Below are 55,717 nucleotides of genomic sequence, written 5' to 3'. Positions count from 1 at the left end.
TCGGCGTCTGCGGCGCTGCCCTCGTGGTCCCAGCCCTGCGCGTGCAGCGTGCCGTGCACCAGCATGTGCGCGTAGTGCGCATCCAGGCGCTTGCCCTGCGCGCGCGCCTCGCTCTCGACGATGGGCGCGCACAGCACCAGGTCCGCCGTGACCCGGGGCGCGCGGCCGTAGTCAAAGGTGAGCACGTTGGTCGCGTAGTCCCGGCCCCGGTAGCCGCCGTTGAGCTGCCGCCCCTCTTCGGCGCCGACGATGCGCACGGTGATCTCGGCGTCGGCGGCCAGCGCGTGGCGGATCCAGCGCGCCACCCTGTGGCGCGGCAGAACCGCGCGGTGCGCTGCCGCTCCGTCAAAGCGGCCAAATTGCAGCGCCAGGCAGAGTTGCTTCAAGGGCGGCATCGCACGGTCGTACTCGGGGGTGTTCCATGTCAAATGCGGCGGCGCGGCGCGTCGTAGGCGTCGACGATGCGTGCGACCAGCGGGTGGCGCACCACGTCGGCGCTGGTAAAGCGCGTGACCGCGATTCCCTGGACGCGCCGCAGGACGTGCTCGGCGTCGATGAGGCCGCTCATCGCGCCCTTGGGCAGGTCGATCTGGCTCACGTCGCCCGTGACCACGGCGCGGGCGCCAAAGCCGATGCGCGTGAGGAACATTTTCATCTGCTCGGGCGTGGTGTTTTGCGCCTCGTCCAGGATCACGAAGGCATTGTTCAGCGTGCGCCCGCGCATGAAGGCCAGCGGGGCAATGACGAGCGCGTTGCGTTCGAACGCTTTTTGCACCCTGTCGTAGCCCATCAGCTCGTGCAGCGCGTCGTACAGCGGGTGCAGGTAGGGGTCGACCTTCTGCGCCAAGTCGCCCGGCAGAAAGCCCAGGCGCTCTCCGGCCTCGACTGCGGGGCGGGTGAGCACGATGCGCTGCACGGCGCTGCGCTCGAGCGCGTCCACGGCGCAGGCCACGGCCAGGTAGGTCTTGCCGGTGCCTGCGGGGCCGATGCCGAAGCTGATGTCGTGGCTGGCGATGTTCTTCAGATACAGGTTCTGCGTGGGCGTGCGCGCGCGCAGGTCGGCGCGGCGGGTGTTGAGCACGATCGCGTCCCCGCCGGGTGCATCGGGCGGCGCGGGATCACTGGCGAGCATGAGCTGCAGCTGCTCTTCGGTGATCGGCTGCTCGGCCATCTCGTACAGCGCCTGCAGCAGTGCCATGGCCTGCGTGGCCCGGGCCTTGGGGCCCTCGACCCGGAACTGCTCGTGCCGGTGTGCAATGCGCACTTGCAGCGCTGCTTCGATGCTGCGCAGGTGCGCGTCCGCCGGGCCGCATAGCTGCACGATCCGGGAATTGTCGGGAGGGGTGAAGGTGTGGCGCAGGATCACGCTGATAATTCCGGTCGGGCAAAAACATGGCGGGGAAGACGCGCGCTGCAGCTTCGCGCGCGTCGGCAGAGAGACATCCACAGGACATCAATGGGACAGCAATGATAGGCAAATTGACCGGCACCCTGCTGGAGAAAAATCCGCCCGAGGTGCTGCTGGACTGCCACGGCGTGGCCTACGAGGTGCAAGTGCCCATGAGCACCTTCTACAACCTGCCTGCGGCGGGCGAGCGCCTGAGTCTGCTCACGCAGTTCATCGTGCGCGAAGACGCGCAACTGCTGTATGGCTTTGCTACGGCGCCCGAGCGCCAGGCGTTTCGCGCGCTGATCAAGATCGCGGGCGTGGGGCCGCGCACGGCGCTGGCGGTCCTCTCCGGAATGGGCGTCGACGATCTGGTCCAGGCGATTGCGCTGCAAGAGGCGGCGCGCCTGGTGAAAGTGCCGGGGATTGGCAAGAAAACCGCGGAGCGTCTGCTGCTCGAACTCAGGGGCAAGCTGGGCGCCGATCCCGGCGCCGTCCACGGCCCCGCGCTCAGCGCCGCGCAGGCGGACATCCAGCAGGCGCTGGAAGCGCTCGGTTATAGCGACAAGGAGGCGAGCGCGGCGCTCAGGGCGTTACCTGCGCAAACAGGGGTCAGCGAAGGGATCAAACTGGCGCTCAAAGCCCTGGCAAGATAGCACGGCATCGCTCAGCGAACCGCCCTGAAAAAATAGCATCGCATCGCTCCGCGAGCCGGTTCTCCAAGAACAAATTGGCACTTAAAGCCTGGGCAAAATAGCGCATCCTGCCGGTTTGGGTCGGGATAAGAATCAGGGGGGAAAAATGAAGATGCGCCATTGGAGGCCGCTCCTGGCCCGCATGGGCCCGCCGGTTGTCGTCGCGGCGGCGCTATTGGCCGGTTGCGGTGGCGCGGGCCAGAACGGCGGCGTCGCGGCTGCTCAGTCCCCACCGGCGGTGACCCGGGTGGACGCCCGGGTGCAACCCGCGAGCGCCGACCAGGCCCGGCCGAAACCCAAATTGCTTGCTGCGGCCCCGACCCCTTCCCGGGTCTACCTGGGAGCGCTGGCGCAGGAGAAAATCGCTCCCGCCAATTCCGGCGGGGGGCCGCACAGGGTGGGCCTGGCGCGCGCAGCAGAGGCCACCCGCACGGCGCAGCAGACCTTGGAACAACTGCATTGGCAGCCGACAGGCGGCGGGGGCCAGGTGGCGGCGATCAGCTTTCTGGCCGAGGGCGCGCGCGGCCTGCGCCTGGGGGTCGTCATCCGGCAGTTGCCCGCAGGCACCATGCTGCGCCTGTATCGCCAGGCGGATCGCAGCACGGTGCTCCAGATTCCGGGCCAGGAGTTGCTGCAACGCGTCGAGCGCAAGGCGCTCGCGGGCGACGCGGGAATCGACGGCCAGACCTGGTGGACGCCCGACCTCGGCGCGCACGAGGTCACCCTGGAGTTGGAGCTGCCCGCAGGCAGCGCGCAGGCTGCGCTCGACATCGCGATCCCCCGCGTCTCGCATATCTTTGAGGAGCTGTCCCCGACCGGTGCGCGCGCGTTTGCGCCCTGGATGACCAAGTCGGTGTCCTGCGCGCAGGACGCGAATTGTGACGACACCCAGGCCGGCCAACGCGACGCGGTGGCGCGCGTGCGCTTCACGGAGAACGGCGATACCTATCTGTGCACGGGAACGCTGCTCAACGACAGCCTCTCTTCGGGAACGCCCTACTTCCTGACCGCGAACCACTGCATTTCGTCGCAGACCGTGGCCGATACGCTGCAAACGGACTGGTTCTACCGATCGTTCGCATGCAATAGCTACACGCTCTCGGGCGACGCCACCGAGCTCCTGGGCGGTGCCACGTTGCTGTACGCATCGGAGAGCACCGACTCCGCGCTGCTCCTGCTCAACGAAGCGCCGCCTGCGGGCGCGCTGTTTGCCGGCTGGGACGCAAGTCCGCAGGCGCTGGGTTCTGCGGTGACGGGCTTGCACCATTCGCACGGGGACCTGCTGAAGATCAGCCTGGGCAACCTGCTCGAACAAACCTCCTGCAGGGCGGATGGAAAGGCCCGGTTTCAGTGCGACGGAACCACGGGCAACTACTACACGGTGAAATGGAATCTTGGAATGACCGCAGCCGGGAGCAGTGGGTCGGCGCTCTTCAATCGCGCCAACTTGGTGATCGGCATGTTGTACGGCGGCCAAGGCGGTTGCTTCGAGACCAACGCGTTTGACTACTACGGCCGCTTCGACGTGGCCTACGCGGCGGCCCTGAGGAACTGGCTCGCACCACCGGTATCCACCACGGCCACCGCCACCTCCTCCGCCGTCGCTGCTCCCGCCGCCGCTCCCGTCAGCAAGCACCTGGCGGTGTATCGCTTGTACAACGGTGCGACGGGTGCGCATCGCTTCACGCTCAGCACGGATGAGCGCGACGGCATCATCCGCAGTGAGCCCCGCATTGCCGACGAAGGGATTGCGTATTACGTGCAGGCAGACGCCCGTCCGGGGAATATCCCGGCGTACCGCTTCTACAACCCGGCGGGCGGCGCCCACTTCTACACCAGCAGTGCGCAGGAGCGCGACGGGGTGCAACGCGATTCGCCGAACCTGCGCTACGAGGGGGTCGCGTGGTACGTGGCGCCGGACGCGGCCCCCGGCGCATCGGCGGTGTACCGCTTCTACCGGTCGTCGAGCGCGACGCACTTCTACACCATCAGCCTGCCGGAGCGGGACCACGTCATTGCCAGCCAGTCCGACTTTGTTTACGAAGGTGTGGCCTACTACGCATGGACCAGCCCATAGACCCTGCGCAATGACCGTACAGACCGACGACTTCTCTCCTGCCAGACGGGTTCTGTCCGTTGCCCCCGCGTCCCCCCAGGAAGAGGCCATCGAGCGGGCGTTGCGCCCCAAGCTGCTGCGCGAATACGTGGGCCAGGCCAAGGCGCGCGAGCAGTTGGAGATCTTCATCGGCGCGGCGCGCAAGCGCGGCGAAGCGCTGGACCATGCGCTGCTGTTCGGCCCGCCGGGCCTGGGCAAGACCACGCTGAGCCACATCATCGCCGCCGAACTGGGCGTGAACCTGCGCCAGACCAGCGGGCCGGTGCTGGAAAAGCCCAAGGACCTGGCGGCGCTGCTCACCAACCTGGAGAAGAACGACGTTCTGTTCATCGACGAGATCCACCGCCTGTCGCCCGTGGTCGAAGAAATCCTCTACCCCGCGCTGGAGGACTACCAGATCGACATCATGGTCGGCGAGGGGCCGGCGGCGCGCAGCATCAAGCTGGATCTGCAGCCCTTTACGCTGGTCGGTGCAACCACGCGCGCGGGAATGCTCACCAACCCGCTGCGCGACCGCTTCGGCATCGTCGCCCGGCTCGAGTTCTACAGCGCGCAGGAACTGGCGTGCATCGTCGAGCGCAGCGCCGGCCTGCTCGCCGTTCCCATGGACGCCGAAGGGGGGCTGGAGATCGCGTGCCGCTCGCGTGGCACGCCGCGCATTGCCAACCGACTGCTGCGGCGCGTGCGCGACTACGCCGAAGTCAAGGGTGACGGCCGCATCACCAAAGACATTGCCAACCGCGCGCTGGCCATGCTCGACGTGGACCCGCAGGGCCTTGACGTGATGGACCGCAAACTGCTCGAAGCCGTGATCCACCGCTTCGACGGCGGCCCCGTGGGGCTGGACAACATCGCCGCGAGCATTGGCGAAGAGGCCGGAACCATCGAGGACGTGATCGAGCCCTATCTGATCCAGCAGGGCTTCCTGCAGCGCACGCCGCGCGGGCGCATCGCCACGCTGGCGTCGTTCCGGCATCTGGGGGTCACTCCGCCGAGCACGGCAACGCCAGGCCTTTTTGGCGCCTGAGGCCCGGCTGCGGGGCCAGATTCCTCCCTTTCAAGGGGGGTGGACAAACCGCAGACCGGTGCGGGAACGGATAATCGCCCGATGCGCTTTTCTCCCTTTGCGATGGCTTTGGGCCGGCTTTCCGAACCCGCTTTTCCACCCAGTCCATGAATCTGCTCGCCTTCGACAGCAGCACCGACACCCTCTCCATCGCCGTGCAGCACGGCGATGGCGTCTGGCAGCACACGGGCCCTGGCGGCGCGCAGGCATCGGTCGCGTTCATCCCCGCGCTACGCCGTCTGATGGCGCAGGCGCAGCTGTCGTTTGACACGCTGGACGCGATCGTCTTCGGACGCGGCCCCGGCGCGTTCACCGGCCTGCGCACCGCCTGCGCCGTGGCGCAGGGCCTGGCGTTTGGTGCGCGCGGGGGGCTGGGCGTTCCCGTGCTGCCCGTGGACACCCTGCTGGCCGTTGCCGAGCAGGCGCGCGCGCAGCATGGCTGCACCCGGGTGGTGGCGGTGCTCGATGCGCGCATGGACGAGGTGTACCACGCGCGTTTCGAATGGCTGCAAGGCTGCTGGCGCGCCGACGCCGACTTCGGCCTGAGCGCACCGCAATCCGTGCAGGCCCCGGCGGGCTGGACGGTCGCCGGCAACGCCCGCGCGCACTACGGCGAGCGGCTCGCGCCCGGCGCCGAGCATGTGTCCGCCCTGCCCACGGCCGCCGCCCTGCTGCAACTGGCGCCGGCCCTGATCGCCGCAGGCGGCACGCAGCATGCGAGCGCCGCCCTGCCGCGCTATATCCGCGATAAAGTGGCGCAAACCACCGCCGAACGGGCCGCGTCCCGAAACCCCAGCGCATGAGTGTCCAGCCCAGTTCCTTCGCCGCTGCCCCCGACGCGTGCCTGCAGGTGCACCTGGAGGCGCTCACGCTCGCGCGGCTCGATGCCGTGCTGGCGGTGGAGCAGCGCGCCTACTCGCACCCCTGGACACGCGGCAACTTCACCGACGCACTGGCTTGCGACTACCAGACCCAGGTGCTGATGGCGGGCGAGCAGATGCTCGGCTACTTTGTGGCCATGATGGGGGTCGATGAAGTGCACCTGCTCAACATCACCGTCGTGCCCGAATTCCAGCGCCAGGGTTGGGCGCGCATGATGCTCGACGCCCTGACCCTGTGGGCGCGCGGACGCAATGCGCGCTGGATATGGCTGGAAGTGCGCGTGAGCAATCTGCGCGCCCAGCATGTGTACCAGGCGTACGGGTTTCGCCGCGTGGGCGAGCGCAAGCACTACTACCCGGCGGCCCAGGGGCAGCGCGAGGATGCGCTGCTCATGCGCCGGTTCCTTGTGGACCCTGTCCGCTGGCATTCCCGTGGCCCGGAATGAGTTGCGCATGAGCCTTCGCCTCGATGCGCGCCAGCGCGCCATGCTGCAGGAAATGGGGATCACCGTGTGGGGCCCGGCCACCGGGCAGACGCCCCGCGCTGCAACGCCCCCCCCGGTTGCGGCCCCGCGCGCGCGCGCCGAGCGCGTTCCCGACGCGGCGCCAGCGCCCGCGCGCGCCGCAGCGCCAGCGCAGGGCAGCACCGCAGCGGCCCGGCCCACGGCAGTCCACGCCGCTGCGGCACTGAAGCTGCACGCCGCGCGGGCGCTCTACCCCGCCGCGGACCCGGCGCAGACGCCTGCCGGCCTGGGCGCGGGCTGGCTCATCGTGGCGGAAAGCCCGACGTCCTCCGATGCGCCGGCCGGTGACGCCGCGCGCCTGCTGGACAACATGCTGCGCGCCATGCAATTGCACCGGCACCCGCGCGTGTTCCTGGCGGCGCTGGAGCGCCCGGCGTCCGGCGGCGCGCAAGCCGACGGCGACATCCCGGCGGCCCTGGCCACCATGGTGGCCACGCTGCGACCCGCGATGCTGCTCGTGCTGGGCCATGTGGCCGCGCGTGCGGCGCTGGGTCGCAGCGAACCGCTGGGTCGCCTGCGCGCCGCTGCGCACCAGATCGCGGGTTGCCCGGCCGTGGTGACCTACGACCCCGCATTCCTGCTGCGCTCGCAGGCCACCAAGGCCGCCGCCTGGGCCGACCTGTGCCGTGCCCTGGCCACGGTGCGCAGCGCGGGCAGCGGTGCCACGGACGCCTGATTGCGCCGTCATCCCCGAGTCACAGTCCGGACATCGCGCGGTGCCATAATCCGGCGCCTGCCTGTTTTTTTTACGGAGAAATCTCCTTGGAAACCTACCCGAGTCGGTAGCTTTCAACTCCCCGGCCTGCCGTGGGGTTGAAAGCCGCCCCGAACCCCGCACCGCAGACGCCAAATCAAAGGGAGTGAGCCCATGCTCAACATCTTCACGCTCGCCAATGGCCGGTTGTGCCAGGAAGAAATCGAATCCCTGGAAGAACTGGCGCGTTTTCAGCCGATCTGGGTCGATCTGGAAGCCCCAACCCTCGAAGAAAAGCGCTGGATCAAGCAGCACTACGGCCTGTCCATCCCCGAAGACGCGATGGACGAGGACATTGAGGAGTCCGCCCGCTTCTACGAAGAAGACAACGGCGAACTGCATATCCGCAGCGACTTCCTGATTGACGACGCTGAAGACCCGCGCTCGGTGCGCGTGGCCTTCATCCTGAACCAGCACAACGCCAACCTGAAGAGCCAGGGCGTGCTGTTTTCCATCCACGACGAGGACCTGCCCGTTTTCCGCCTGCTGCGCATGCGCGCACGCCGCGCACCCGGCCTGATCGAGGACGCCAAGGAGGTGCTGCTGAAACTGTTCGACGCCGACGCCGAATACTCCGCCGACACGCTGGAGAACGTCTACGACGAACTGGAAAAAGTCAGCAAGCAGGTGCTCGCCGGCGACGTGACCGACACCCGCGCCGGTGAAGTCCTGGCGGCCATCGCCCGCCAGGAAGACTTGAACAGCCGCATCCGCCGCAACGTGATGGACACGCGGCGCGCCGTGAGCTTCATGATGCGCAGCAAGATGCTCAACTCGGGACAATTCGAGGAAGCCCGCCAGATCCTGCGCGACATCGAATCGCTGGACAACCACACCGCGTTCCTGTTCGACAAGATCAACTTCCTGATGGACGCCACGGTCGGTTTCATCAACATCAACCAGAACAACATCATCAAGATATTCTCGGTGGCCAGCGTCGCGCTACTGCCCCCCACGCTGGTCGCGAGCGTGTACGGCATGAACTTCAAGTTCATGCCCGAATTGGACTGGTTGATGGGCTACCCCTATGCGCTCGCGCTGATGGCGATGAGCGCGCTGGGCCCCATGTGGTACTTTCGCAGGCGGGGTTGGTTGAAGTAAGCCCCTGCATGCCAGAGAAGACGTTGCGCCGTGTATCGACCAGAACCTGTGTCCGCCGAGATTTGAAACCACCCGGGAATGCAAACTTCTTATTGGGCGGAATTTACCGGCTTGGCGCTGGTGCACTTTCTGGCCGTCATTGCACCGGGGCCGGATTTTGCCGTGACCATACACCAGAGCCTGCGCTTTGGGCGCGCAGTTGGCATGGTGACGGCCTTGGGCATCGGCGCCGGGATTTCCTTGCACGTCGGCTACACGCTATTGGGTGTTGGCGCATTGCTGCACACCTACCCCTGGTTGCTCACGCTGACCAGCCTGATGGGCGCCGCCTACCTGGCCTACCTCGGGCTGAGTCTGGTGCGCAGCCAAGCCCATGATTTCAGCGCAGACTCCCTGAACCTGAACCCTGCAGACACCGGGGAAGCTCCGCCATTGCGCAGGGCATTCCTGCTGGGTTTCCTGACCAACGCGACCAACCCGAAAGCGACCTTGTTTTTTCTGGCGATATTCACGACGCTGGTTCGGCCAACGACGCCGCTGCTGGTCCAAGGAGCTTACGGCCTGTGGATGTGCAGCGTGAATGCCGCATGGTTCATGCTCGTCGCGGCGCTGTTTACCGTGAACGGTATTCGCGTCGCATTCCTGCGCATTGGCCCGTGGATTGAACGCGTGATGGGGGTGATCCTGATGCTGCTTGCGCTGCGGCTTGTTTGGCAGGTCTTCGCTTGACGGCAATGACAGGGCTGCCCGTGAACACCAGCGTCACCGCCAAGCTCTACCACGAGCTGTTGCAGGCCATTGTCTCGGGCGCGCTCGCGCCCGGCGAGAAATTGAGCGAGCCGGTGATTGCGCGCCGCTTTGCGGCGAGCCGGGCTCCGGTGCGTGAGGCGATCCGCCGCTTGCAGGAGCGCGGGCTGCTCACCTATGTCGTCAACCAGGGCGTGCGGGTCGCGCAGCCGAGCGCGGCGGAGTTTCTGGCCTTGCTCGAGGTGCGCGAGGCAACCGAGGGCATGGCCGCGCGTCTCGCGGCCGAGGCCATGAGCGACGCCGAACTGGCAACGCTTGGAACGCTCGTTGCCGGCCACCGGGACGCGATCGAGCGCAACCCGCATGGCGCCTACTTGCAGGACGAGGCGGAGGCCGATTTTCATTGGCGCATCGCCCGGGGCAGCGGCAACCCGATCCTCGCCGAACTGCTGTGCGAGCAGTTCTACCCGCGCCTGCGCCTGTGCCGGCGCCTGCATTCCACGGTCGCCGGGCGGGGACGACAGGCCTGGCAGGAACATATGCGCATCACCGAGGCAATCGGCCAACGCGACGGCGAGTTGGCGGAAGTGCTGATGCGCCGGCATATCCGCGCAGCGCGCAGCGCGCTCCAGCAGGCCCTGAACGCAGCCGACAAGACCCGCAAATGATCCCCCCGCGCAAGGACTTCAGCGCCCACGGTCCAGGGCCTGAGAAATTCACCAGCGCCCAACATCCCCTTGTAAACTGCATTCACCGCAGCTGGATCATGTCCATCCATGGCGAAAATCCTTCGCCATGGAAGCCGCAAGATGCGACAGGGTCGTCAGAGCAAGCTCAGGGACCGAAGGGCTGTAGCGCCAGGCACGGTGAGTCCGTCCGACTTGCGGGCATTGAGTCAGAAGGTGCGCTACGTCGGCCACGGGAACCACAAGCGGTTTCCGGCGGACTATGGCCTGACAAGTACCAGCCCACGGCCTACAAAGTCACTCTGCGACATGGCGAGGACCATCCGGCACGAAGAGGCTTTGGCCTTGCTTGTCAGTGGCGTTCTCAAAGGAACCATCAGCGCGCCGCGCGGGGACGGATTTCCGAAGTACATCTGGTCAGTTTCTGCTGCGCGGGAAGTGTTTGAAGCCAAATCCCACCCGAATGACAGTGGGCGCTACCATGGATATCCGCTCGAATATGAAGATGCCATGCGCGCCTATGTTCTCTCAATCTGGAAATAGCGATGCCGAGTAGCTGGGAAATCGATGTGGACTGGCAACCCCTGGAAGACGGGGAGCCCGAGGAAGCGGCCTGCCTGGCCTTGATCGGTATGCGCGCCTATGGTGTGCAACTGACGCAGGGCCACGACAAGCTCCTTGACAGTCTCAGGCAGGCCCCTCTGCTTTCCGGCTACCACTTGGCGCTGTGGTTTGCTTCCAACTGGTGGCGCTTGCGCTGGGAGCCCAGGCGCCAATCAACGGCCTGGGCTTTGGCGCACGGCATGGCGAGCATCGGGGAGGGCTACATATGGCCGCACATCGACTTCGCATCCGATGGCCGGTTCGTGCTGCTCAACGCCAGGCCCACGCTGAACCGACCTGGCACGCCTTTCCGGTACATCGCGCCTGAAACCACCTCCGCAATCGCCGCCGCGGATTTTGAAGCGGTGGTCGACGCGTTTGTCGCCACCGTCGTCCAGCGTCTCAAGGACCGCTCCTTGGCGGCAACCGGGCTTGAGTCCACTTGGTCCGCCGTGGTTGAGGAACGCGCCTCGCAAGCAATGACCACCAGAAGAAAGCTGGAAGCCTTGCTGGGATTCGACCCGCAGGACATGGACGAGTCCCGGTATGCCCGGTTGGAGGACGAAAGCAGGCGCATCGGCGCGGCAACGGTCGAGGAATTGGCCGCCGCGGCGGACCACGACGGATCCATCCCGACGGCTTCTGATCTGGACGCGATGGGCCGTGCGAGGGGTTACCCCTGCGGCGGATTCATTCAGCCTGCATCCGTCAGCGAACGCGGACCATCGGTGTTTGCCTGGAAGTCCGGCGAGACAGCCGCCAAGCTGCTGCGTGATCAAGAGCACCTTGGCCTGAACCCGATCACCAATGACACCCTGTCGGGTCTATGCGGCCTGCAAACCAAAGTCCTGAAGCCGGAAGATCGAACGGCTACAAGCCCGCAATTGTCATTTTTCGAACGTGGCAGGGCTGGAGAAGGCCGCGTTGTCCTGCGCTCCAAGTGGGCAGAAGGGCGCCGCTTCGATCTGGCGCGCCTGTTGGGCGACGAGTTGATGCGTGACGAGGACGAGCCCTTCAGTCCCGCCACCCGCTCGCAGACCTATCGCCAAAAGGCACAACGCGCGTTTGCTGCGGAGTTGCTGTGCCCGTTCCAAGCCGTCGAGGACATGCTCAATGGCGACTACTGCGAAGAAGCCCAGCAGGACGTGGCGGCGCACTTCAGCGTCTCTTCCCAGACCATCCGGACCCAACTCGCAAACCACGGGCGGATCGACCGGTTTGAACCTGACTGGGAGGTAGGCGCTGGCAGGTTGGTATCGCCTGATTGATCTGCGATTGAGAAATGCTCAACATCCCCCCGGGAACCGCACCTGGATGGTCACAGGGCGTGCTGCGCCCGTGAGCCAAACCTTGAATTCCCGTCGTGACACATGGAAGTAATAGCAGCCGTTGAAGCTGTCTTCTCTGCTGCTGGCGTCCTTATTGGCGCAATCCATGGCCAGTTCCACCCACCTTTTATCCAGATTGTCCTTTTCCACAGCGGCGGTCCAAGACGGTCTCCAGGGGAATTTGATGTTCGGTTCGTAGATCTCGTCACTGCGCTCAACCCACGTCAGCGCGGGACGCAGGGAGGTGAATGCTCCCGGTTTTTCAGCGCCAGAAATCCCAGTATCTTTGTCGCCGTCTGACAGGGCCACTTGGTAGTATTGCCGCCTCTTGATGCGCACAGGCTTCTCATCGAGGATCACCTCCAGCGAGTTCGTAATGGGCGCATTGAACTCGAAAACGCCGGAGGCGTTAGCCACCAGTGGTTCGGAGACATTGCCATCTTCGTCCTTGATCCGTATCTCAAGCGCATGGACAGGGATACACAGCAGAGCCAGAGCCGTGCCAAAGCACGCCGCCAGGCGGGAGATGACAGCAAATCGCCATTGGATAAATGGGTTTTGATACGCTTGCTGCAACAGCGATGATTTCGAGTTCATTTGAATCCTCCAATGGCGCGGATGCGCAACGTGATGGCAGGGTTGGGTGGAAGCAAGGGAAAACCAGTCAGCGTCCACGGTCCAGGTCTAGCCCAGGGCGTTTGAGCTCGGGTTTGGCGAAGCGGCAGTTCGCCAGCACCGGCAAGACCCGGCGTGCATGCCGGATGCGCGCCGGGTCGATCTCGGCGGTCAGCAGGGCCGGGCCTTCGGCGGCGCGTGCAATGACCACGCCCAGGGGATCGACCACCATGCTGTGGCCGATGTTGCGCTCGCCGCATTCGCCCGTGGCCACTGTGTAGCAGGTGTTCTCGAGGGCGCGCGCGGTGAGCAGCACCTCCCAGTGGGCCTCCTTGCGCGGGCCCTTGACCCAGGCTGCGGGCAGCACCAGCACCTCGGCGCCGTCGAGCGCAAGGCGCCGGGCCAGTTCGGGAAAGCGCAGGTCGTAGCAGGTCATCAGGCCGATCTTCAGCCCCGCGACATCGACCAGGGGCGGCACCTCGTCGCCGGGCGCGACGCTGCCCGACTCCTGCACCGAGAACGCGTCGTAGAGATGGAGCTTGCGGTACTGCGCCAGGAGCTTGCCGTCGCGGATCGCGATCAGCAGGTTGAAGACCTTGTCGTTCGCTGCGGGCACGTGGACGCACATCATCACCGTGCTCTGCGCGCCGCGACTGGCTTGCAGCAGCTGGGTCACGAACGGGCCGTCGAGCGGCTGCGCCGACTTGCGCACCAAGTCGGGGTCGGTGATGTCGCGCGCCAGCACGCCCTCGGGCAGGACCAGCAGATCCGCGCCCTGGCGCCCGGCCTGCGCCATCAGATCCAGGCAGGTGTCGGCATTGCGCTGCCATTCACGGTCAACGGCAAACTGGCCGAGTGCGACTTTCATCATGCATCCTTTGTTCCAATGCCCTGCTGCTGCCCGGCCAGCGGAAACAATTCCCGGGGCGAGAGGCAGGTCTGCGTGATTCTCTGGGCGTGCAGTTCCTTGCCGAAGTCGGCAATCATTTGCTCATTTTGCACAAAGCCGTTGCGGTTCCATGAATCCGGCAGGTCGCGCGCGGTCTGTTGCAGTTCGTCAATGATCCAGGGCGTGGTGTCCGCGTACTTGCGGCGCTTTTCCAGCCAGAGCCGGGCCGCCTCGTCGAGCAGTTCGCTGAGCGCCTGCGGCAGGCCCGGCCAAGCCTGCACGAGGGCCTTTCTGATTCCCAGCACATGGATTCCGGGCACGTAGCCCGTGGTCCGAAAATAGTCCACCTCGGCCTGCCGGCAATGGGGCAGCAGGGGCCGCAGGCCGCAGGCCGGTTCAAAAAAGCCGGGCGGCATGAAGGGCGTGAAGACGGCGTCGAGCGCGCCCGCGTGCAGCAGATCGACCAGGGGGCGCTCGTCCGCCACGGCCTCGATGTGGCCCGCCTGCCCATGGCCGTGGAGCCGATCGACGACCGGGTGCGCGGCCGTCAGGCGGCCGACGAACCACTGGGCGTCGGCCATGCCGATGCCGGCCTGGCGCAGGATGGCGCGGGTCCAGACGTTGCCCGAGTCCTGCCAGCCAGTCAGCCCGATGCGCTTGCCGGCGAGCTGCCCGATCTGCGTCCAGGGGCTTTGCGCCGCCGTGATGATGCAGCGGTGGCGGAATGCGCGCATCAGGAAATGCGGCACACCGACGATGGCCTCGTCGCCGCGCGCACGCGCCTGGGCATAGCGGCTGAACGAGATCTCGCCGGCGTCGTAGCGCGGATCGGCGGCCAGGTCCTCGGGAAGGGTCCCGACACGGTGGAGTTCGACCTGGACTTCGCTGGAGCGCAGATCACCGAGCGCCAGGGGCGTCAGATAGTCCCAGTCGCGCACCGCCAGGCGCAGCACGGTCTTTGTCATCGCGGTCCGTTCCCCGTTCAGTCGAGCGCAATGCCGCGGTCCTGCGCCAGCGCGCGCGGCTCTTGCGTTGCTCTTGCAGCAGCGCGTCGCCGATCAACGCATCGGTCTCGGTGTCGCCCATCGCCTGCAGCTTGGCGCGGACCTGGGGCGATTGCAGCGTCTCCTTCAGCGTGTGCTGCAATTTTGCGAGCACGGCCGGCGGCGTGGCGCGGGGCGCGTACAGGGCGGTCCAGCCCAGCAGTTGCAGTTGCGGGTAGCCCAGTTCACCCACCGTCGGCACCTCGGGCAACGCGGCCAGGCGCGTGGTGTCGGTCACGGCCAGGGCCCGGAGCTTGCCGGCCCTGATCAGCGCCTGCGTGGCCGAAGGCGTGTCGAACTGCATGTCAACGCTGCCGCCCAGCAGGTCCACCTGGGCCGGGCCCGGTCCCTTGTACGGCACGTGCCTGAGCGGGCTGCCACTCAGCAGGCTGAGCATTTCTCCCAGCATATGCGGGTTGGTCCCCGGGCCGGCGCTGGCGTAGCTGATTTTTTCGGGCTTGGCCTTGGCGCTTGCGAGCAGTTCATCCAGGCTCTTGATGCCGGACTGGCTGTTGACCACCAGCAGAAAGGGCGAGACGCCGATGCGCCCGATCGGCGCGAAGTCGGCGTCGGCGTCATAGGGCAGCTTGCGCTTGGACACCGCCGGCAGCATCACCATCACGCTCGATGCCCCGACGAGCAGCGTGTAGCCGTCGGCCGGGGCCTTGGCGACCACATCGACCCCGATGGAGCCGCCCGCGCCGGCGCGGTTGTCAACCACCATCTGCTGCCCCAGTCTGCGCCCCATGTCTTGCGCCACCAGCCGGGCCGTCACGTCCGACGACGAGCCGGGCGTGGTGTGCACGATCAGCTTGATCGGCCGCACGGGATAGTCCTGCGCATGGCCCGCATGGCTGGTGAGGGCCACGAGCCCGATGAGCAGGAGAAAGGAAGCGATTCGACCTTGCATGGGATGACTCCGTGGTGGGTGCTGGCAGCGGATACCGGGTACCGGATACGCCTCGTTGCGCAGAACACTGTATGTCGCTGGATGCGCGCAGGCCAATTGGAATTTTCAACCGCACACGGCGGTGCGCCTTGCAAGCACCATGGGGCATGCAAGGGCCAGGCTGCTGCGGGGTGTTTCATTCCAGCCGGAGCTGGACTTCCTTGATCACGGCGGCCCATTTGCGCCTTTCAGCGACCAGGAACTCGCGGAATTCGTCCGGGCTGCTGCCAACGACCTGCATGCCGTCCTGAACCAGGCGTTGCGCGATCTCCGGCTGGCGCAGCACCTGCACCAGATCGCGTTGCAAGCGCGCAAGCACGTGGGCCGGGGTGCCCTTGGCCGCGCACAGCCCGGTCCACGCCACGGGGTCGAACCCGGGCAGGCCGGCCTCGGCGAATGTGGGCACCTCGGGCAGCGACTGCAGGCGCTGTAGCGCCGCCACGCCAAGCACGCGCAGCTTGTCGGATTTGGCGTAAGCCAGGGAGCTGATGGGTTGATCGAAGATCATCGAGACTTGGCCGCCGATCAGGTCCGTCATCGCCTGCCCCGTTCCCTTGTAAGGCACATGGACGATGTGGATGCCGGCGCGCAACTTGAGCATTTCCCCCGCCAAGTGGCCCATCGTGCCGTTGCCGGACGAGGCGAAATGGAGTTCGCCCGGATGGGCCTTGGCGTAAGCAATCAGTTCCGGGACGCTGCGGATCGGCAGCGCCGCGTTGGCCAGCGCAATGTACGGCGTGTTGGCGATCAGCGAGACCGGGACGATGTCGGTCCGTGGGTCGTATCCGGGTTTCTGCAGCAGCGGCTGTATGGTCAGCAACCCGGTGGTGCAAATCATCAGGGTGTGGCCGTCGGCGGGCGCTTTGAGCATGCTGTCGGCAGCGATGCTGCCCCCGGCGCCGGGGCGGTTGTCGATCAGCACCTGCTGGCCCAGCGCCTCGGACAGCTTGGGCGCCAGCAGCCGGGCGACGATGTCGTTGGAGCCCCCAGGAGAAAACCCCACCAGGATGCGCACGGGCCGCACGGGGTATGCGGGCTCGGCATGCGCGGTGGGGGCCAGCAGCAACGCGCTCGTCACGGCAAGGCAAAGGCATTGGAGCAGGGGGTTCATGGTGCGGCCTGGGTCTATGGAATGCAGGAATCGGCCGTGCCGCCCACGGCGGGCGTCAACGCCGCAGCGGCGGCCGCGATCCGGCGGCAGCCCTCGTCGAGTTGCGCGCTGCTGGTGGCAAACGACAGCCGGAAGTGGGAATCGACGCCGTAGGCCGAACCCTGCAGCACCGCCAGGCCCTGCGCGTCCAGCAACCAGTCGGTCCAGTCGTCGCCGCAGCGGATCAGTGCTCCCTGCGGCGTGCGCGCGCCCATCAGCGCTGCGCACGAGGCGAGGACGTAGAACGCACCGGCCGGCGCCTGGCAGGCAATGCCGTCGATCTTGCCGAGCGCTGCGACCACCCTGTCGCGGCGCGCCTGCAGGAGCGCCTTGTTGGTCGCGATGAAATCCTGTGGGCCATCCAGCGCCGCGATGGCCGCGGCCTGTGCGACCGCGTTCGCGCCGGAGGTGCTCTGCGATTGCAGGGTCACCATCGCCCGGATCAGCGGCGCCGGCGCGCCGGCGTAGCCTATGCGCCAGCCCGTCATCGCGTAGGCCTTGGAGACGCCGTTGACCGTCAGCGTGCGCTCCTTGAATGACGGGGCGGCTTGCGCCAGCGTGACGAAGGCGGCGTTGTCGTAGGTCAGGTGCTCGTAGATGTCATCCGCGAGCACCCATACCTGCGGGTAGCGCTCCAGGACCTCGGCCAGGGCCAGCAGTTCGGCGCGGGTATAGGTGGCGCCGCTGGGGTTGTTCGGCGAGTTCAGGATCAGCCAGCGGGTGCGCGCGCAAAGGGCCTGCTCGAGGTCTTGCGGCCTGAGCTTGAAGCCGTTGTCCGGCGGGCAGGGCACGAACACCGGTCGGCCACCGGCAAACCGGGTGATGTCGGGGTAGGACACCCAGTAGGGCGCGGGAACGATGACCTCGTCGCCCTGCTGCACCGTGCACATCAGCGCATTGAAGATGATCTGCTTGGCGCCAGCGCTGACGATGATCTCGCTGAGCTCGTAGTCCAGCCCGTTCTCCCGCCGGAATTTTTCCGCGACGGCGTGGCGCAATGGCTCGGCGCCGCCGACGTCGGTGTAGCGCGTCTGGCCGGCGTTCATCGCGACCCAGGCCGCTTGCCGGATGTGCAGCGGGGTCTCGAAATCCGGCTCGCCGGCGGTCAGGCCGATCACGTCGCGCCCCGCAGCGCGCAGTTCCCGCACCCGCTGCCCCGCCATGGAACTGGCGGAGGGTTTGATCCGGCGAAGTCTGTCGGCGAGCTCGAGCATGTGGCGTGGTGGCGGCAAGGGGTCTGGGTCCGGGAGAGAAGTATCCGCCACGGCCGCGCTCCGGAAAAACGAGACGGATCGACCGCAGGTCCCTCAGCCGGCTGAGTCGGCTGGCGCCGGTTTCTTGCGCGCGCGCACGCGGGCCAGAAGCGGCGGGAGCACCAGCACGAGGAGCGCGAGCACGAGCAGCGTGGCGGCTGTGGGTGTGCCGATGAGCACGTGCCAATCACCCTGGCCGACCGCCAGCGCGCGCCGCAGCTGGATTTCCGCCTGCGGTCCGAGGATCAGGCCGATCAGCACCGGGGCAATCGGGAAGTCATGGACGCGTGCGACATAGCCGATCAGTCCCAGGCCGCACATCAGCGCCAGGTCCATCCAGGAGGTCGATGCGCCCCAGACGCCGACCAGCGCAAAGACGATGATTCCGCCATAGATATAGTGCCGTGGCAGCAGCAGCAAGCGCACCCAGACGCCGACCAGCGGCAGGTTCAGCACGAGCAGGATCAGGTTGCCGATGTACAGGGAGGCGATCAGCCCCCAGAGCAGTTCGGGGTTGGTGTCAAACAGCATGGGACCGGGCTGCAAGCCGTAATTCTGAAACGCCGCGAGCAGCACGGCGGCGGTTGCGGTCGAGGGCAGGCCGAGGGTCAGCAAGGGCACCAGGATTCCCGCGGCGGCGGCGTTGTTCGCCGCTTCGGGGCCGGCGACGCCCTCGATCGCGCCGTGGCCGAATTCCTCGGGATGCCGGGACAGGCGGCGCTCCAGCGCGTAGGACAGGAAGGTCGGGATCTCGGTGCCGCCGGCGGGCAGCGCGCCAATCGGAAAGCCGAGGAGGCTGCCGCGCAACCAGGGTTTCCAGGAGCGGCGCCAGTCCTGGCGCGTCATCCAGCGGCCGCCCGCAAGCGGGTTCGGCGCCGCCGGGATGCGGCGGCTGTGCCCGGCCACGTAGAGCGCCTCGCCGACGGCGAAGAGCGCGACCAGAACGACGGTGAAGGAGACGCCGTCGAGCAGTTCGAGCCGGCCAAAGACCATGCGCGTCTGCCCGGTCTGGGCGTCGATGCCTATCGTTCCCAGCGCCAGGCCGAAGAACAGCGCGGTGAGGCCGCGCACCAGGGAACGCCCCATGACCACGGCGACCGCGGTGAAGGACAGCATCATCAGCGCGAAATAATCCTCCGGCCCGAAGAAGAAGGCCAGTTCGGCAATCGTCGGCGCCAGGAAACTCAGCGCCAGCGTGCCGACCGTTCCCGCGACAAAGGAGCCCAGCGCCGCCGTCGCCAGCGCGGCGGCGCCGCGCCCTTGGCGCGCCATGCGATTGCCTTCGAGCGCGGTCATCACCGTGCCGCTTTCGCCGGGGGTGTTGAGCAGGATCGACGTGGTCGAGCCGCCGTACAGCGCGCCATAAAGGATGCCGGCGAACATGATGAAGGCCGAGGTGGGCTCCACGTGCGCCGTCACCGGCATCAGCAGCGCGATCGTCAGCGCCGGCCCGATTCCGGGCAGGACGCCGACGGCGGTTCCCAGGGCGCAGCCGACCAGCGCCCAGAACAGGTTCATGGGCTGCAAGGCGACGGCAAACCCGCCAAGGAGTTGGCTCGGGATGTCCAGCATCGCGTCAGCCCGGCAGGGGCAGGAAGGCGCCCAGACCGATGCCCAGGCGGGAGAAGACGAACCAGGTGAGGCTGCCGAGCAGCGCGCCGACCACGAGGTCGCGCCCCGTGCGCGGCGAGCCGAAGGCGCGGGCCACCAGCGTGAAGGCGAGCATCGCGGTCAGCGGAAAACCGAGCCAGCGCATCGTCAGCAGCGGAACGCCCATGCCCGCCAGCGCGAGCAGCAGGGCCTGGCGTGACGCCGGCGCTGCGCTCGCGTCCGCGTCCGCGTCTCCGTCCCCATCCGCGTCCTCGGGCGCGACGGCCGTGAACGTGCCGCGCAGCGCCTGCACGATCAGAATCAGTCCGAGAAGCGTCAGGCCGATCCCTTCCACAAAGACGATGGCCTCCGGGCCCAGCCCGACGTACCCGGTGGTGGAAGCGATCCCGGACGCGCCATGGATCCAGAGCGCGCCCATCAGGGCAACCCCCAGCCCGATCCACCATGGCCGCGCCACCCGGTTTGCTTTGTGTGTGTCGTGCATCGTTCGGTCTCCTGCGAAATGGGCGTGGAAATCGGCGTGGGCCATGGCGCGCAGCGCTTGCGGTCGGCCGGGGGCTATTTCAGAATGCCGACGTCCCTGAGCGTGTCCGACCAACGGGCCTCCTCGCTCTTGAGGAAGGCGGCGAACGCGTCGCCCGGCAGGTAGGCGTCTTCCCAGCCCTGGGTTTTGAGCGTCTCCTGCCAGACCGCAGACCCGTGCAGCGCGGCGAAGCGATCGAGCCAGAGCTTGCGCGCGGCCGCGCTCATTCCGGGTGCGCCAACGAAACCGCGCCAATTGCCCATCTCCACCGGAATTCCGGATTCCCTGAGCGTGGGCGCATTCAGTCCCTCGACCCGCGTGGGGCCGGAGACCGCGATGATGCGGATGCGGCCGGAGTCGGCGAAGCGGCGGAACTCCGAGACGCCGGAGATCGCGGCCCGGAGCTTGCCACCGCCCAGCGCGGTGAGGATCTCGCTGCCGGAGAAGGACACGAAATTGATCTTCGAGACCGGTGCGCCGGCGTGCTTGGCGAGCAGCGCGAGCATCACGTGGTCGACGCTGCCAGCCGACCCGCCGCCGACCGGGAGCGCGCCCGGATCGGTCTGCAAGGCCTGCATGAAGTCCTGCACCGTCCTGATGGGCGAAGCGGCCGGAACGGCGATCGCGTTGTACTCGTTGGTCAGGCGCAGCAGCGGCGTGGTGTCGGCGAGCGACACCGGCGTCTTGTTGCTGATGGTGCCGCCGACCATGATGACGCCCGTCACCATCAGCGCGTTGTCGTCGCCCTTGGCGGTGCGGACGAATTCGGCCAGGCCGATCGTTCCCGCCGCGCCGCCCTTGTTCGTGAAGGACGCGCCATCGGTAAACACCTTCGATCGGGCAAAGGCCGCCAGCGTGTGGCGGGCGGCGCCGTCCCAGCCGCCGCCCGGATTCGCCGGGATCATCACCCGCGCGGGGTCGGCCACGGCCGTCCCGGAAACCAGCGCCAGCGCCAGCGCGCCAGCCATCACCATTCGCTTTTGCATTGTGTGTCTCCTCTGTCTCCATCTCCATGTCGCCCTGGCGCACCGTGCGCGCAGGGTCGATTGCCGCCTGCTCTTGCCTGCTACCGCGCCGCCAGCTCCGGCGTGACGGAGGCAACGATCGAGGCGTCGAGCGCCTCGTAGTCGGGCAGACCGATCGTCGCGTAGAGCTCCGCCCGGGTCTGCATTTGCCCGACCATGCCGTGCGCGCCGCCGTCGCGGGCGAGCGCCGCGTAGAGCTGCGCCTGCGCCCGGTTGGCGACCCGCAGCGACGAGACCGGCCAGATCACCATGCGGTAGCCCATGGCCTCGAACTCGGCCGCGGTGAAAAAGGGGGTGCAGCCAAACTCGGTCATATTCGCCAGCAGCGGCACCCCTTGCGGCATGCGCTGCGCGAACTCCTGGAACATCGCGGCCGTGCTCAGCGCTTCCGGGAAGATCGCGTCGGCGCCCGCCTCCAGATAGAGCTGCGCGCGTGCGATCGCGCCGCCGAGCCCTTCGCTTGCCGCAGCGTCGGTGCGGGCGACGATGTACAGATGCCGGCGCGCCGTCACGGCCGCAGCGATCTTCGCCGCCATGTCATGCGCGTCGGCGAGTTTCTTGTGGTTCAGGTGGCCGCATTTCTTGGGCAGCAGTTGGTCCTCGATGTGCACCGCAGCGGCGCCCGCGTCCTCGAAGACGCGGACCATGTGCATGACGTTGAGCGCCTCGCCGTAGCCAGTGTCGCCATCGACCAGCACCGGCAGGCCGCTCGATCGCGCCAGCTGCCGGATGAAGAAGGCGACCTCCTCGACGGTGATGATTCCCAGATCGGGCAGGCCCATCGACGCGGTCATCGCGGCGCCGGACAGGTAGAGCGCGTCGAAACCGGCGGCTCTGGCCTGAAGCGCCGCCATGCCGTTGTGCGCGCCGGGCATCCTCAGGATGCCCGCGCGCGCAAGCAGCGCGCGCAGGCGCTCGCCCGCCGGCTGCGTTGGACAATCCGCTGCAACGAGGTAGGGCATGGGCTTCAGACGCCGCTGGCGTAGAGATCGACGTAGTCGGGCACCGCCATGGCCTCGAGCTGCGCCTGATCGAGCGAGACCGCGAGGATTTGGCGCTGGCGCTTGGCGACGAAGCGGCGCGCGAGATGCGCGCGGAACTTGGCCTCGAGCAGCGCCATGGCCTCGGCGCGCCGCCGCTGGTGGCCGATCGGGTACGCCACCATGCACTCGGGCAAGCGGGTGCCGTCGTTCAGCGTGAGCGCCAAGGCGTTGGCGATCGCGCGTTTTTCCGGGTCGTGGTAGTCGCGCGTGAAAGCGGGGTCCTCGACGCATTCGATCCTCTCGCGCAGCGCGTCGATGCGCGGGTCGGCGGCCACCGCGTCCTCGTAATCGCTGGCGCTCAGGCGCCCGAAGATCAGCGGGACGGCGACCATGTATTGCAGCGCATGGTCGCGATCGGCCGGGTTGTGCAGCGGCCCGCGCTTGTCGATGATGCGCATGCAGGCCGCCTGGGTGCGGACCCGGACCGAGGCGATGTCATCGCTGCTGCGCCCCATTTCGCGCAGCTGGCGGTGCAGCGCCATGGCGGCCTCGACGGCGGTTTGGGCGTGAAACTCCGCCGGATGGGAGATCTTGAACAGCACGTGCTCCATCACGTAGCTGCCGTAGGGGCGCTGAAATTTGAACGGCTGCCCACCAAAGCAGGCATCGTAGAAGCCCCAGTGCTTCGCCGTCAGGGCCGAGGGGCAGCCCATCTCGCCGCTTCGCGCGATGAGCGCCAGCCGGACCGCGCGGCTCGTGGCGTCACCCGCCGCCCAGCTCTTGCGCGACCCGGTATTCGGCGCGTGCCGGTAGGTCCGCAGCGCCTGGCCATCGACGAAGACCAGCGACAGCGCGGCGATGACCTCGTCACGGCCGAGACCGAGCATGGCGCAGACGACGGCGGTTGACGCCAGCTTGACCAGAATCACATGGTCCATGCCCACCGCGTTGAAGGCGTTCTCCAGCGCCAGGCAGCCCTGGATCTCGTGCGCCTTGATCATCGCCGTCAACACCTCGCGCATCGCCATCGGCGCGCGGCCCGCGGCCACGGCCTGGCGCGAGCGCCAGTCGGCCACCGCGAGGATGGCGCCGAGGTTGTCCGACGGATGCCCCCATTCGGCCGCAAGCCAGCAATCGTTGAAATCGAGCCAGCGGATCATCGTGCCGATGTTGAACGCCGCCTGCACCGGGTCGAGCTGGTAGGGCGTTCCGGGAACGCGCGCGCCGTGCGGGACGATGGTTCCGGCAACGATGGGGCCGAGCAGCTTGGTGCACTCCGGGTATTCCAGCGCCGCGAGCCCGCAGCCGAGCGTGTCGATCAGGCAGTTGCGCGCCGTCTCGTAGGCGAGCGCGCTATCCACCCGGTAGTTCAAGACATAGTCGGCGATGTCGGCGAGTACGGCGTCCGGCGCCGGGCGGTCATTGTTGCTGGCTGGATTCATGAACGGGCAGTCTCTGGCTGGCGGCCAGGGGTCGAAAGCTTTAATGTCGACAATTCTGGCGGTTCAATGCGATTCAAGCAAGGGTGTTCGGCCTGAATTCCCCAATATTGTCGACAACTGTCCCTGGCGGCGTCTTTGCCGGGCATCGATCAGGGACGGATCAACCGCAACGCGCGGCGGCGGCCATTTTCCAAGCGTCTTGCACTCCGGGTACACCCTTATGATCCCGGCCTGCCCCCGCATTGCCGCAGCACACCCCTTCCATGTCCGCCATCTTCAACTTCACCTTCGTCCCCTGGTTTCGCTCGGTGGCGCCGTATATCCACAAGTTCCGCAACCAGACCTTTGTGATCGGCTTGACCGGGGAGGGCATTGCGGCGGGCAAGCTGTACAGCATTGCGCAGGACCTGGCGCTGATCCAGGCGATGGGCGTGCGCATCGTGCTGGTGCACGGTTTTCGCCCGCAGGTGAACGAGCAACTGGCCGCCAAAGGCCACGCCGCCCGGTACGCGCATGGCATGCGCATAACGGACTCGGTGGCGCTCGACTGCGCGCAGGAGGCCGCAGGCCAGCTGCGCTACGAGATCGAGGCGGCTTTCAGCCAGGGCCTGCCGAATACCCCGATGGCCGGGGCCACGGTGCGCGTGATCTCGGGCAACTTCCTGACCGCGCGGCCCGTGGGCATCGTGGGCGGCGTGGACTTCCAGCATTCGGGGCTGGTGCGCAAGGTGGACGTGGCGGGAATTCAGCGCACGCTGGACATGGGCGCCCTGGTGCTGCTCTCGCCGTTCGGCTTCTCGCCCACCGGCGAGGCCTTCAATCTGGGCATGGAAGAGGTGGCCACCAGCGTGGCGATCGAACTGCGGGCCGACAAGCTGATCTTTCTGACCGAGGTGCCCGGCATCCGCATGCAGCCCGGCGCGCCCGACGGCGAAGACAACCCCATAGACACCGAGCTGCCGCTCGCAGACGCGCAGGCCCTGCTGGCCCGCTTGCCCAGCGCGCAGCAACCCACCGACGCCGGCTTTTATTTGCAGCACTGCGTCAAGGCGTGCAAGGCCGGCGTGGAGCGCAGCCACATCCTGCCGTTTGCGGTCGATGGCTCGCTGCTGCTCGAGGTCTATGTGCACGATGGCATAGGCACGATGGTCATCGACGAGAAGCTGGAAGAACTGCGCGAGGCCAGCATCGACGACGTGGGCGGCATCTTGCAACTGATCGAGCCGTTCGAGAAGGACGGCACGCTGGTCAAGCGCGACCGCACCGAGATCGAGCGCGACATTGCCACCTACACCGTCATCGAACACGATGGCGTGATCTTCGGCTGCGCCGCGCTCTACCCCTACCCCGAGGCCAGGACGGCCGAGATGGCGGCGCTCACCGTGTCGCCACAGAGCCAGGGAACAGGCGATGGCGAGAAACTGCTCAAGCGCGTCGAGCAGCGTGCGCGCAGCATGGGGCTGGACAGCATTTTCGTTCTCACCACCCGCACCATGCACTGGTTTCTCAAGCGCGGCTTTCAGTCCGTGGACCGGGAATGGCTGCCCGACGCGCGCAAGCGCAAGTACAACCCGGACCGGCGCAGCCAGGTGCTGGTCAAGCGACTGTAGGGCACGCCGTCTCCGGGAGCCGCCGCAGTGCCGCCAGCGCGTCCGTGTCGGTGCGGTGCAGGGCCAGACCGTCTAGCAGCCCGGCCTGGCGCAGCACCTGCTCGGCGGGCAGCTTCAGTCCGCTCAGATGCAGGCTGCCGCCCCTTGACTGCATGAGGGCGAGCAACTGCGCAAAGGTTTCCACCCCGGTCACGTCGATGCGGTTCATGGGCTGGGCGAGCAGGCACAGGTGCAGCACGTCGGGATGCGCCGCCAGATGCTCCGTCACGCGCCGCTCCAGCGCGCTCGCCGAGGCAAAGTCCAGCTCCGCGTCCATGCGCAGCGCCAGCAGCCGGGGCGCCAGCGGGGGCAGATTCCACAGATGGCGGTCGCGCAGGCTGCCGTCCGGATGCAGGCCCACCTCGATGATGCGCGGGTGCAGCCGCAGGTACAGGAAATGGCTCAGGTTCATGAGCAGGCCCACCAGAACGCCCCAGTACATGCGCGGAGCCGTGGCCAGCGTCAGCGCCCAGGTGACGGCGGCGATCATGGCCTCCACGCGCGACACGCGCCACAGCCGCGGCAGCGTTGCGGGCCGGATCAGGCCGCTCACCGCCGTGATCACCACGGCGGCCAGCACCGACTGCGGCACATGGTAGAGCGCGGGCGTGAGCCACAGCAGCAGCACCAGCATCAGGCCGACGGTGAACAATGCGGCCCAACCGCTCTTGGCGCCTGCGTAGAGGTTGATCGCCGAGCGCGAGAACGAGGCGCTGGTGGCAAAGCTGCCGCACAGGCCGCTGCTGATCTTGGCCAGCCCCTGCCCGATCAGGTCCTGGTTCTCGTCCCAGCGCTTGCTGCTGCGCTGGCTCTCCACCTTGGCGCTGGAAGCGGTTTCGAGAAAGCTCACCAGCGTGACCACCAGCACCGGCAGCACCAGGTCCGTGAAACCGGACCAGGACAGGGCGCCCGGCCAGTAAGGCGCGGGCAGGCCCGAGGGCAGGGCGCCGACCACGGCGCCGCCTGCGTCGGCATAACCCAGGGCCCAGCTCGCGGCACCGGTCGCCACCACGACCACGATGGCGGCCGGAAAATGCGGCCGCCAGCGCCGCGCGAGCAGCAACCAGGCCAGGCTGCCCAGGCCGAAGGCCGCCGCCGTGAGGTCGAACAGGCCCGGCGCCGGCGTGTTCAGCAGCGCCCCCCAGTCGGTGGCACGCAGGCCCGTGAGCGCGCGCAGCTGCGAGCCCAGGATCAGCAGCGCAGCCGCCTGCGTAAAGCCGCTGAGCACCGGCGAGGTCACCAGATTCAGCAGCCAGCCAAAGCGCACCAGGCCCAGCACCAGCTGCAGCAGGCCCGAGAGCAGCGCGATCCACGCCGCCAGGGCCACCCATTGCGCGCTGGCCGGTTCGGCCAGACCCGTCAGCGATGCCCCGATCAACAGGCTGGTCAGCGCCGTGGGGCCCACGCCCAGGCGGGTGGACGAACTGAACAGCACCGCCACCAGCGTCGGGATCAGCGAGGCGTAAATCCCCGTGACCAGCGGCATGCCCGCGAGCGCGGCGTAGGCCATGCCCTGCGGCGCAAGCATCAGGCCCACGGTCATCCCGGCCCAGAACTCCCCTTTGAGCAGATTCCGGTCGGGACGGGGCCAGGAAAGAAACGGCAGCCAGCGGGCCAGTGAAGACGGCATCATGGTCATGGCCCGATTGTCGCGTGGCGCCATTTCGCTCAACCCCCCGCCCTGAGCGCACGCCTGCGCAGGGACTCGATGGCGGGCGTGGCCTCGAAGTGCTTGAGCAGCCTGGCCTTTTGTTCATCCAGCACGGTGGACGCTGCGATCATGTCGGGCCAAGCCGCATAGGCTTTGCGCACAGTTTCCTTGACGATGGAATTCACCATGGGCTCCAGCAGGCCTGGAACCTCATTGCAGAGCCGCCGAATCACCTGGGGCGATACCCGTGCATGCCTGGGCCCATCGGGCGTGAAGCCCAACGCGTGGCCCCGACCAGACAGGTAGGCGGCGTAGGCCACCACGTCGTATGCAGGGGACAGTTCGGGCGTGCTCCCATCGCGGTACAGCAGCCCGTAGTTCTTGAGGTGGCCGTCGAAGTTGCCAAGCAAATCGTTGACCACGATACGGCGCAGCATCTCGTACCCGGCCTCCAGCCCAAGCTCTGGCGTTTGCACCAGGATGCGCAGCATGGTCGAGTAAGTGGCCAATGGATGGCTGTACTTTTGCTCGGGTGGAACGCCGAGGATCTGGGCGAAGTCCTCGCAGTGGATGTGTTTGGTTCCATCCCGATCAAAGCGGCGCACCGCCAGAAACTGCCTGCCTTCACCGAGCACGAAGGGCTGATCGGCGTCGATGTTCTCCAGGGGCGCCAACTCCACCTCGCAGACATGCACTCCTGCGACAGCCGCAAGCCGCATGGAGAGTTCTTCCACCCGGGGCAAGAGCGGGTACTCCACCGTGGGCAGCTTGGCAATGATGTGCACCCCGCGCGGGTTCTTGGTTCTGGCCACGTAGCGCCCAGCAGCTTGCACCAGCGAGAGCTTTGGCTGCACCCCGGAGAGCGAGGTCGCTTCGGGCAGCGCAACGGGCGTGACGGTGGGCTCCAGTGTGTCGTTGTTTTGGGTGACGACTCGGGCCACACTCTGCTTGTCCAGCGGTGCTTGTTCGACGCAGACGGCCCCTGGCAGGTCTGTGCCGCAGAGGCTGAGCAAACCGAAGTCATCGCCCTTGTCCAAGTTGCCGATCTCCTCCAGATGGCGGCGCAGGAGCCCCTCTGGCAGGAGGTTCTGGAAGAAGATGGGCAGATTCTCGCCCTCGCCATTGAAGAACGGCTGGACGATGTATTCCGCCAGAAACATCGCACGGGCGTGTGCGTCTGCCACACGGGCGTTCTGTGAGAACACGGGGGCTGCTCCATCACTCCAGTAGTCCGGATCCGGCACCAGGCGCGTGATGGCCGTTCGGCCGGTTCCGTACTGGTACAGCTGGCCCACGAAACGCTTGCGCGTGCCGAGGAACACATGGAGGGCGCGGTATTGCATGGGCGTTCCTCTACAGGCCCTGCTGGGCGGTATCCAGCCCGACACGAGCGATAGGGGCAAGGAGGGAGCGCTGCGTCATGGAGCTTCCGGGGAATGGAAGGGGGGATGCAGAGCGGTTGCGCGGTGCTACTTGCCCGGAGTGAACGAAACGCCTGATCGCAAGCCCAAACGACGCTCCACGTCGGACAGTACGGTTCGCTCGGCCCGTGGGCCCCCCGAGAGCGATGGGGCCGCTTCCTTTGGCACGAGCACGAGCTCCAGGCCCAGCTCCGAGGCAATTGCCATGGCGTTGGTCAAGCGAGGCGCTGTCTCGCCGGCCAGGATCTGGCGCACGGCTTGCGGGGTGAGCCCCGTCCTGAGGGCCAGTGCGTTGGCAGTCAGCTTCCGGGCCCTTTGGGCGAGCGCAAGGGCAGTGGAGAACTCATTCAGGGTGCGCATGGTGATTTAACTACCGTTTTCCATGAAAACACTGGTTTTATATTCTGCATACAGCAAAAGCTCAAGCGCTATTTAAGTGTCTTTCCTCATAAAAACGACACTTAACTTGCTATTGTGTCTGCGACCACCATGGCCATGGGTGAATCCGCGCCACGCGTTGCGGGCGTACAGTCAAGTTTCTGTTGAAGTCATCCACCGCAACACGAGGAGTGAAGCATGAAGCCATTGAAAATTTCCGCGCATCCCGCACGCCGCGTTGCCAGCACCCTGGCCGTGGGCGCCGTGGCACTGGGCCTGACTGCCTGCGACAAGGGGTCCGGCGTGAGCCAGCAGTTGGACTCCGCCGTCGAAAAGGGCGAGCAGGCCGTCGCCGACGCCCGTAGCAAGGCCGAGGATGTCATGCAAAACGCACAGGACCAGCTGGAGCAGGGGGCGTCCAGCGTCAGGGGAACCATCGACGACGTCGGCATCACCGCCCGGGTGCACGCCGCACTCGCCGAGGACCCCGAACTGCGTGCCGCCGAGATCACCGTGGGCACGGTCAACGGCAAAGTGACGTTGGACGGAAAGGTCCCGACGACCACGGTCCGTGACCGCGCCGAAAGCATCGCCAAGACCGTCAGCGGCGTGGCCTCGGTGGACAACCAGTTGATCGTCCTGGCGGGTTGATGCCCGCGCGCACCGGAAGAGATCGCAGGCAGGCAGCCAGCCTGCGCATCGAATATCCCCTGTAACCATCTCCCCTATTGCTTGACGCAGCCAAGCGAGGCATTTACAACCCGACCATGCCCCTCAACTACTATTGCGTGCCCACCTCGCTGGAGTACTTTGCATCGCTGGTGCAAAGCGACGATCACTTTCCGCTGCTCGAAGCTGCGGCCAGTCTGGCGCAGGACGAGTACCCGGAATTCGACGTGCAGCAGCTGCTGGGCGATATGGACCAACTGCTGGCCCGCGCCAAGCGCCGCCTGCCGGGGGATGCCCCCGCGCTGCTGCGGCTGCGCACGCTGAACCAGTTCTTTTTTTCCGACCTGGGCTTTGGCGGCAACGTCAACGACTACTACGACCCCGAGAACAGCTACCTCAACGCCGTGCTGCGCACGCGCAGGGGCATTCCGATCTCGCTCGCCGTTCTCTGGATGGAACTGGCCCAGGGCCTGGGCCTGCACGTGCAGGGCATCGGGTTTCCCGGCCACTTCATGGTCAAGGTCCTGCTGCCCAAGGGGCAGGTGGTGCTGGACCCGGTCTGCGGCCAATCCTTGAGCCGCGAAGAACTGCTCGAGCGGCTCGATCCCTACAAGCGCCGCAACGGCCTGGCGGACGACTGCGAACTGCCGCTGGGGCCGTTCCTGGACGCGGCCACGCCGCGCGAAATCATCGCGCGCATGCTGCGCAACCTCAAGGAGGTGCACCGTGCGCAGCAGGATTGGCAACGCCTGATCGCCGTGCTCGACCGGCTCATCGTGCTGCTGCCCAAGGCATGGGGCGAGCGGCGGGACCGGGGGCTGGCCCACGCCGAGCAGGGCAGCATTGCGCAGGCCGTGGCCGACCTCAGGGTCTACCTGGACCACGCCCGGAGCGGACCGGACATCGACCTGGTTGCGAACCATTTGCGCGCACTGCGCAGCGCCAGCGGGTAGAGACCGCTGAAATCGGAAAATCCATCCGCGCTCAGTTCTGTTCCCACGGGGGTGTGGGCAGCCAGTGCGATCGGAGAAATTCGATAAAAGCCCGGATCTTCGGTGACTGGTAGCGCCCCGGCATATGCAGGATGAACAACGCGTTTCCGGTGGAACCCTCTACCCGGTATTCGGGCAGCACGCGGTGCAGGCGGCCATTTTTCAAGTCCGCTGCCACGGCATAGCGCGGCAGTAGCGCGACGCCCATTCCGGCCAGCGCCAGTTCCCTGGCCGCCTCGCTGCTGTTCACCGACAAGGAACTCGTCACGCTGACCGCATGGGCGATACCGCCCCTGAGCAACTGCCAAGTCGTGTGCCGATTCCGAAACCCATAAAAGAGACAGTTGCGCCCCGCCAGATCCTCCGGTTGACGAATCACCGGGGCCTGCGCCAGCGTGCCGGAAGCCGCGACCAGCACATGGCTCAGGTCGCAAATTCTGGCCGCCGACAGGTGCTGGGGCGGCTCGTCGCAGAGGCGGATCAGAAGATCAAAACCCTCCTCGACCAGGTCCACCGAGCGATCGAGCAGACAAAGCTCGACCTGGACCTGCGGATAGCGCCGGATGAACTCAGGCAGCAGGGGAACCAGCTGGAGACGGCCAAAGGCCACCGAGGTGCTGATGCTCAGCACACCCGAGGGGACAGCGAGGACATGCTCGACATCCGACCGTACCCCGTCCAACTCCTGAACGATGCGTACCGCACGGTCATGGATGGCCCGCCCCACGTCCGTAAGGCTGACATGCTGGGTGCTTCGATTCAGCAGCCGCAGGCCCAGGCTGCGCTCCAGGTCGCGCAGCTGGCGGCTGATCACCGCCTTGTCCTGATCCAGCGCACGCGCCGCCGCCGAGATCCCACCGCACTCGACGATTTTGGCAAAGGTAAGCATCCAGCGTGCCGTGCTCAGGGTGCGGTGTGGGGCAGCCATTGTTGTTCCTGCGTCAACAGGCAATTGATGTTCCGGAGGTTTCCGGAGGGTAGCGAAGTCTACAGAATGGGCCTCGATGAGTCGCGTGATCACCACGGTTTTGATTGAAGAGGAACACCATGACGACAGCAAGCCTTGCAGGTCGAACCACCGACCACCCCTATTTCTGGCCTACCGTGTTCATACTCATGTGGAGTTCCGGATACGTGGCCGGGAAAGTGGGCCTGCCTTACGCCGGACCATTCACCTTGATATCCATGCGATTCGCCAGCGCAGCGCTGATATTGCTGCTTGTATCGATAATCACAGGGGCCTCGTGGCCTTCCAGACCAAAGGATTATCTGCATCTGGCTGCAGTCGGCCTGCTGGTGCAGGCCTTGCAATTTTCAGGTTTGTACCTGGGGCTGAGCCTGGGCGTGGCGGCAGGGACATCGGCCGTCATGGTGGGAATGATGCCGATCTTTACCGCGATTGGCGCCATCGTCTTTCTGGGCGAGAAAGTCAGTCCCAGGCAAGCGCTTGGATTCTTGGTCGGCCTGCTGGGTGTGGCCCTCGTCGTGGCGCACAAGATGGGCGTCAGCGACGCGCAGTGGGGCGGTTATCTTGCCATTTTGGCGGCACTCGCCGGCATCACGATCGGAACGCTGTATCAGAAGAAATTCTGTGTGGGTATCGATCTGCGCACTGGTGGGTTCGTGCAACTCACCGTCGCCAGCCTGGTTGCAGTTCCCATGGCCTTGTTCGCCGAGGAATTCAGGGTTATTTGGACCGCTGAAGTCATGGGCTCCATTGCATGGCTGAGCCTGATCAACTCCATCGGAGCGGTAAGCGTGCTGTTCATGCTGGTGCAACGTGGCCAAGCCAGCCAAGTCGCCGGCCTGTTCTACCTGATTCCCTCGGTCACGGCGGTCATGGGCTATCTGGTCCTCCATGAAACACTGACCCCATTGCAGGCCGTGGGATTTGCTGTCTCCGCAATAGGCGTTTACCTGAGCACCCGGAAAACCCCCTGAACAGCCCCCTGATTCAGCGGCGCTCCACGCTCAGCGCCACGACGCCGAGGTCACGAAATGCAGAGGCAAGCTGGCGGCCCCGATGCTGAGACTCAGGTCGCCGGCTAGCACCGCCATGCCCGCAGTCCGCATCAGGACATGCATTCAGCCGCCGAGCGTGACGTTTGCGTCCTTGATGACCTTGCGCCAGAGGATGCTTTGCGCGGCGAGCAGGTCGCCGAAATCCTTCGGGTTGCCGTAGACCATCTGTATGCCCAACTGCATCATGAGCTTGCCCACGTCGGGCTCCTGCAGCATGCGCTGGATCTCGCCCGAGAGCTTGTCGACGATGGGCCTGGGCATGCCCGCGGGGGCGACGATGCCATACCATGTGCTGCCCTCATAGCCGGGCACGGCGGAGGACAGCGGCGGGATGTCCGGTGCCAGCGGAGTCGCACCGGGCGTGGTCACGCCGAGCGCGCGCAGTCTGCCGGCACGGATGAACGGCAGAGCGCCAGGCAGGCTATTGAACGACAGCGGAATCTGCCCGCCGACCACGGCAGACGCGGCCTCCGACGACCCCCTGTAGGGCACATGCCGCAGTTTGACGCGCGCTTCGGTATTGAACATCTCGCCGAGCAGGTGGTTGAACGAGCCGACGCCGACAGAGCCGTAGTCGATGCCGTCCGGGTTCTTCTTCGCCATGGCGATCAGTTCGGCCGTGCTCTTGGCCTCGAAATCCGGATGCGCCACGAGCACGAATGGACCGCGTCCCAGCAGTGCGACGGGCGTAAAGTCCTTCAGGGCGTCGTAGCCGGCCTTCTCGTTCAGTGCGGCATTGATGTTGTGCGACGGTGAGGTAAAGAGCAGCGTGTAGCCGTCGTTGGCTGCCTTGGCCACGTAACGGGTTCCGATCAGGCCACCTGCGCCGACGCGGTTCTCTATGACCACCGGCTGTCCCAGCGCAATCGATAGCCTGGGCATGATGAGCCGGGCCAGCGAATCCACGCCCCCGCCGGGCGCCTGTGGCACGACGATCACGATGGGCCGGCGCGGGTAGGCCGCGTCATTGGCAACGGCCACGATGCTGGCCAGGCTGAGGGCCACAGCAGGGCCGATGCGGCGGATCGATTGCGGAATGGACATCGGTGGTTTTCCCGGCAGCGCCATGCCGCCTGATCGAGGTTTGAGGGGTGGGGTTTGGGGGTTGGCAATGGGGATGCGGCCGCGCCCCATGCGGGCGTTCATTCGGCCACAGCCATGCCGCGGACGAAGCGCCGCAGAAACAACGCGCATTCGCGCAGTTGGTCGAGCGCCACGAACTCATCGGCCTTATGCGCCTGTTCGATATCGCCGGGGCCGCAGATCACGGCCGGAATGCCGGCTGCCTTGAACAGACCGGCTTCGGTTCCGTAGGAGACCTTGCGCTTGTCATGGTCCTGCGTCAGCGCGCGCACCCGCTCCGTGATGGCGCCTTCTTGCGCGTCGTCGAGCGCTGGTGCGACGGAGATCTTGGAAAACTCGATGCGCGCGTCCGGGTGCTCGTCGCGCATGCGGGGCACGAGCACGTCGTGCGCGTAGGACTGGATCTGCCGGATGATCTCGCCGGCGTTCACAGTCGGCAGGTTGCGCACCTGGAACGAAAACTCGCACAGCGAGGGCACTACGTTGTTCGCGATGCCGCCGCTGATCATGCCGGTCTGGGCCGTCGTGAAGGGCACCTCGAAATGCTGGTCGTATGGCCCTTCGGCACGGTATTTGTCCGCAAGGTCCCGAATGAAGCAAATCATGCGCGCCGCATATTCGATGGCGTTGACACCCTGCGGCGTCAGCGACGAATGGACTGCGTGCCCGTGAACATGGCAACGGTACAGGTTGATTCCCTTGTGCGCCACCACCGGTCGCATGCCGGTTGGCTCGCCGATGATGCAACCCTCGGGCAGGACGCCGCGCGCCTGCAAGTCCATGATCATCAGCGGCGCGCCCGCGCAGCCTACTTCCTCGTCGAACGAAAGGGCAAGGTGCAAGGGCCTTGCGAGCCGCGTGGCCTGCATCTCGGGAAGCAGCGACAGCGCAGTGCCGATGAACCCCTTCATGTCGCACGCGCCGCGCGCATAGAGCTTGCCGTCGCGCGTGGTGGCCTTGAAGGGATCCGAGTTCCAGGCTTGGCCGTCCACGGGAACCACGTCGGTGTGGCCGGACAGCACGATGCCGCCCGTGGTGCTGCCGTCGTGAGCGGGCAGCGTGGCGAACATGTTGGCCTTGGTGCCCGATGCGTGGTACGTCAGCACGGGCTCGACGCCCAGGCTGCGCAAGTGGTCGCGAACGGTCTCGATCAGCCCGAGGTTGGAGTTGCGGCTGGTGGTGTCGAAAGCGATCAGTCGCTCGATCCAGGGCATGGCCGCGATATCGGTGCCTGCCGGCGGTGGGACATCCGTCATGTGATCTTCTCTCCGGGTGGCGCTGGAATTGGCATGGAGTATGCGAGCGCTCTGCTCAAGGAAAAAGCGATTTAAACTATCCCGGTCACTGGAAGAAAATTCATGTACTCGCGCCCCATGGAACGAACCGGATTCAGAGTCTGCTCCTGCGCGCAAGGGGTGGGGGCATGCTGAGCTTCAAGCAACTTGAGGCGATCTACTGGGCGTCGCAGCTTGGCACCTTCGCTGCGACCGCGGAAAAGCTCCACGCAAGCGAATCGGCCATCTCCAAACGCATCACCGAGCTCGAAGGCGTGTTCGGCGTGCCATTGTTCGACCGCACGCTGCGCAGCGCGCGGCTCACGCGGTGCGGCGAAGAGGTCGTCGAGACCGCGCGCGCCATCCTCGATCTGCGCAACCAGCTGTTCGACCGCATGGGCAAGGCGGAGCTCGCCATACGCCGCTTTCGCGTCGGCGTGACCGAACTCGTGGCGCTCACTTGGCTGCCAAGGCTGGTGGCGGCGTTCCAGCGGGAATACCCCGGCGTGTCGCTCGAACCCGAGGTGGACCTGAGCCTGGTGCTGTGCGCAAAGCTCTCTGCCGGAGCCATCGATTTCGCCATCGTTCCCCCGGTGTTCCACGAGGCCACGACGCGTGCGGTGGCGTTGAACGACTTGGAACTTGTGTGGGTCTGTCGGCCGGGCCTGGTGCCCGCCGGACGGGTGTTGTCGCTGGCACAGCTGGCGCAGTACCCGGTGCTGGCGCAGGCCGGCAAATCGGGCGTTGACGCGGTATACGACCAGTGGTTCCAGAAGAAGCGTGTGGTGCTGCGCAAGATCTACGCCGGCAATAGCCTGGTGTCGCTCGCTTCGCTCACCACCTCAGGCATTGGCGTCAGCTATTTGCCGGCGCTGTACTTTCGCGATCTGATCGAACGCGGCCAGTTGCAGGAAATTGCGCTGAAGCAAGCCCCGCCGCCGGTTCCTTACTACGGCATCTTCCGCGCCAACGACGAGGCGGCCGGCTTCAGCGAGCGCTTTGCGCAAATCTGCGTGCGCGTCTGCGATTTCGCGAAACCAGCCGAGCTCGCGCTCGCAGGCCGCTTGCGCGCGAGCCAACGCGGGCGACCGAAACCCTGAATAAAGTTCAGGTGGTCCCGTTCCATCAAATCGCTTTTATTCCCACCGGGAATCCACTACCTTTCGGCACCGGCACCGGCAATGGAACATCAGAAGATGAACGGACTCACGATCGCGGAAAAGATCCTGTCGCGGGCCGCGCGCAGGGCGGTGCGCGCCGGCGATATTGCCATCTGCACACCGGATCTGGCGATGGGGACCGATGGCTCCATCCCGATGGCGCTCGACTGCCTGGACCAGATGCTGCCGGGCGCGGCCCCGTTCTCGCCCTCCACGCTCGTGTTCGCATTCGACCACTACGACGCCACATCTGGCGCGGGGGCCCAGGCGCTTCAGCAGCGGGCGCGCCGCTTTGCGCAAGTCCACGGCATTGCGGTCGTTGAGGTCGGCGAAGGCATCGGGCACCAGTGCATCCTGGAATCGGGTGCGGCGCGGCCCGGGCGCTTGATGGTCGGCGCCGACTCGCACGCCACGTCCTACGGCGCGGCGAACGCGTTTGCGACCGGCATCGGCTCGTCGGACCTCGCGGGGATCATGTTGTGCGGCCAACTCTGGCTCAAGGTGCCCGAGTCGATGCGCGTGGTGGTTTCGGGGAACTTGGCGCCGGGCGTTTGCGCCAAGGACATCGCACTGACGCTGGCTCGCCGCATGGGCTCCGATGGCGCCAACTACCGCGTACTGGAGTTTCAGGGGCCGGGCGTGGCCACGCTCGACATGGACGACCGCATCGTGCTGGCCAACATGGCGGTCGAACTCGGTGCCAAGGCCGGCATCTTTCCGTTCGACGGCACCACGCAGCAATGGCTGTCAGCGGTCTTTGGCGGGCGGCCGGAGCCGGAGCACGCCGATGCCGATGCGCACTACGCCGACACGATGCACCTCGACCTGGCCAGCGTGGTGCCGCAGATCGCGTTGCCGCACCGGGTCGACAATGTGATTGATTTGCAGGATGCCCCGCCGACGCCGATCGATATGGTGTACTTGGGCACCTGCACCGGTGGCCGCGTCAAAGACTACCGCGAGGCGCTCGACGCGTTGCAGCGCTACGGCCGCATTGCGCCCGGCGTGCGCCTGGTTCTTGCGCCGGCTTCGGAGTCGGTGCGGCGCGAACTCGAGCGCAGCGGCATGCTCGATGCCTTCGTCTCTCTGGGGGCAGAACTGCGCCCCCCGGGTTGCGGATCCTGCTGCGGCACCTGCGGGACCGTGCCGTCCAACGGACAGAACGTGGCTTCGACGGCGAACCGCAACTTCAAGGGGCGGATGGGCAATGCCGCGGCGTCGATTTTTCTGGCTTCGCCCCGCGCGTGCGCGACGATGGCTGCAACCGGCGTGCTCTGCGCCGGCACGGTGTGGGAGTGAGCCGGTGACCCTGTTTCCCCTCGAAGGTCGCGCCCGTGTGCTCGGCAACGATGTGAGTACCGACGCCATCATCTCGTCGCGGCGCAAGAGGGAGACGATCGATCCGCAGGTACTGCGCCAGTACCTGCTCGAAGACCTCGTCCCGTCCCTTGCGGCCCCCATGCGTGCTGGCGACGTGATCGTGGCGGGCCGCAACTTCGGTTGCGGCTCGGCGATGGAGGTGGCCGTCACGGTCCCCCTGGCGGCCGGCATCCGCGCCGTCGTCGCGCAGGGTTTTGCGCGCACCTACCTGCGCAATGCGATGAATAACGGCCTGCTCGCGGTGATCGCCGACACCGAAGGCATCGCCGAAGGCGACCGCGTGCGGCTGGCGCTCGACGCGTCCGGCGGGCTCTGGCTGCGGACGGCGTCGGGCGCCGACGTCCCCTGCGATCCTCCGATTGCGCCTTTCATGCTCGACATGCTGGGCGCAGGCGGACTCGTTGCCTATCTGCGCGCGCGCCGCGGCTTTGGCGCCTGACCCTGCCCGTTCCCCGGTGCGACGGCACGGCAGGTGAGTCAAAGCCCTGGCTGCGCCGCAGGCCGTCGTCAGCGCTCGATGGTCTTGTTCCAGCGTGCGTTCCACGCGGGGCGGTTGGCGTTCACGCTGTCCCAGTCCAGGGTCACGGCGTTCTTCAGCCACTGCTTGATTTGCGCCACCTGCGCGGCGCCCTCGCCCACGGCCGGTGCCTTGGGGTTGGTGGGAATCTGCGCGCCAAACTGCAGCACATTCGCCTGGGCCTGCGGGCTCAGCAGGAACTCGGTCAGTTTCTGTGCCAACTCGGGCGCGCTGTTCTTGGCGATCACGCACTGGCCGATCATGAGCACCACCGAGCCTTCCCTGGGCTGTACGTATTCCACCGGGATGCCCTTGGTCTTGAGCACCGCTGCGGCGGTGGGCGTCAGGGGGAACAGAGCGGCTTCGCCGGTCTGCACCATCTCGGAGATTTTGGCGGAGCTGGGGATGTACTCCAGCACATTCGGGCCGATGGTCTTCGCCCAGGCGTTGAAACCAGGCTCCACGTTCCTCTCATTGCCGCCCTGGATGCGGTTGAACATCATGAAGCCATGCAGCCCGAACGATGACGAGGGGATGGACTGAAAGACCACCTTGCCCTTGTACTTGGGGTCGGCAAAGTCCATCCACGAGCTGGGGGCCGCCCAGCCTTTTTCGGCGAACATCCGGGTGTTGTAGGCGATGCCCGTCATGCCCAGGCCGACGCCGCTGGCCATGTCGTCCCGGAAGCGGGCCGTGGGGTAGATGTCGTTCAGGTGCGGGTTGGGCCGCTGTTTCTCGCACAGGCCCAGGCTGATGGCGCGCATCATCACGCCGTCGTCCAGGAGCATCACGTGCAGCTGCGGCCTGTCCTTGTTCGCCTGGGCCTTGGCCAGGATATCGGACGAGGTGCCCGGCACCACCACCACTTTCACTGCGTGCAGTTTTTCGAAGACCGGGAACACATGGTGCGTGTACGTTTTCTCCATGATGCCGCCATTCATGCCGACGTAGAGCGTCCTGGTCTGCGCACCGGTGCCGCCGGGGAGCATTGCGGCGAGGGCGGCGGTGGCCAGGAGTTTGCGGCGCAGTGGCGTGGCAGGCGGGCGGAAAGCGAAGCGCATGACGGTCCTTTCAGGCAGGGGTGGAGGGCAAGGATTCGGTCAGTGCGCCGCGGGGCAGAACACGACCGGGCACCGGGGAGGCAAAGCGCGCCAGGTCGAATGCATCGAGGGGCGTGCTGCTGTGTCCTTCATGCGCCAGTTCGGCGAGCACTTCGCCCACGGCGGGACCAAGCTGAAAGCCGGCCCCCGAAAAACCGAAGCCATGGACGAGGCCGGGCGTGGTGCGGCTCTTGCACAGCACGGGCTGGCGGTCGGGCAGGTAGCCCTCCGTGCCGCTCCAGGTGCGGATGAGGTGTGCATTTTTGAGGGCTGGCAGCAGTTCCAGCGCCTGTACGGCCAGCGCTGCGATGGCGTGGCGTTGCGCGCGCGCGCAGTCGGCGGTGAGCGCGATGCCCGAGCCCCCGCCCAGGACCAGGTTGCCGCGCGCCACCTGGCGGCAGTAGATGCTGCCACCTTCCACCCCCAGGCTCCACGGCATGAACATGGGCAGGGGCTCGGTGACGGCCATGGCCGGGTGGGCGGAGCGCAGGGGCACGGCCTCGCCGAATTGCGCAGCCAGTGCTCCAGCCCAGGCGCCGGCGCAGTTGAGCAGCACCGGCGCGTGTACCTGCAGATGGGTGCCTGAGCGCAGCGTGAACCGCTGGCCGTCGTGCATGACTTCGTCGAGCGGCGTGCGCTCGAGAATCTGCGCTCCGGCACGCTGTGCGGCCCAGGCAAATGCGGGCGCGACCAGGCGCGGGTTGGCTTGTCCATCTTCCGGGCAGAGCGATCCACCGACCGCGCGCGCACCGAGCCAGGGGCAGCGCTCGCGCAGGCGCGTGCCTGAGAGCAGTTCGATCCCCAAGTCAAAGTCGCGGCTCATGGCGCGGTAGTTCTCCAGCGCGTGCCAATCCGCTGGGCTGCGGGCGATCTTGAAATGGCCGCTGCGCAGGTATTCACCATCGGTGCCAATCAGCGTGGGGAGCCTGGCCCAGATCTGATGCGCGCGCTGCGCCAGCGGCAACTGGCTCAGGGGACGGCCCTGGCGGCGCACGCCGCCGTAGTTCACGCCGCTGGAGCGTGAGCCGCACAGGTCCCGCTCCAGCAACGCCACGTCCATGCCCTTGCGGCGCAGGGCCAGCGCGGCGGACGCGCCCACGATGCCGCCGCCCACGATGGCCACGTCGGTGCGGATCAGGCGGTGGCTCATGCGGCTCCAGGCGCGGCGCCGTGCCGTGTCTGCGCATGGATCGGGATGGGCTTGACGGGCGCCTGCCCGCGCAGGCGGCCCACCTGGTCCACGGATTTGCCGCTGGCCTGGGCCAGGATCTCGGCGGCCGCGACGGCGCACATGCGGCCCTGGCAGCGGCCCATGCCGACGCGGGTCAGCGCCTTGAGGCGGTTCATCTCGTCGACCCCCGCATCGCGTGCGCAGGCACGCAGTGCGCCGACGTGGACGTTTTCGCAGCGGCACAGTACCAGTGCGTCGGACGCGTGCGAGGCCCAGTCGGCGGGGAAGGGGAAGGCGCGCTCCAGCCCCTGGCGAAAGCCGTGCAACTGCCGCAGCTGGCGCTCCAGCGTCCGCGCCCGCGCCATGTCCGTGCTCACACCATGGTCGGCGAGCAACGCAAGGGCCGCGCGTTCGCCCGCCCACTCGGCCGCGTCGGCGCCCAGGATGGCTGCGCCGTCACCGGCCAGGTACACGCCGGGCGTACTGGTGCGGCCCGCCGCATCGTGTTCGGGCAGGTGGGCGCGGTGCATGGGGTCCCAGGCAAAGCGGCAGCCCAGCAGGTCGGCCAGTTGGGTTTCCGGGCGCAGCGCGTAGCCAAGGCCGATGGCGTCGCAGGCCAGCGTGTGTTCCTGCGTTCCGGCACGCCACACCACGCCGCGCACGCGGGCATCGCCCAGCACGCGCACAGGGCGGACGCCGGTGTGCATGGGCACGCCATGCGCGCGCAGCCAGCCCATGTGGTACGCGCCCCTGGCCAGCGTGGCGGGCTGGGCCAGCATGGCGGGCACGGCGGCCAGGTGGTCCGCAAAGCGCGCGCTGTCGAGCACGGCAGTCACCTTCGCGCCTGCGCGCGCGTACTCGCAGGCCACCAAATAGAGCAGGGGGCCGGTGCCCATCAGCACCACGTTTCGGCCAATGCTGCAGCCCTGGAATTTGAGCGCCACCTGGGCGCCGCCCAGCGTGTACACGCCGGGCAGCGTCCAACCTGGAATGGGCAGCACGCGGTCGGTGGCGCCACTGGCCACGATGAGTTGGCCGTAGGGCACGGTGCGCATGGTCTGTGTGGGAGCGTGCAGCGTGTCGAGCCAGCCGCCCTGGGCGTTCCACACCAGGCTGTCGGGCCGGTAGTCGATCCGCGTTTGCAGGGCGTCGAGCGTGTCGTGCAAGGCCGTCGCGCGCGCTGCCTTGGCACCATACAGCGCCCGGGGTGGGCGCTGGAATGGCGCTGGCGCACGCCGGTAGATCTGCCCGCCGCCGCGCGCGGCCTCGTCGATCAGCATGGGCCGCAGACCATGGGCGGCCAATGCCTGCGCCGCGCGGATACCTGCCGGGCCGGCGCCCACGACCACGGGTTGCAAGGGCGGCGGCGTCGATGTCATGCACCCCCCGCGTCCGTGCGCAGGGCCATGCCGGGCGCAACGAAGGTGGTGCAGGCGCGCAGCCGCTCGCCGCTGTCGGTCTGTACCCAGCAATCCTGGCAGGCGCCCATCATGCAAAACCCGGCACGGGGCTCGCCGCTGAATTCATTGCGGCGGAGCTGGGCGCCGTGCGTGAGGATCGCGGTCAGCACCGTGTCGCCTTCGAGGGCGGTGGCGGGCGCGCCGTCCAGCGTGAAGGGCACGGCCCGGCGCGCGCGCTCCGCCACGCGGTGCAGCAGGGGATGGGCGGGGGATGGGGTGGAAGCCCTCATGTGCGTCCCACCAGCACGCGGTCCAGGCCGTACACGCGGTCGAGCAGCACCATGGCGCAGGCCGTCAGCGCCACCATCAGCGCCGAGACGGCGGCCATCAGCGGGTCGATCGACTCGACGGCGTGCATGTACATGCGCACCGGCAGCGTCACCGTGCTGGGCGAGGTGACGAAGATCGACAGGGTGACTTCGTCGAAACTGTTGATGAAGGCCAGCAGCCACCCGCCCGTGACCCCGGGCAGGATCATGGGCAGCGTGATGCGCGTGAACACCGTGGCCTGACTCGCGCCCAGCGACAGGGCCGCGTGCTCGGCGCTGCGCTCGAACCCGACCAACGCCGCCACCACCAAGCGCAGCGTGTACGGCGTGACGATGAGCGCGTGCGCTGCCACCAGCCAGCCGAAGCTGCCCGTGCCGCCGATGAGCGTGAACAGACGCAGCAGGGCCACGCCCAGGATCAGGTGCGGAATGATCAGTGGCGACAGGAACAGCCCGTTGAGCAAGCCCCGCCCGGCAAATGCGTAGCGCGTGAGGGCAATGCCTGCGGGCACGGCCAGCGCCGTGGCCAGCGTGGCCGATGCCAGGGCCAGCCACAGACTGTTCCAGAATGACTGCACGAAATCCGGGTGCTCGAACACCGCCTTGAACCAGCGCAGCGAAAGCGCGGTGCCGGGCAGCGTGAGCGTGTCGTGGGGCGTGAACGCCACCGCGCACACCACCAGCAGCGGCGCCAGCATGAAGCCGATGACGAGGGCGTTGAACGCCAGGGCGATGGGTCCGTTCTTTTGCATGCCGGCGCTCACCCCAGTGCTTTCCTGTAATGGCCTTCCACCAGCCGGTGGTAGCTGAGCATCACGGCCAGATTCGCCGCCAGCAGGGTGAGCCCGATGGCTGCGCCCAGCGGCCAGTTCAGCGCGTGCAGGTATTCGTCGTACACCACGGTGGCCACCATCTTCAGGCGCCGTCCGCCCAGCAGGCCGGGGATGGCAAAGGAGCTGGCAGCCAGGCCAAACACGATGAGACTGCCCGACAAAATGCCCGGCAGCACCTGCGGCAGCACGATGCGGCGCAGCGTGATCAAGGGCGTGGCCTGCAGCGACAGGGCGGCATTCTCCACCCCGGGGTCGAGCTTTTGCAGCGAGGTCCACACCGGGATCACCATGAACGGCAGCAGCACGTGCACCAGGGCCACGACCACGGCGATTTCGGTGTAGAGCATTTTTACGGGCCCGACGCCGATGCGCCGCAGCGCGCCGTTCACCAGCCCCTCGGGGCCCAGCAGCATGCTCCAGCCAAAGGCCCGCACCACCACCGACACCAGCAGCGGCGCCAGCACCACCAGCAGCAAGATGGAGCGCCAGGGAGTGCGCATGCGGCTGATCACATAGGCCTCGGGCGCGCCGATGGCAACGCAGAGCAGCGTGACCAGTCCGGCAATCCAGAAGGTGCGCCAGAAGATGGCGTGGTAGTACGGGTCGGTAAACACCTGCCTGTAGTGCGCGAGCGTGAATTCCCCGGCCTGGACGCCGGTGGCCGGGTCGAACCCGTTGAACGACAGCACGGCCGTAAGCCCCAGCGGCACCAGCAACAGCGCGCTGAACATCGCCAGCGCGGGGCCGGACAGCCACCAGGGAACGGCCCTTGCGTGCAGCAGGGTCATGGCAACGCCTCGGCCCCGGCGGTCTCGTCGGCCGGCAGCAGGCGCATGCAGTGGTCGGGCCAGTCCACGCCGGTGCGCTCGCCCTCGCTCAGTGCGTCACGGCCGTCGTTGGGGGCCAGCACCATCAGGTCGCCCACGGCAGTGCCCACACGGTAGAGCCACTGGCTGCCCAGGAAGAAGCGTTCGCGCACCTGGCCATCGATCCGTCCAGCGGGCACGCAGTGCAGCTTTTCGGGACGCAGGCTCAGCAGCACCGCGGTACCCGGAAGAAAGCGCGGGCCATCCACTTGCACAGCGAGCGGGCCCAGCGCCACGTGCGTGCGCGCGCCGCTGGCCGTGACGGTGCCGGGCAGCAGATTGGTCTTGCCCACGAAGGTGGAAATGAAACGCGTTTCCGGGTGCTCGTACACGCGGTGCGGGTGGCCGGTCTGCATGGCACGGCCGGCCTCCATCACCACCACGCGGTCGCTGATGGACATGGCTTCGCTCTGGTCGTGCGTGACCATCACCGTGGTGGCGCCCACCCTGCGCTGGATCTGGCGCAATTCGAACTGCATTTCTTCGCGCAGCTGGGCATCGAGGTTGGACAGAGGCTCGTCGAGCAGCAGCACGGGCGGCTCGATCACCAGGGCGCGTGCCAGCGCCACACGCTGGCGCTGGCCACCGGAGAGCTCGCGTGGGTAGCGGCTGGCGTGCTGCTCCAGGTGCACCAGAGCCAGGGCCTGGGCCACGCGCTCACGCTGCTCGGTCTTGGGCAGCTTGCGCATTTCCAGACCAAAGCCCACGTTGCCGGCCACCGTCATGTGCGCAAAGAGCGCGTAGCTCTGAAACACGATGCCCAGGCCGCGCACGTTGGCCTTGGCATGGGTGATGTCGCGGCCGTCGAGAGTGATGCGCCCGCTGGTCACGGCCTCGAAGCCAGCCACCATTTGCAGCGTGGTGGTCTTGCCGCAGCCCGAAGGCCCGAGCAAGGAGACGAATTCCCCTTTTTCCACCGTGAGGTTCATGGCCGACACCGCACAGGTGTTGCCGTAGAACTTGGTTACGTCGGTGAGTTCGAGGAAGGACATGCTTGATTCACTCTATGGCAATAAACAGGCCAGACTGCACCGGGTATTCCATTAATCAGAAGTTTCGTTCAATTCATTCCGGTCAATGGAATAACATTCAAGATATTCGAGCAATTTATTCCACGGAGTGAGGCATGGACGCAGCAAGCACAGCCACCGGCGGGGTTCCCCGGGTTTTTGCACTCATCCGGGCGCTGGTGGCGGTGCCGGCCGAAGGGGGACGGGTCACCCAATTGGCGCGTGCGGCGGGCCTGACGCAGGGCGCCACGCACCGTTTGGTGCAGTCGCTGCTCGCGGAGGGCATGGTGGAGCAGGACGGGCGCAGCAAGCGGTACCGGCTGAGCGTGGATTTCCTTGCGCTGGCCGCCAGGGCGGGCAATCCGGGTGATTTACGCAGCCTGTGCCGCCCGGTGCTGCTGCGCCTGTGCGCGAGCCTGGGCGACAGCATTTTCTTGCTGGTGCGCAGCGGGTTTGATGCGGTTTGCCTGGACCGTAGCGAAGGGGCTTTTCCCATCCGATCGTTCACCGGCGACATTGGCGGACGCGTGGCGTTGGGCGTGGGGCAGGGGGCGTTGGCGATTCTGGCTTTCTTGCCAGAGGCCGAGCGCGAAGAAGTCATCCGCTTCAACCTGCCGCGCGTGCGGGAGTACGGCGTGTACGACGAGGTCTGCCTGCGCACCGGGATCGAGCGGGTGCGGCAGTTGGGGCACGCGGATCGCAACACGGGTTTGCTCGAAGGCATGGCGGGCGTGGCCGTGCCCATTTGCGACCGCGAGGGCCGCGCCGTGGCGGCGCTGAGCGTGGGCACCGTTGTCGAGCGGCTCAACGCCGATCGCATGCCCACGGTGGTACAACTGCTCAAACGCGAAGCCGCCGCGCTGGGGCCCCGCATCAACCCGTTCGATGCCACGCTGCGCAGGCCTGCGCAAGGCCTGTCGGGTGCGTGAAGCGCTCCGTGGGGATCGCCTGCCGTGCCGGAGTCTTGTCCGAATGACTACCAAAACCGGCGAAAGTAAATCCTCAAATAATCAGAGGAGAAAATGCGAAATTACTTGGCGATCTTCATTCAAAGATGCCGCGCGCAGTATGCCGCAGTGACTTTGACGACGGCGTTCGCACGCTTCAACCTGGCATTGATTCTCGCCGCACTGGCTGGCGAAACCTTCCGCCTCTGTTTCGTTTGGAAAATGCTCAAGCAGGCGAGCGATGCGGCGACGTTTGGCATCGCCATGGCTGTCATGGGCTCTTTCCAGATTGCGTTTCGCCTGTGCGTCGGCTGGTTGGGGGACCGCTATGGGCCCTTGCGGGTGGTGATGTGCACATTCCTCATACAGGCGATTGTCGGGGGCACCCTCTCCGTGATGATGATCGAGGGCCACGACTCGCCGATCGCGGTCATCGCGCTACTGGGGGCGTTCGGCGCTTGCATGGGGGCACGCGATCCGGTTTCCTTGGCGGCCGTGGCAAGCCTCGTGCCCACCCATTGGGTGACCAAAGCCATGGGATTGCGGGGCGCTGTCTCCAGCGCCACGTCGGTCATCGGCCCGGTGTTCGCGGGCATCGCACTGGCCGTGCTGGGTGCCGATGGAGGTGTGCTCAGCAGTGCATCGTTGCTTTTTCTCACGGGGCTGTTTTTGATGGGGGTCGGGAATGGCGCAGACACTCGGTTATCTGGCGAAACCCTGTCGAGTGCCGCGTTCATCTCCACTTGGGTGCAGCAAACCGTGGGCAGCCTGCGCATATTCGTCAGGCTTCGAGCCGACTTTTATCTTTGCCTTGTGACTTGCGCGGTGAATTTCGTCCTGCCGGCGCTATTCAGCATCGTGATCCCCTTTCTGGTGATTCACGTGTATCGACTTCCACCGTCGCTCATCGGCCTGTTCGATTTCTTTTTCGCGCTGGGCATGGTGGTTGGTGGATGCTTGGTCGTCGGCTGGGCGAATCGCACCTTCGGCAAGCGCAATGCGATCGTGATCGGGCTGGCCAGCACGGCAATCCCGCATTTCTTTCTTGCCTTGTCATCCAACGTGGTTCTGTCGTCGGTCGGGATGTTCCTGGCCGGCCTGGGAATGCTCAACCTCTTTACCAACGGATCGGGGCTGCGTGCCACGGCAACGCCGCCGGAATTTCGCTCGCGCGTTTTTTCCGCTGCATCCTTTCTGGTCGCAGTCTCCATTGCGCCAGGCATGTGGGTGATTTCAGCGTTGCTGCCAGTGCTCGGCCCCCATGTCCTGCTGCTGTGCACCGGCACCGCTACGGTGTGCGCCGCCGCCCTGGTCTACGCAGTCCCGGATTTGCAAACGCTGATGAAACTTTCGGAAGACGACAGCGCAGGGGCCTATGCCCGGCTGTACCCCGCCGCTTTCCAGACACCCCGGGCGTGATGTCCATGCACCGGCCCGCTTGGCCGCAATCAGGAATGGGGCTCGTCGCGCGCTGCCTCGTCCGCCTCGTCCAGATGCCGGGTGTCCGCCCAGCCGACCAGGGTCAGGCCATCGGGGGTCCATAGCAGCCGGTTGATCGCCGCGTTTGACAGCTGCCAGGTGCGGGGCGTCTGGATCTCCTGGCCGGTGGCCAGGCGGTACAGCGTGTCGAGCACGCCGCCGTGCGCCACCAGCAGCACCTGCTCACCCAGGTGCTGCTGCGCGAGTGCGTGCGTGATGCGCGTGATGCGCGCGCGCAACGCCGCCAGCGACTCGCCGCCCTCGGGCGCGTAATCCGGGTCGCGCCTGCGCCAGCGCCGCGCGTCTTCGGGCCGCTCGGCCTCGATCTGCGCAAAGGTGCGCCCCTGAAAGCAGCCGAAGCTGCGCTCGCGCAAGCCCGGCTCGGTGCTCAGCGGCGCGCCCGTGGCGCGGGCCACGGCCTGCGCCGTGGCGCGCGCGCGCTGCAGGTCGCTGGTGTAGATGGCGGCGATCGGCTCGCCCACGAGCGCGCGCGCCAATCGTTCGGCCTGCCACAGGCCGGTGTCGTTCAGGGGAATGTCCAGGTGGCCCTGGATGCGTGTGTCCACGTTCCAGGCGGTTTCGCCGTGGCGTACGGCAACGATGCGGGTGGCTTGCATGCAAGAGAGGGGGCGAGGGTGATGGGCGCGCGCCGTCAGGGGGCGGGCGGGGGCAGGGGCAGGCGCAGCTGGCGCCTGCCGTGGGGCGGCGCGGGAAAGCCGTTGAGCGCCGCGTCGAACAGAACGCCGTAGACGGCCGGGTCGCTGACCCACACGTTCTCATGCACGGCCGAGGTTTCGTAGACGACGGCCTGGGTTTGCGCGTCGCGCAGCACCAGGCTCACCGCGCGGCGGTACAGCGGCGTGGGTCCGCCCATGCCCCAGCCGCCAAATGCCCAGGGCGGCGGGCCGTACCAGCCGCCGAATACTCCGGGCGGCCGGCCGTACCAGCCGCCAAACGCCCAGGGCGGGCCATAAAAGGCATACGGCGCAGAGGGACCGTGGCGCGGGACGCTGCTCGCCTGGACGCCGATTTGCACCAGCAACCGGGGCGCGGCGTCGTCGCGTTGCAGCCCCACGCGCGCCAGCGCCCGTTCCGCCAGCGCCGCGATCGGCTCGAACGCGGGCGTCTGCTGCGAGGGCAGGCGCTCGATGCGGTAGGTGGCTGGCGCCGGCAGCGCCGTCAGGGTCGAGAAACTCTCTACTTGGCCATCGACCAGGCGCGTGCTGCTGCAACCCGCGAGTGCCGCAGCGGCAAGGCCCAGGAGCAGGGTGGAAATCCATCGGCGCAGCATGCTCAGTCTCCTGAAAAGGGGGAAGCCTCCTGGGAGTTGCGCGGGCCTTGCATGGTTCAAGGCCGTTGCACCACCTGCATGCCGGGCAGGGTCGGGGCGGGCGCCGGGAACGTGTCCGGGTCGAACGCCCTGTCGCCGTCCGCGCTGGCCACGCCCGTGGCCCGGGCGTTTTCAAAGTCGTAGAGGCGGCCGTCGAGCAGGTGCGAGGCAACGACGTTCTGCAGGGCGTTGAACATATTCGGCACGCGGCCCGGGAAGCGCCCTTCCCAGTCGCGCAGCAGGTCGCCGACCTGCTTGCGCTGCAGGTTCTCCTGGCTGCCGCACAGATTGCAGGGGATGATGGGAAAGGCGCGGTGCGTGGCCCAGCGGGCGATGTCCTTCTCGGCCACATAGGCCAGCGGGCGGATCACCACGTGCCTGCCGTCGTCGCTCACCAGCTTGGGCGGCATGCTCTTGAGCTTGCCGCCAAAGAACATGTTGAGCAGCAGGGTTTGCAGAATGTCGTCGCGGTGGTGGCCCAGCGCAATCTTGCTGCAACCCAGTTCGCCGGCGACGCGGTACAAAATGCCCCGGCGCAGGCGGCTGCACAGGCTGCAGGTGGTCTTGCCCTCGGGGATGAGCCGCTTGACGATGCCGTAGGTGTCCTCGTTCTCAATGTGAAAGCGAACGCCGGTACGGGCCAGGTACTCGGGCAGCACGTGCGCGGGAAAGCCCGGTTGCTTCTGGTCGAGGTTCACCGCCACCAGCTCGAAGCGGATCGGCGCGCGCGCCTGGAGCCGGAGCAGGACGTCGAGCAGCGTGTAGCTGTCCTTGCCGCCCGACATGCAAACCATGACCTTGTCGCCCTCCTCGATCATGCGGAAGGTGGTGATGGCCCGCCCGGCCTCGCGGCACAGGCGCTTTTCGAGCTTGTGCGTTTCGTGCCCGATCTTCACTGCGCTGCGCGGGGAGGCAATGGTTTCGGCTTCGGTCCGGGCGACGGTGCTCATGCCCCGGATTGTCTCATTCCCGTGGGCGCCACCGCCGCAGCTACCACTGCCCGGTCTCGACGCGGATGGCCACCTCGCAGTCGGCAAAAATCTCCAGCTTGGCAATCGTCACGCGCACGCCGAGCACGCCGGGCAGTTGCAGCAGGCGCTGGGCGAGCTTGCCGATCAGGCTCTCGAGCAGGTTCACGTGCTCGGCCGTGCATTCGTCGATGATGATCTGGCGCACGCGGCGGTAGTCCAGCACATGGCTGATGTCGTCGTCGCGCGGCGCCAGGGGGTGCACGCCCAGGCGCAGCTCGGCGTCCACCTGAATCGGCTGGGGCGCCGTTTTTTCGTGGTCCAGGATTCCCAGGTTGGCGTCAAAGCGCAGGCCGCTGAGCGTGAGGGTCCGGGTGCCGGCAGCGTGGGTCATGGAATGGGTCCGTGCACCTGCGCTCACATCAGCGAAAAATCGCGCTCGAATTTCATCAGGTGCTGGCCGCCGTCGACCAGCAGCGTGGTTCCGGTCAGCGAGCGGTTCTCCAGCGCAAAGCGCACCGCGGCGGCCACGTCCTCGGGGGTGGAGGAGCGGCCGAGCGGGCTCAGCGTGTGCAACTGCGCAAAGCGCTCGGCGCTGAGCAGCTGGCTGCCCAGCGTCAGGCCCGGGGCCACGCCGACCACGCGCACGCGCGGCGCCAGCGCCAGCGCCAGCATCGTGCCCGCGGCCTCGAGCGCGGCCTTGGAGAGCGTGTAGCTCATGAAATCGGGGTTCTGGTTCCAGAGCTTCTGGTCCAGCAGATTCACCACCACGCCCCGGGCCGCGCAATCGCCCGCTGCGGCGCGCTCGCCGAGATGCTGGTGCAGCGCCTGCGCCAGCATCACGGGGGCCGCGGCGTTGCTGCGCAGGTGCCTCTCGAGCGCGGAAAAACCAAAGCTCCGGGCATCGTCGTGCTCAAACAGGGACGCGCTGTTGACCACCGCGTCGAGCTGGCCGAAGTGCCCGATCACCCGGGGCAGCAGCGCGCGCACCGCGGCCTCGTCCTGAAAATCGGCGGCGAACGCGGCGCTGGTGCGCGCCAGCGCCGCGCATTCCTCCGCGGTTTGCATGGCGTCGTGCTTCGACGCGCGGTAGTGCACCGCCACCTGCCAGCCCTCGGCCGCGAGCGCCAGCGCAATGCAGCGGCCCAGGCGCCGGGCGGCGCCGGTGACGAGCACCGTGCGGGGCCGGGGCAGGGGGGACGGAGAGGGCGAGGAGGGCAGGGCCGACATGTGGGGGAGAATGCGCGCCGTGATTCAGGAACGGCACAGTGTAGCGACCCCCTTGCAAGAGCACATCCGCGCGGCGATTGCCGCGGCGGGCGGCTGGATCGGGTTTGACCGCTTCATGGCGCTGGCCCTGTACAGCCCGGGACTGGGTTACTACGCCAACGACAGCGCCAAGTTCGGCGCCCTGCCCGCGTCGGGCAGCGACTTCGTGACCGCGCCCGAGCTGACCCCGCTGTTTGGCCAGACGCTGGCCGTGCAACTGGCGCAGGCGCTGGAGGCCACGCAAACGCACGAGCTTTGGGAGTTTGGCGCGGGCTCGGGCGCGCTCGCGCTGCACCTGCTCGATGCGCTGGGCGAGCGGGTGCGGCGCTACACCATCGTGGACCTGTCGGCCAGCCTGCGCGCGCGCCAGCAAACGCGGCTCGCGGCGCACGCGCACAAGCTGCGCTGGATGGACGCGCTGCCCGAAAAATTCAGCGGCGTGGTGCTCGGCAACGAACTGCTCGACGCCATGCCGGTGCAACTGCTGGCCCGCCATGGCGGCCAGCGGGGCGGCATCTGGCATGAACGCGGCGTGGTGTCCGGCGACGACGGCGCCCTGGCCTGGTCCGACCGCCCCACCGGGCTGCGCCCGCCCGTCGGGATCGAAGGCCCGCAGGACTACCTGACCGAAATCCACGCCCAGGCCGAGGCCTTCATCCGCACGCTGGCCGACCGGCTCGCGCGCGGCGCGGTCTTTCTGCTGGACTACGGCTTTGGCGCGAGCGAGTACTACCACCCCCAGCGCCATATGGGCACGCTGATGTGCCACCGCGGGCATCGGGCCGACGGCGACCCGCTGACCCAGGTGGGCCACAAGGACATCAGCGCGCACGTCAACTTCAGCGCCCTGGCGCTGGCCGCGCAGCAGGCCGGGCTGCACGTGCTGGGCTACACCACGCAGGCGCACTTCCTGATCAACTGCGGCCTGCCAGAGAAAATGCAGCATGCATCGATCGCGGAACGTGCGCGGGCGGCCCCATTGATCATGGAACACGAGATGGGCGAACTGTTCAAGGTGCTGGCCCTGGGCGCGGGCGTTGCGTGGGAGCCACTGGGCTTTGCGCGCGGCGACCGCACGCACCGGCTCTGAGTTCGCACCCGGCCAGGCGGCGGCGCCGGCTGCGCGCGAATCGCCGGCCCGAACGTCATCAAACCGACATCAAAACTTCATGGCCGTGTCACCTGCGGTTTCTATGCTCTGTCGGTTTTGCAAACGACAACCCAAAGGAACCCCCATGACCCAGCGTGTGGACGCGCCCGAGCAGGCGATCGACTTCAACAACGAGGATTCCAACAACTCCGCGAACCCGACGTTTGATTCGGTGCTCAGCACCCGTTTGTCGCGCCGAGGCCTGCTGCGGGGCGGTGTGGGCACGGTGGGCAGCGCCATGCTCGGCGGCTTTGGCGTGAGCGCCTGCGGTGGGAACGGCGACGGCAACGGCAATGGCGACAGCAACGGCGACCCGCAGGTGCCCAAGCTGCTGGGTTTCGACGCCGTACCCAAGAGCCTGGCTGACGGAGTGAGCGTCCCCGCGGGCTACACCGCGAGCGTGCTGTTTGCGCTTGGCGACCCCATGGCATCCGGAGTGGCTGCCTACAGGAACGACGGCACGGACACCGACCTCGACCAGCGCGCCGGCGACCACCACGACGGCATGGAATGGTTCGGCCTCGGAGCCGACGGCAAGCGCAACGACAACGCCACCGAGCGCGGCCTGCTGGCCATGAACCACGAGGCCACCACCAACGAAAAGCTGTCGTCGTACTTCCTGCACGCCGACGGCGGCGCCTCCAGCCTGCCCCGCGCCGCGGGCGAAGTGGACAAGGAAATCGACGTCCACGGCATTTCCGTGATCGAAATCGCCAAGTCGGCCGGCAAATGGTCCTACGCGCCCGGCTCTGCGCTGAATTTCCGCCTCACACCGCTGAGCCCCATCGAGATCGCCGGCCCGGCCCGGGGCTGTGCGCAGCTGATCACCAAGTATTCGCCCGAGGGCAGCACGACCCGCGGAACGCTGAACAACTGCGGCACGGGCAAGACGCCCTGGGGCACCTACCTCACGGCGGAAGAAAACTGGTTTGGCTACTTCACCCGCAGCGCCACCGATGACGCGGCGCGCGGCAAGGACAAGAGCGTCACGGCGCTGAACCGGTATGGCCGCAAGCAGGGCGCAGCCTCGCGCCACGGCTGGGAAACCGGCGGCACCGACGACAAGTACCAGCGCTGGGACATCAGCAGGACCGGCAGCTCGGAGGACGGCCGCGACGACTACCGCAACGAAATGAACGGCATGGGCTTCATCGTCGAGATCGACCCCTACGACAAGGCCCGCACGGCCAGAAAGCGCACCGGGCTGGGCCGCTTCGGTCACGAAAGCGCGGCCTTCGGCAAGGTCATCGCGGGCCAGCCGGTGAGCGTCTACATGGGCGACGACTCGCGCGGCGAGTACATCTACAAGTTCGTCTCCAACGCCCTGTGGAGCGCGGCCGACGCGAACGCCGCCGACCGCATGGCCGTGGGCAACAAGTACCTCGACGACGGCAAACTGTACGTCGCCCGATTCAACGCCGACGGCACGGGAACATGGGTCGAACTGGCCCTGGGCAACAGCACCATTGCAGGCTACGCCAGCTACCGGTTTGCCGACGCGGCGGACATCGCCATCAATACCCGCCTGGCAGCGGACGCCGTGGGCGCGACCCGGATGGACCGCCCCGAGTGGAGCGCCGTAAACCCCGCGAACGGCGAGGTCTACTTCACGCTCACGAACAACAAGGACCGCAGCGTCAACCCGGGCAGCGGCCAGCACGCGCTCGACGCGGCCAACCCCCGGGCGTATACGGACATGAAGGGCACGAGCAAGCAGGAGGGCAACCCGAACGGCCACCTGGTGCGCCTGAAGGAAGGCGCGTCGGTAACGGGTTTCGCCTGGGACGTGTACCTGTTTGGCGCCGAAGCCGGCGCGGACAAGACCCGGATCAACCTCTCCGCGCTCACGGACGATCAGGACTTCTCCAGCCCCGACGGTCTGGCCTTCAGCAAGGCCACCGGAATCTGCTGGATCGAAACCGACGACAACGCCTACACCGACGTGAGCAACTGCATGCTGCTGGCCGCCGTTGCCGGCCAGGTGGGCGACGGCGGCAAGAAGACGCTGAGCTACACCAAGACCGACGGCAGCAAACTGGACATCGTCACCCCCGTGGGCAAGCCCGCGACGGCGGACACGCTCAAGCGCTTCCTCGTCGGACCCAAGGGCTGCGAAATCACCGGCTGGGCCGAAACGCCGGACGGCAAGACGATCTTCGTCAACATCCAGCATCCTGGCGAGGACACCGGCGCAGCAAATCTGACCGACCCCGCCAAGTACCAGAGCCAGTGGCCTTCGAACGTGGGCTACGGCGCAGGCAAGCGACCCCGGTCGGCGACCATTGCGATTACCAAGAACGATGGGGGTCGGATTGGGACTTGATGGGGTGGTTGGGGGGGGGGCTGGCGGTCCGGGGCGAGCGATCAATTCGTGTGGCAGTAGCGCTTCGGGGGCGATCCACGGGTTTATCGGACTGTCGTAGAAGCCGACAATGCTATGCTGCGAGGCCAAATAAGGATGAAGGGTGCAAATGGACCGAGAACTATTCAGCAAGGAGCGATTTTGCAAAGAAGCAGTCCCGAAGTACCGTTGCCCACGATGTGACTCGTTTCTTACGATGAGCAATCTTGTCAACAAGGAGACTGCGGAAGCCAAGGCCGACCTCGCGAACCCGGAAGCTGATCATGACAGGGTGGAAAGAACTTTCAGAGCCGACTTCACTTGTGAGAAGGAACAGTGCGGCGAGGTCGTCTTCTGTGTCGGGAAAGGCCTCGACTATGCATGGTCTGATTTGGATAATGGGACGGACTCAGGATGGGCGGAAGAACTGATACCAACTTTCTTTCAACCGCACCTTATGATGTTTGTGGTTCCGGAAAATACGTCTGAAAGTGTCCGAGGCTGTGTTCATGCTTCTTTCAGAGTATTTTTTTCGAGTCCTGGAAACGCCATCAATGAACTTCGGAATGCGCTTGAATCCTTAATGGATCATCTACAGGTAGCCCGCAAGATCCGTGATACTCGCAAATCACCATCGTCTGAGACGCAACCATTGCGAAAGCTATCATTACACGAGCGCATTGAACGCCTGCCAAAGGAACACGCTGGGTACAAGAGTTTTTTGCTGGCACAAAAATGGATAGGCAATGCCGGTACGCATGGTGATCCTATCAAACGTGACGATGTCTTGGATGGCTACAAACTTCTGGAACACGTTCTTGATGGCATATTCTCGCTTCATCCGATGGCTACCAATATAAACGAGAACAAAGCTCCCCAGTCAATATCACGAGAGAGGGAGGCGACTCGCTCCTTTTTACGCGAATCTGAAACCTATACAAAGTAACAACTTACAGATTTTGATCGCCATGCGAGTGATTCATGTCGACCCTATATAAAAAGCCGCTAGGCACCAATTCTTCGACTGCTGCTGCGTGCTATTGGTGGCCGCGCCGAGGTCGAGTTTTTTGGCGGCGTCGAGCGTAATGTCCTGGGCCTGGAGCTTGGCGCCCCGGGCTCTGAGGTCCCCTTCGCGGGACGTGATGTCCATGCGCGCGGCCTGCACGCTGCTTCCGCGGCTGCTGCTGGAGGTGTTGTCGGCTCCGGTGATCCGGTCACCGATCATCGTGACGGCCGTGCCCAGGGCGCCGGCGAGCTGGCTGCCCGCCGTCACACTTCGGCTGCGGGAATCCATGGCGCTGTGGCTGGTGTCCTGCGTGGCTTGCAGGTCCACCGCATTGCCGGTGACGCTCACCCGGTCCTTGGCCAGCAGCACGGCGCCCTGGCCGATGACGTTGCCCTGGCCCGTGCCCTTGTACTGCGCGTCGGTGCCGGCCGTGAGCGTCAGATTGCCGCCGGTGGCCGAGAGCCCGCTGGTGTGCTCGCGCGTGGTGCTCCCGCGCCCGGCTTGGGACGCGCTGTTCTTGCCGAACATCGTGAAGCGCCCGCTGAGGCCCGTGGGGGCGAGCCCGATCACGGTGGCACTGCTCTGCGCCTGGGTTTGCGTGTTCTCGGTATCGGTCGCGGTGTACAGCAGGATGTTGCGCCCGGCGCGCACGGTGATGTCCTGGTCGGCGAGCACCGTGCTGGCGCCGAGCGTGGCGTCGCGGCCCGCCGTGATGGCCACGTTGGCGCCGCTGATGCTGCTGCCCACCTGGGTCGTCGATTGCAGCGCCTGCGTCTGTTTCTGCGCGGACTTGCCGACGCTGATCTGGCCCAGATTCGCCGACAGGCCGCTCCGGCTTTGCTCGAACAAGCTGCTTGCGCTGCTGCTCTCCTGCGCCGTCGTGACGTTCACGTCGCGCCCGGCGCTGATGTATGCGTCCCTGCTCGCGTTGATCTGGCTGGCTTGCAGCGT

Annotated in this window: 55 protein-coding genes (2 of these 55 only partly in view); 23 read left to right on the top strand and 32 right to left on the bottom strand. The window is 66.6% G+C overall.

What is annotated here, in order from left to right; genetic code table 11:
- On the bottom strand, positions 1-395 hold the 5' portion of the coding sequence (ybeY, locus tag D5041_RS00380; RefSeq protein ID WP_265284356.1) for an rRNA maturation RNase YbeY. 64 nt of this gene lie to the left of the window's left edge; the window shows 395 of its 459 coding nt (coding positions 1-395); the start codon lies at positions 393-395; the stop codon falls past the left edge of the window.
- A 29-nt stretch (positions 396-424) separates the two neighbouring features.
- Positions 425-1,366 carry a PhoH family protein gene (locus D5041_RS00375; protein ID WP_010104591.1) on the bottom strand — a complete coding sequence of 314 codons (942 nt, stop codon included), beginning with the start codon at positions 1,364-1,366 and terminating at the stop codon, positions 425-427.
- A 101-nt stretch (positions 1,367-1,467) separates the two neighbouring features.
- Between D5041_RS00375 and ruvA the strand changes: the two genes are divergently transcribed.
- The 11 genes from ruvA (at position 1,468) to D5041_RS00320 (ending at position 11,828) form a co-directional block, all read left to right on the top strand.
- On the top strand, positions 1,468-2,043 hold the full coding sequence (gene ruvA / locus D5041_RS00370; protein WP_265259484.1) for a Holliday junction branch migration protein RuvA: 576 nt from the start codon (positions 1,468-1,470) through the stop codon (positions 2,041-2,043).
- A gap of 145 nt (positions 2,044-2,188) precedes the next feature.
- Positions 2,189-4,159 (top strand): trypsin-like serine protease, encoded by a 1,971-nt coding sequence (locus D5041_RS00365; protein ID WP_265283574.1) that lies wholly within the window; start codon positions 2,189-2,191, stop codon positions 4,157-4,159.
- A 10-nt stretch (positions 4,160-4,169) separates the two neighbouring features.
- Entirely contained in the window at positions 4,170-5,225 is a 1,056-nt protein-coding gene (gene ruvB, locus D5041_RS00360; RefSeq protein ID WP_029554150.1) for a Holliday junction branch migration DNA helicase RuvB, read from the top strand.
- 146 nt (positions 5,226-5,371) lie between these two features.
- A complete protein-coding gene (tsaB, locus tag D5041_RS00355; RefSeq protein WP_265259482.1) occupies positions 5,372-6,067 on the top strand; it encodes a tRNA (adenosine(37)-N6)-threonylcarbamoyltransferase complex dimerization subunit type 1 TsaB in 696 nt (231 codons plus the stop codon).
- Positions 6,064-6,591 carry a ribosomal protein S18-alanine N-acetyltransferase gene (gene rimI / locus D5041_RS00350; RefSeq protein WP_050809443.1) on the top strand — a complete coding sequence of 176 codons (528 nt, stop codon included), beginning with the start codon at positions 6,064-6,066 and terminating at the stop codon, positions 6,589-6,591. Before tsaB ends, rimI begins: the two co-directional genes overlap by 4 nt.
- A gap of 7 nt (positions 6,592-6,598) precedes the next feature.
- The gene (locus D5041_RS00345) at positions 6,599-7,345 is read left to right on the top strand and encodes a uracil-DNA glycosylase family protein (RefSeq protein ID WP_265259481.1); all 747 of its coding nucleotides are present in this window, start codon (positions 6,599-6,601) and stop codon (positions 7,343-7,345) included.
- 192 nt (positions 7,346-7,537) lie between these two features.
- Entirely contained in the window at positions 7,538-8,524 is a 987-nt protein-coding gene (gene corA / locus D5041_RS00340) for a magnesium/cobalt transporter CorA (RefSeq protein ID WP_010104022.1), read from the top strand.
- A gap of 78 nt (positions 8,525-8,602) precedes the next feature.
- Entirely contained in the window at positions 8,603-9,253 is a 651-nt protein-coding gene (locus D5041_RS00335; protein WP_010104024.1) for a LysE family translocator, read from the top strand.
- Positions 9,254-9,258: 5 nt separating this feature from the next.
- Entirely contained in the window at positions 9,259-9,939 is a 681-nt protein-coding gene (locus D5041_RS00330) for a GntR family transcriptional regulator (protein WP_010104025.1), read from the top strand.
- A 327-nt stretch (positions 9,940-10,266) separates the two neighbouring features.
- Positions 10,267-10,500, top strand: coding sequence for a hypothetical protein (locus D5041_RS00325; protein ID WP_138927848.1), 234 nt, complete (start codon positions 10,267-10,269; stop codon positions 10,498-10,500).
- Between the two features lie 26 nt (positions 10,501-10,526).
- The gene (locus D5041_RS00320; RefSeq protein ID WP_265283573.1) at positions 10,527-11,828 is read left to right on the top strand and encodes an ImmA/IrrE family metallo-endopeptidase; all 1,302 of its coding nucleotides are present in this window, start codon (positions 10,527-10,529) and stop codon (positions 11,826-11,828) included.
- 18 nt (positions 11,829-11,846) lie between these two features.
- Here D5041_RS00320 and D5041_RS00315 read toward each other — a convergent pair whose 3' ends face one another.
- The 11 genes from D5041_RS00315 to D5041_RS00265 form a co-directional block, all read right to left on the bottom strand.
- Positions 11,847-12,485: a hypothetical protein gene (locus D5041_RS00315; RefSeq protein WP_265283572.1), complete on the bottom strand. Its 639-nt coding sequence runs from the start codon at positions 12,483-12,485 to the stop codon at positions 11,847-11,849.
- Positions 12,486-12,552: 67 nt separating this feature from the next.
- Positions 12,553-13,374 (bottom strand): deaminated glutathione amidase, encoded by an 822-nt coding sequence (locus tag D5041_RS00310; RefSeq protein ID WP_265283571.1) that lies wholly within the window; start codon positions 13,372-13,374, stop codon positions 12,553-12,555.
- A complete protein-coding gene (locus D5041_RS00305) occupies positions 13,371-14,357 on the bottom strand; it encodes a substrate-binding domain-containing protein (RefSeq protein WP_265283570.1) in 987 nt (328 codons plus the stop codon). The genes D5041_RS00310 and D5041_RS00305 overlap by 4 nt, the downstream gene beginning before the upstream one ends.
- Positions 14,290-15,345, bottom strand: coding sequence for a Bug family tripartite tricarboxylate transporter substrate binding protein (locus tag D5041_RS00300; RefSeq protein WP_265283569.1), 1,056 nt, complete (start codon positions 15,343-15,345; stop codon positions 14,290-14,292). Before D5041_RS00300 ends, D5041_RS00305 begins: the two co-directional genes overlap by 68 nt.
- A 175-nt stretch (positions 15,346-15,520) precedes the next feature.
- Entirely contained in the window at positions 15,521-16,495 is a 975-nt protein-coding gene (locus D5041_RS00295) for a Bug family tripartite tricarboxylate transporter substrate binding protein (protein ID WP_265283568.1), read from the bottom strand.
- Between the two features lie 14 nt (positions 16,496-16,509).
- Positions 16,510-17,748: a pyridoxal phosphate-dependent aminotransferase gene (locus D5041_RS00290; RefSeq protein ID WP_265284354.1), complete on the bottom strand. Its 1,239-nt coding sequence runs from the start codon at positions 17,746-17,748 to the stop codon at positions 16,510-16,512.
- Between the two features lie 93 nt (positions 17,749-17,841).
- Positions 17,842-19,359, bottom strand: a complete 1,518-nt coding sequence (locus D5041_RS00285; RefSeq protein WP_265283567.1) for a tripartite tricarboxylate transporter permease — start codon at positions 19,357-19,359, stop codon at positions 17,842-17,844.
- Positions 19,360-19,363: 4 nt separating this feature from the next.
- Positions 19,364-19,882, bottom strand: a complete 519-nt coding sequence (locus tag D5041_RS00280) for a tripartite tricarboxylate transporter TctB family protein (protein ID WP_265283566.1) — start codon at positions 19,880-19,882, stop codon at positions 19,364-19,366.
- 74 nt (positions 19,883-19,956) lie between these two features.
- Positions 19,957-20,907 (bottom strand): Bug family tripartite tricarboxylate transporter substrate binding protein, encoded by a 951-nt coding sequence (locus D5041_RS00275; RefSeq protein ID WP_265283565.1) that lies wholly within the window; start codon positions 20,905-20,907, stop codon positions 19,957-19,959.
- A gap of 80 nt (positions 20,908-20,987) precedes the next feature.
- A complete protein-coding gene (gene prpB / locus D5041_RS00270; RefSeq protein ID WP_265283329.1) occupies positions 20,988-21,908 on the bottom strand; it encodes a methylisocitrate lyase in 921 nt (306 codons plus the stop codon).
- 5 nt (positions 21,909-21,913) lie between these two features.
- Positions 21,914-23,371: a bifunctional 2-methylcitrate dehydratase/aconitate hydratase gene (locus D5041_RS00265; RefSeq protein WP_265283564.1), complete on the bottom strand. Its 1,458-nt coding sequence runs from the start codon at positions 23,369-23,371 to the stop codon at positions 21,914-21,916.
- A 263-nt stretch (positions 23,372-23,634) separates the two neighbouring features.
- Between D5041_RS00265 and argA the strand changes: the two genes are divergently transcribed.
- Positions 23,635-24,981, top strand: coding sequence for an amino-acid N-acetyltransferase (argA, locus tag D5041_RS00260; protein WP_265283331.1), 1,347 nt, complete (start codon positions 23,635-23,637; stop codon positions 24,979-24,981).
- On the opposite strand, the gene D5041_RS00255 is transcribed toward argA, so the two are convergent.
- From D5041_RS00255 to D5041_RS00245, 3 genes are all read right to left on the bottom strand, one after another.
- Positions 24,968-26,650, bottom strand: a complete 1,683-nt coding sequence (locus tag D5041_RS00255) for a SulP family inorganic anion transporter (RefSeq protein ID WP_456119844.1) — start codon at positions 26,648-26,650, stop codon at positions 24,968-24,970. The genes argA and D5041_RS00255 overlap by 14 nt on opposite strands.
- A gap of 38 nt (positions 26,651-26,688) precedes the next feature.
- Complete coding sequence (locus D5041_RS00250) at positions 26,689-28,014, bottom strand: type II toxin-antitoxin system HipA family toxin (protein WP_265283562.1); 1,326 nt, start codon at positions 28,012-28,014, stop codon at positions 26,689-26,691.
- Between the two features lie 126 nt (positions 28,015-28,140).
- Positions 28,141-28,452, bottom strand: coding sequence for a helix-turn-helix transcriptional regulator (locus D5041_RS00245; RefSeq protein ID WP_010106168.1), 312 nt, complete (start codon positions 28,450-28,452; stop codon positions 28,141-28,143).
- Positions 28,453-28,668: 216 nt separating this feature from the next.
- On the opposite strand from D5041_RS00245, the gene D5041_RS00240 reads away from it, so the two are divergent.
- A complete protein-coding gene (locus tag D5041_RS00240; protein ID WP_265283561.1) occupies positions 28,669-29,121 on the top strand; it encodes a BON domain-containing protein in 453 nt (150 codons plus the stop codon).
- Positions 29,122-29,237: 116 nt separating this feature from the next.
- Positions 29,238-30,092: a SirB1 family protein gene (locus D5041_RS00235; RefSeq protein WP_010106170.1), complete on the top strand. Its 855-nt coding sequence runs from the start codon at positions 29,238-29,240 to the stop codon at positions 30,090-30,092.
- 31 nt (positions 30,093-30,123) lie between these two features.
- Here the strand turns inward: D5041_RS00235 and D5041_RS00230 are convergent, their stop codons facing one another.
- On the bottom strand, positions 30,124-31,152 hold the full coding sequence (locus tag D5041_RS00230; RefSeq protein ID WP_265283560.1) for a LysR family transcriptional regulator: 1,029 nt from the start codon (positions 31,150-31,152) through the stop codon (positions 30,124-30,126).
- Between the two features lie 26 nt (positions 31,153-31,178).
- On the opposite strand from D5041_RS00230, the gene D5041_RS00225 reads away from it, so the two are divergent.
- Positions 31,179-32,072 carry a DMT family transporter gene (locus D5041_RS00225; protein ID WP_029554494.1) on the top strand — a complete coding sequence of 298 codons (894 nt, stop codon included), beginning with the start codon at positions 31,179-31,181 and terminating at the stop codon, positions 32,070-32,072.
- A gap of 144 nt (positions 32,073-32,216) precedes the next feature.
- Here the strand turns inward: D5041_RS00225 and D5041_RS00220 are convergent, their stop codons facing one another.
- Complete coding sequence (locus tag D5041_RS00220) at positions 32,217-33,197, bottom strand: tripartite tricarboxylate transporter substrate binding protein (RefSeq protein WP_010106178.1); 981 nt, start codon at positions 33,195-33,197, stop codon at positions 32,217-32,219.
- A gap of 98 nt (positions 33,198-33,295) precedes the next feature.
- A complete protein-coding gene (gene argE / locus D5041_RS00215; RefSeq protein ID WP_407702241.1) occupies positions 33,296-34,450 on the bottom strand; it encodes an acetylornithine deacetylase in 1,155 nt (384 codons plus the stop codon).
- A gap of 209 nt (positions 34,451-34,659) precedes the next feature.
- On the opposite strand from argE, the gene D5041_RS00210 reads away from it, so the two are divergent.
- The 3 genes from D5041_RS00210 (at position 34,660) to D5041_RS00200 (ending at position 37,489) form a co-directional block, all read left to right on the top strand.
- Positions 34,660-35,610: a LysR family transcriptional regulator gene (locus D5041_RS00210; RefSeq protein WP_265283558.1), complete on the top strand. Its 951-nt coding sequence runs from the start codon at positions 34,660-34,662 to the stop codon at positions 35,608-35,610.
- 96 nt (positions 35,611-35,706) lie between these two features.
- Positions 35,707-36,969, top strand: a complete 1,263-nt coding sequence (locus tag D5041_RS00205) for a 3-isopropylmalate dehydratase large subunit (protein ID WP_265283557.1) — start codon at positions 35,707-35,709, stop codon at positions 36,967-36,969.
- 4 nt (positions 36,970-36,973) lie between these two features.
- Positions 36,974-37,489 carry a LeuD/DmdB family oxidoreductase small subunit gene (locus tag D5041_RS00200; protein WP_265259464.1) on the top strand — a complete coding sequence of 172 codons (516 nt, stop codon included), beginning with the start codon at positions 36,974-36,976 and terminating at the stop codon, positions 37,487-37,489.
- 68 nt (positions 37,490-37,557) lie between these two features.
- Here D5041_RS00200 and D5041_RS00195 read toward each other — a convergent pair whose 3' ends face one another.
- From D5041_RS00195 to D5041_RS00165, 7 genes are read right to left on the bottom strand one after another with little or no spacing between them, the layout of a single operon-like run.
- Positions 37,558-38,628, bottom strand: coding sequence for an ABC transporter substrate-binding protein (locus D5041_RS00195; protein ID WP_265283556.1), 1,071 nt, complete (start codon positions 38,626-38,628; stop codon positions 37,558-37,560).
- Positions 38,629-38,638: 10 nt separating this feature from the next.
- Positions 38,639-39,817, bottom strand: coding sequence for an NAD(P)/FAD-dependent oxidoreductase (locus D5041_RS00190; protein ID WP_265283555.1), 1,179 nt, complete (start codon positions 39,815-39,817; stop codon positions 38,639-38,641).
- Positions 39,814-41,217, bottom strand: coding sequence for an FAD/NAD(P)-dependent oxidoreductase (locus D5041_RS00185; RefSeq protein WP_265283554.1), 1,404 nt, complete (start codon positions 41,215-41,217; stop codon positions 39,814-39,816). Before D5041_RS00185 ends, D5041_RS00190 begins: the two co-directional genes overlap by 4 nt.
- Complete coding sequence (locus D5041_RS00180) at positions 41,214-41,528, bottom strand: (2Fe-2S)-binding protein (protein WP_265283553.1); 315 nt, start codon at positions 41,526-41,528, stop codon at positions 41,214-41,216. The genes D5041_RS00185 and D5041_RS00180 overlap by 4 nt, the downstream gene beginning before the upstream one ends.
- Positions 41,525-42,319, bottom strand: coding sequence for an ABC transporter permease (locus D5041_RS00175; protein ID WP_265259460.1), 795 nt, complete (start codon positions 42,317-42,319; stop codon positions 41,525-41,527). Before D5041_RS00175 ends, D5041_RS00180 begins: the two co-directional genes overlap by 4 nt.
- Before the next feature lie 8 nt (positions 42,320-42,327).
- Positions 42,328-43,188 carry an ABC transporter permease gene (locus tag D5041_RS00170; RefSeq protein ID WP_265259459.1) on the bottom strand — a complete coding sequence of 287 codons (861 nt, stop codon included), beginning with the start codon at positions 43,186-43,188 and terminating at the stop codon, positions 42,328-42,330.
- Positions 43,185-44,258, bottom strand: a complete 1,074-nt coding sequence (locus D5041_RS00165; protein ID WP_265283345.1) for an ABC transporter ATP-binding protein — start codon at positions 44,256-44,258, stop codon at positions 43,185-43,187. The genes D5041_RS00170 and D5041_RS00165 overlap by 4 nt, the downstream gene beginning before the upstream one ends.
- A 134-nt stretch (positions 44,259-44,392) precedes the next feature.
- Here D5041_RS00165 and D5041_RS00160 point away from each other — a divergent pair, with 134 nt between their 5' ends.
- Positions 44,393-45,205 carry an IclR family transcriptional regulator gene (locus tag D5041_RS00160; protein ID WP_010106197.1) on the top strand — a complete coding sequence of 271 codons (813 nt, stop codon included), beginning with the start codon at positions 44,393-44,395 and terminating at the stop codon, positions 45,203-45,205.
- Positions 45,206-45,310: 105 nt separating this feature from the next.
- Complete coding sequence (locus tag D5041_RS00155) at positions 45,311-46,642, top strand: MFS transporter (protein WP_265283552.1); 1,332 nt, start codon at positions 45,311-45,313, stop codon at positions 46,640-46,642.
- 29 nt (positions 46,643-46,671) lie between these two features.
- On the opposite strand, the gene D5041_RS00150 is transcribed toward D5041_RS00155, so the two are convergent.
- From D5041_RS00150 to D5041_RS00130, 5 genes are read right to left on the bottom strand one after another with little or no spacing between them, the layout of a single operon-like run.
- Positions 46,672-47,319 carry a histidine phosphatase family protein gene (locus D5041_RS00150; protein WP_265283551.1) on the bottom strand — a complete coding sequence of 216 codons (648 nt, stop codon included), beginning with the start codon at positions 47,317-47,319 and terminating at the stop codon, positions 46,672-46,674.
- Between the two features lie 35 nt (positions 47,320-47,354).
- Positions 47,355-47,993, bottom strand: coding sequence for a DUF4136 domain-containing protein (locus D5041_RS00145; RefSeq protein ID WP_265259453.1), 639 nt, complete (start codon positions 47,991-47,993; stop codon positions 47,355-47,357).
- Between the two features lie 56 nt (positions 47,994-48,049).
- Positions 48,050-48,982, bottom strand: a complete 933-nt coding sequence (ttcA, locus tag D5041_RS00140; RefSeq protein ID WP_265259452.1) for a tRNA 2-thiocytidine(32) synthetase TtcA — start codon at positions 48,980-48,982, stop codon at positions 48,050-48,052.
- A 40-nt stretch (positions 48,983-49,022) separates the two neighbouring features.
- Positions 49,023-49,394: a dihydroneopterin aldolase gene (locus D5041_RS00135; protein ID WP_265259451.1), complete on the bottom strand. Its 372-nt coding sequence runs from the start codon at positions 49,392-49,394 to the stop codon at positions 49,023-49,025.
- Positions 49,395-49,417: 23 nt separating this feature from the next.
- Positions 49,418-50,230, bottom strand: a complete 813-nt coding sequence (locus D5041_RS00130; RefSeq protein WP_265259450.1) for an SDR family oxidoreductase — start codon at positions 50,228-50,230, stop codon at positions 49,418-49,420.
- 10 nt (positions 50,231-50,240) lie between these two features.
- Between D5041_RS00130 and D5041_RS00125 the strand changes: the two genes are divergently transcribed.
- From D5041_RS00125 to D5041_RS00115, 3 genes are all read left to right on the top strand, one after another.
- Positions 50,241-51,359 (top strand): class I SAM-dependent methyltransferase, encoded by a 1,119-nt coding sequence (locus D5041_RS00125; RefSeq protein WP_029554683.1) that lies wholly within the window; start codon positions 50,241-50,243, stop codon positions 51,357-51,359.
- Between the two features lie 145 nt (positions 51,360-51,504).
- Positions 51,505-53,742 carry a PhoX family protein gene (locus D5041_RS00120; RefSeq protein WP_265283550.1) on the top strand — a complete coding sequence of 746 codons (2,238 nt, stop codon included), beginning with the start codon at positions 51,505-51,507 and terminating at the stop codon, positions 53,740-53,742.
- Between the two features lie 148 nt (positions 53,743-53,890).
- Positions 53,891-54,706, top strand: a complete 816-nt coding sequence (locus tag D5041_RS00115; protein WP_498063229.1) for a DUF8608 domain-containing protein — start codon at positions 53,891-53,893, stop codon at positions 54,704-54,706.
- Positions 54,707-54,739: 33 nt separating this feature from the next.
- Here the strand turns inward: D5041_RS00115 and D5041_RS00110 are convergent, their stop codons facing one another.
- A protein-coding gene (locus D5041_RS00110) for a hemagglutinin repeat-containing protein (protein WP_265283548.1) crosses the window boundary here: on the bottom strand, positions 54,740-55,717 show its end. 5,439 nt of this gene lie beyond the right edge of the window; the window shows 978 of its 6,417 coding nt (coding positions 5,440-6,417); its start codon lies beyond the right edge, outside the window; its stop codon occupies positions 54,740-54,742.

This window comes from Verminephrobacter aporrectodeae subsp. tuberculatae (assembly GCF_026127385.1).
In the GTDB taxonomy this organism is placed as follows: domain Bacteria; phylum Pseudomonadota; class Gammaproteobacteria; order Burkholderiales; family Burkholderiaceae_C; genus Acidovorax; species Acidovorax aporrectodeae.
The sequence above is the reverse complement of the archived record's forward strand: the minus strand, read 5'-3'. Positions and strand labels throughout refer to the sequence as shown.

Coding starts and splice junctions, on each gene's coding strand:
- D5041_RS00315 (WP_265283572.1), bottom strand. CDS start 12,485: ATGAACTCGAAATCATCGCTGTTGCAGCAAGCGTATCAAAACCCATTT.
- D5041_RS00125 (WP_029554683.1), top strand. CDS start 50,241: ATGCGCGCCGTGATTCAGGAACGGCACAGTGTAGCGACCCCCTTGCAA.
- D5041_RS00235 (WP_010106170.1), top strand. CDS start 29,238: ATGCCCCTCAACTACTATTGCGTGCCCACCTCGCTGGAGTACTTTGCA.
- ruvA (WP_265259484.1), top strand. CDS start 1,468: ATGATAGGCAAATTGACCGGCACCCTGCTGGAGAAAAATCCGCCCGAG.
- D5041_RS00335 (WP_010104024.1), top strand. CDS start 8,603: ATGCAAACTTCTTATTGGGCGGAATTTACCGGCTTGGCGCTGGTGCAC.
- D5041_RS00165 (WP_265283345.1), bottom strand. CDS start 44,258: ATGTCCTTCCTCGAACTCACCGACGTAACCAAGTTCTACGGCAACACC.
- D5041_RS00280 (WP_265283566.1), bottom strand. CDS start 19,882: ATGCACGACACACACAAAGCAAACCGGGTGGCGCGGCCATGGTGGATC.
- rimI (WP_050809443.1), top strand. CDS start 6,064: ATGAGTGTCCAGCCCAGTTCCTTCGCCGCTGCCCCCGACGCGTGCCTG.
- D5041_RS00210 (WP_265283558.1), top strand. CDS start 34,660: ATGCTGAGCTTCAAGCAACTTGAGGCGATCTACTGGGCGTCGCAGCTT.
- corA (WP_010104022.1), top strand. CDS start 7,538: ATGCTCAACATCTTCACGCTCGCCAATGGCCGGTTGTGCCAGGAAGAA.
- D5041_RS00310 (WP_265283571.1), bottom strand. CDS start 13,374: ATGATGAAAGTCGCACTCGGCCAGTTTGCCGTTGACCGTGAATGGCAG.
- D5041_RS00250 (WP_265283562.1), bottom strand. CDS start 28,014: ATGCAATACCGCGCCCTCCATGTGTTCCTCGGCACGCGCAAGCGTTTC.
- D5041_RS00150 (WP_265283551.1), bottom strand. CDS start 47,319: ATGCAAGCCACCCGCATCGTTGCCGTACGCCACGGCGAAACCGCCTGG.
- tsaB (WP_265259482.1), top strand. CDS start 5,372: ATGAATCTGCTCGCCTTCGACAGCAGCACCGACACCCTCTCCATCGCC.
- D5041_RS00345 (WP_265259481.1), top strand. CDS start 6,599: ATGAGCCTTCGCCTCGATGCGCGCCAGCGCGCCATGCTGCAGGAAATG.
- ruvB (WP_029554150.1), top strand. CDS start 4,170: ATGACCGTACAGACCGACGACTTCTCTCCTGCCAGACGGGTTCTGTCC.
- D5041_RS00265 (WP_265283564.1), bottom strand. CDS start 23,371: ATGAATCCAGCCAGCAACAATGACCGCCCGGCGCCGGACGCCGTACTC.
- D5041_RS00225 (WP_029554494.1), top strand. CDS start 31,179: ATGACGACAGCAAGCCTTGCAGGTCGAACCACCGACCACCCCTATTTC.
- D5041_RS00195 (WP_265283556.1), bottom strand. CDS start 38,628: ATGCGCTTCGCTTTCCGCCCGCCTGCCACGCCACTGCGCCGCAAACTC.
- argA (WP_265283331.1), top strand. CDS start 23,635: ATGTCCGCCATCTTCAACTTCACCTTCGTCCCCTGGTTTCGCTCGGTG.
- D5041_RS00120 (WP_265283550.1), top strand. CDS start 51,505: ATGACCCAGCGTGTGGACGCGCCCGAGCAGGCGATCGACTTCAACAAC.
- D5041_RS00300 (WP_265283569.1), bottom strand. CDS start 15,345: ATGCAAGGTCGAATCGCTTCCTTTCTCCTGCTCATCGGGCTCGTGGCC.
- D5041_RS00205 (WP_265283557.1), top strand. CDS start 35,707: ATGAACGGACTCACGATCGCGGAAAAGATCCTGTCGCGGGCCGCGCGC.
- D5041_RS00255 (WP_456119844.1), bottom strand. CDS start 26,650: ATGCCGTCTTCACTGGCCCGCTGGCTGCCGTTTCTTTCCTGGCCCCGT.
- argE (WP_407702241.1), bottom strand. CDS start 34,450: ATGCCCTGGATCGAGCGACTGATCGCTTTCGACACCACCAGCCGCAAC.
- D5041_RS00325 (WP_138927848.1), top strand. CDS start 10,267: ATGGCGAGGACCATCCGGCACGAAGAGGCTTTGGCCTTGCTTGTCAGT.
- D5041_RS00285 (WP_265283567.1), bottom strand. CDS start 19,359: ATGCTGGACATCCCGAGCCAACTCCTTGGCGGGTTTGCCGTCGCCTTG.
- D5041_RS00170 (WP_265259459.1), bottom strand. CDS start 43,188: ATGACCCTGCTGCACGCAAGGGCCGTTCCCTGGTGGCTGTCCGGCCCC.
- D5041_RS00190 (WP_265283555.1), bottom strand. CDS start 39,817: ATGAGCCACCGCCTGATCCGCACCGACGTGGCCATCGTGGGCGGCGGC.
- D5041_RS00160 (WP_010106197.1), top strand. CDS start 44,393: ATGGACGCAGCAAGCACAGCCACCGGCGGGGTTCCCCGGGTTTTTGCA.
- D5041_RS00130 (WP_265259450.1), bottom strand. CDS start 50,230: ATGTCGGCCCTGCCCTCCTCGCCCTCTCCGTCCCCCCTGCCCCGGCCC.
- D5041_RS00295 (WP_265283568.1), bottom strand. CDS start 16,495: ATGAACCCCCTGCTCCAATGCCTTTGCCTTGCCGTGACGAGCGCGTTG.
- D5041_RS00135 (WP_265259451.1), bottom strand. CDS start 49,394: ATGACCCACGCTGCCGGCACCCGGACCCTCACGCTCAGCGGCCTGCGC.
- prpB (WP_265283329.1), bottom strand. CDS start 21,908: ATGCCCTACCTCGTTGCAGCGGATTGTCCAACGCAGCCGGCGGGCGAG.
- D5041_RS00175 (WP_265259460.1), bottom strand. CDS start 42,319: ATGCAAAAGAACGGACCCATCGCCCTGGCGTTCAACGCCCTCGTCATC.
- D5041_RS00275 (WP_265283565.1), bottom strand. CDS start 20,907: ATGCAAAAGCGAATGGTGATGGCTGGCGCGCTGGCGCTGGCGCTGGTT.
- D5041_RS00185 (WP_265283554.1), bottom strand. CDS start 41,217: ATGACATCGACGCCGCCGCCCTTGCAACCCGTGGTCGTGGGCGCCGGC.
- ttcA (WP_265259452.1), bottom strand. CDS start 48,982: ATGAGCACCGTCGCCCGGACCGAAGCCGAAACCATTGCCTCCCCGCGC.
- D5041_RS00365 (WP_265283574.1), top strand. CDS start 2,189: ATGAAGATGCGCCATTGGAGGCCGCTCCTGGCCCGCATGGGCCCGCCG.
- D5041_RS00330 (WP_010104025.1), top strand. CDS start 9,259: ATGACAGGGCTGCCCGTGAACACCAGCGTCACCGCCAAGCTCTACCAC.
- D5041_RS00115 (WP_498063229.1), top strand. CDS start 53,891: ATGGACCGAGAACTATTCAGCAAGGAGCGATTTTGCAAAGAAGCAGTC.
- D5041_RS00245 (WP_010106168.1), bottom strand. CDS start 28,452: ATGCGCACCCTGAATGAGTTCTCCACTGCCCTTGCGCTCGCCCAAAGG.
- D5041_RS00290 (WP_265284354.1), bottom strand. CDS start 17,748: ATGCTCGAGCTCGCCGACAGACTTCGCCGGATCAAACCCTCCGCCAGT.
- D5041_RS00180 (WP_265283553.1), bottom strand. CDS start 41,528: ATGAGGGCTTCCACCCCATCCCCCGCCCATCCCCTGCTGCACCGCGTG.
- D5041_RS00305 (WP_265283570.1), bottom strand. CDS start 14,357: ATGACAAAGACCGTGCTGCGCCTGGCGGTGCGCGACTGGGACTATCTG.
- D5041_RS00145 (WP_265259453.1), bottom strand. CDS start 47,993: ATGCTGCGCCGATGGATTTCCACCCTGCTCCTGGGCCTTGCCGCTGCG.
- D5041_RS00240 (WP_265283561.1), top strand. CDS start 28,669: ATGAAGCCATTGAAAATTTCCGCGCATCCCGCACGCCGCGTTGCCAGC.
- D5041_RS00220 (WP_010106178.1), bottom strand. CDS start 33,197: ATGTCCATTCCGCAATCGATCCGCCGCATCGGCCCTGCTGTGGCCCTC.